We start from the raw sequence: 56,071 nt of genomic DNA, 5'->3' as shown, positions 1-56,071 counted from the left end.
CCAGATCCAGGTGCCGCATCGCCTCAAGCGCGAGGCGCTCCGCACTCTGATCCGTAACGAGGATGTGAAGAACGCCATCATCTTCTGCAACCGCAAGCGCGACGTGGATATCCTGGCGAAGTCGCTGGCCCGTCACGGCTTCGACGCCCAGCCGCTGCATGGCGATCTGGACCAGTCGCAGCGCACCGCGACGCTGGAGAAATTCAAGAAGGGCGAGATCGGCATTCTGGTCGCCTCCGACGTGGCCGCGCGCGGCCTGGACGTCCAGGGCCTGACCCATGTGTTCAATTTCGATGTCCCCACCCATCCGGAAGACTACGTGCACCGCATCGGCCGCACCGGCCGCGCCGGCATGAACGGCCGCGCCTTCACGCTGGTCGCTGGCGAGGACGGCAAGTATCTCTCCGCCATTACCCGCCTGATCCAGCGCGAAATTCCGGTGATGGAGCTGCATGGCTTCTCGCACGAAGAGAACGCTGCCGCCGTCGCCGCCGCTGGTGGCGAAGGTGAACGCAGCGAGCGTGGTGGCGAACGGGGCGGCGACCGCAAGGGTCGTGGTCGCGGCGGCCGTGGCCGAGATCGCGATGGCGACCGCAAACGCAGCCAGGACCGCACCCGCGAGCCGCGCACCAGCGACGCCTCGATGGAGCCGACCGCGGTAGCCGCTGTAGCCGAGCAGGCCCCGGTCGAGCAGCAGGCCCGCGTCGAGCAGCCAAGTGCTGAACGCCAGCCCCGCAATGAACCCCGCCCCGAGCGCCAGCCGCGCGCGGAAAAGCCGCCGCGTGAAGCTCGCGAGCAGACCCCCCGCGAGAATAATCGGGGTGAACAGGGCCGGCGCGACCGCAATGACCGTGACCGTGGGGATCGTGGCCGTCGCGACCATCGCGAAGACCGCGAACCGCCGGTTGTCGGCATGGGCGACCATGTGCCGGACTTCCTGCTGCGCCCGAGCCGTCGCGCCTCCTGATCAAACTGCACTGATTGCGAGCCGGGCCTGAGTTCGACTACAGTCGGACCAGGACGAGCAAACGGAGCCGGCGATGCAGACGATTTTCGTGATGGTGAAATGCGAGCTCGGTCGCGCCTATGACGTGGCGGTCAAGGCTGTTGAGGAGGTCGAGCAGGTCTCCGAAGTGCATTCGATCTCCGGCCAGTACGACCTGATGATGAAATGCTATCTCTCCGATGGTCAGGACATCGGTCATTTCGTCGTCAACAAGCTGCAGACGATCACCGGCGTGAAGGACACCTTCACGCTCATCACCTTCAAGGCATTCAACTAGATTTGGTAGGCTTGGCCGTCCCTGTCAGCGGGGACGATTGCCTGCCGCGCGCGGTGCGGTCGTCACCGTGCTGCCCGTCGACGGCGCGACGGTCATGTCGATCTTCGAGCCATACAGCGTCGAGCGCGCGATCAGCACCGAGGCCACGCGGTCGCCGCCGCCCGACAGGAAGGTGAGCTGGCTGGTTTCGGCGCGCACCACCGACACTTCGGTCCAGCCGTAATTCGCCATCTCGCGGCGAATGAAATCGAACATGGAATCAGCCGACGAATTCACGCTGTAGGACAGGCGGCCGATCCAGCGGTCGCCCTCGCCCAGAATGATCGTGCGGTTGGTGTCGAGCGAATAGCCTTCGGGCAGCGCGACGCCGGAAATCTGCGTCGGCGGACCGCTGCCGCGCTGGCCGCTCTCGGTCGAGGTGCCACTGCTGCTGCCACTGCTGTTCCAGAGTGAACAGCCGGACAGGGCGGCAACCATGAATACCGCAACCAATCCCTTGCCGAGCGGCTTGGCTATCAGACCTGACACTTTCATCGTCGTTCTCGACGTCCCCCGGCGAATCGCTTTGGTTTGTTTACCATACTTGCCCGGCCAAGTCGCCTTCACCCGCATCCCGCACCAGTCTCCCGTGTCTGCCAGACGCGTGTTTGTCGCGCGAAGGTGATCTTGTCGGCGGCTGGGATTTATTTTATACTTAAAATAAATCTGACGCCCTCGGGAGGGGCTCGGCATGACGGAACTGGTGACGAGGCCGATTTCCGCAGGCCCCGGCGATTTCGCCGGGAAGCACGCGCTTGTCACCGGCGCTAGCAAGGGCATCGGCTGGGCGATTGCGCAAAGCCTGGCCGCGCGCGGCGCCAGTGTCACGCTGAGCGGTCGCGACCAGGCCCTGCTGGAGCAACGCCGCGCCTCCCTTCCAGGGAAACACGCCATCGTGACGGCCGATCTCACCGATGCAGATGCGGCGGCTGCGATGGTGCGGCAGACCGTCGAGGCCGGCGGACCGATCGACATCCTGGTGAACAATGCCGGTTTCGGCGCCAGTCAGGCCTTCGCGAAGATGACGGCTGCGCATTGGGACCAGATGCTGGCCGTCAATCTCTCCAGCGTCTTCCATGTCACCCGCGCCACCATCGACGGCATGCTGCCGCGCAAATCCGGCCGCATCATCAATATCGCCTCGACCGCCGGCCTCACCGGCTATGCCTATGTCGCCGCCTATGTGGCGGCCAAGCATGGCGTGGTCGGCCTGACCCGGGCGCTGGCGCGCGAATTCGCCACCAGCGGCATCACGGTGAACACGGTCTGCCCCGGCTATGTCGATACCGACATGACGGCGGCCACCATCGACACCATCGTGAAGAAAACCGGCCGCAGCGCGGAAGAGGCGCGCGCCGAACTGGCGAAAAGCAATCCGCAGGGCCGTCTGATCCAGCCACAGGAAGTGGCAGATGCCGTGCTGTGGCTGGCCGGCGACGCCGCGGCCTCAATCACCGGGCAGGCCATCGCGGTCGCCGGAGGAGAAGTGATGTCATGAGCGAAGCAAGACAGCCGGTGCCGGCCAACGACCGTGAAACCTCGGCCACCCGCGACGACAAGCTGGAGCTGCGGCTCTGGCTGCGCCTGCTCACCTGCTCCAGCCTGATCGAGCAGAATGTGCGCGGCGCGCTGCGCACGCAATTCGACACGACCCTGCCCCGCTTCGATCTGCTGGCCCAGCTCGACCGTGCGCCGGAAGGCCTCACCATGAGCGAGCTCAGCGCCCGCATGATGGTGTCGAACGGCAACATCACCGGTCTGGCCGACCGTCTGGTCGAGGAAGGCCTGGTCAAGCGCACGCCCTCGCTGCGCGACCGCCGCTCCAGCCATATCAGCCTGACGCCCGCCGGCAAGAAGGCCTTCGACGACATGACGCCGGTCCATGAAGAATGGATCGACCGGATGATGAACGGCCTGAGCCGACAGGACATGCAGCAGCTGTTCCAGCTGCTGGGCAAGCTGAAGCAGTCGGTGCACCAGAACGCCGTCGACGATCAGGGAGAGAAGCTGTGACGACACTGGCGAAGGATTTCCGGCCGAAGCATTTCGGCTGGTCGGTCGACGGCAAGGTGGCGACCGTCACGCTCAATCGCCCCGAGCGCAAGAACCCGCTGACCTTCGAGTCCTACGCCGAGCTGCGCGACACCTTCCGCGCGCTGAATACCGTCACCGACGTGAAAACGGTCGTGATCACCGGCGAAGGCGGCAACTTCTGCTCCGGCGGCGATGTGCACGAGATCATCGGCCCGCTGGTGAAGATGAAAGACGCCGGCGATATGGCGGGTCTGCTCGCCTTCACCCGCATGACCGGCGATCTGGTTAAAGCGATCCAGCATTGCCCCCAGCCGGTGATCGCCGCAGTCGACGGCATCTGTGCCGGTGCCGGCGCAATCCTCGCCATGGCGTCCGATCTGCGCTTTGCCACGCCGCGCACCAAGACGGCGTTTCTCTTTGTGCGCGTCGGCCTGGCCGGCGCCGACATGGGTGCCTGCAACATCCTGCCGCGCATCATTGGCTCCGGCCGCGCTGCCGAGCTGCTCTATAGCGGCCGCAGCATGAGTGCCGAGGAAGGCGAACGCTGGGGCTTCTACAACCGGCTGATCGCACCCGAGCAAGTCCTGGCCGATGCGCAGGCGCTGGCCAAGGAGCTCGCCGACGGCCCCACCTTCGCGCATGGCATCACCAAGACCTGCCTGCACCAGGAATGGTCGATGGATCTGGATGCCGCTATCGAGGCCGAGGCCCAGGCGCAGGCGATCTGCATGCAGACCCAAGATTTCGCCCGCGCCTATCATGCCTTCGTCGCAAAGCAGAAACCCGTCTTCGAGGGCAACTGAGATGGCGGACACCAGCTATCTGCACTGGCCGTTTTTCGAAGAGCGTCATCGCACGCTGGCGGCGAAGCTGCAGGCCTGGGCCAGGCAGCATGCGTCGCATCATGATGTGCATGAAGATATCGATGCCGTCTGCCGGCAGTTCGTGGCGCAGCTTGGCAAGGACGGCTTTCTCGGCCTGACCGTACCCAAGGATGGCGGCGGCACATACGACAAGCTGGAAGTGCGCTCGCTTGCTCTCGCGCGCGAGACGCTGGCTTATCACCACGGGCTGGCCGACTTCGCCTTCGTGATGCAGGGGCTGGGTTCCGGCCCAATCAGCCAGTTCGGCACGCCCGAACAGAAGCAGCGCTGGCTGCCCGGCGTCGCCAACGGCACCAAGATCGCGGCACTGGCCATGTCCGAACCCGATGCCGGGTCCGATGTCGCCGCCGTCAGCACGGTGGCTGTACCAGGTGGACAGGGCTATCGCCTCAATGGCGTGAAGACCTGGATTTCCAATGGCGGCATCGCGGATCAATACACCGTCGTTGCTCGCCTTGGCGATGCGCCCGGCGCGAAAGGCCTTGCGATCTTCGTGGTCGAGGCCGGCACGCCGGGCTTCAGCGTCCCTGAGCGCATCGATGTGATGGCGCCGCATCCGCTCGGCCGCCTCGAGTTCAAGGATTGCGTCATCCCCGCCGGCAACCTGATCGGCAAGCCGGGCGAAGGCTTCAAGATCGCCATGAGCAATCTGGATGTCTTCCGCTCGACCGTCGGGGCGGCCGCTCTGGGCTTTGCTCGCCGCGCGCTCGACGAGGCGCTGCACCGCGTGCATGAACGCAAGGTCTTCGACCAGAAGCTAGCCGATTACCAGCTCACCCAGGCCAAGATCGCCGACATGGCGACCGAGATCGATGCCTCGGCGCTGCTGATCTATCGTGCTGCCTGGACCAAGGACATGGGCGCCGCCCGCGTCACCCGCGAGGCCTCGATGGCCAAGATGTATGCCACCGAGGCGGCGCAGCGCGTGATCGATGCCGCCGTGCAGCTCTGGGGTGGCCTTGGCGTCACCCGTGGCAACATGGTGGAAAGCCTGTATCGCGAAGTGCGCGCCTTGCGCATCTACGAAGGCACCACCGAGATCAACAAGCTGGTGATCGCCGGGCAGACCTATGCCGCTTACGCCGCCGAGGAGAAAGCCGGATGAAGATCCTCTCCCCGCTCAAGCTCAACGGCGTCACCCTGCCGAACCGCGTCGCGGTGCCGGCCATGGTGACCAGGCTGTCGGGGGAAGACGGCTTCGTCAACCAGCCGATCATCGATCGCTATGTGCGCTACGCGCAAGGGCATGTAGGGCTCATTGTTGTCGAAGCGACGGCCGTGCACAGCAACAAGTCCGGGCCGCTGCTGCGGCTCTCGGGCGATGAATTCATCCCGGGCCATCGCGACCTGGTGGATCAGGTGCACAGCACATCCGATTCCAAGGTCGTGCCGCAGATCATCCACTTCCTGAAAGTCGCGCGCTCGGGCTGGCGCCAGACCATCGACAGCCTGTCGGTCGAGGATATCGATCGCATTATCGACGAGTTCGGTCAGGCTGCGTTGCGTGCGCGCCAGGCCGGCTATGACGGCGTCGAGCTGCACTCGGCCCATGCCTATACGCTGTCCTCTTTCCTGTCGCGCCGCAATCCGCGCCGCGACGACTATGACGGCCGCACGCTGGAAGGGCGGCTCGCCATGTTCGGCCGCGTCATGCAGACCGTGCGCAAATATGTCGGTGCCGACTGGACCGTCGGTGTGCGCTTCCTCGCCGAGGAAGCGATCAAGGAAGGCTATACCGTCGAGGATGCCAAGCTGATCGCACTGCGCATGGCGCAACTCGGCGTCGACTACATCTCGCTCTCGGTCGGCGGCAAGTTCGAGGATGCCGTGCATCGCGAGGGCCAGCCGCTCTACCCTTACACAGGCTATTCCGGCGACCGCTGCATGCCGGGCGACTGGTATCCGTCGCTGCCGCATGCCCATCTGGCCGCTGGCATCAAGCAGTTCATCAATGCCAAGGGCTTCGACACGCCGGTGATCTCGGTCGGCAAGATCAGTGCGCCTGCAGAGGCGGAAGCCCTGCTGCAGAATGGCCAGGCAGACATGATCGGCATGGCGCGGCAGCTACTGGCCGATCCCGACTGGGTGAAAAAGGTCGAGGAGATGCGCAGCGACCAGATCGTGCGCTGCATCTACTGCAACGTCTGCAAGCAGCTCGACGAGAATTTCAAGGAAGTGACCTGCTTCCTCTGGCCCAAGGGCCTGACGCAGGCGCCGGCCGATGCCACCGATGGCGATGCGCCGCACTGGCCCGAGGGCGGCGCGGGGCTGACCGCCACCGTCGACAAGGGCCAGATCAAGCTGACTTGGAACAAGGCTGTGCCCGGCGCGGCGGCCATCGCCGGCTACAACATCTATCGCGCCGAAGACGACGGCCATCCGCGCGTCACCGAGGCCGTGAAGTCGACCAAGCATGCCGACAAGCTGGTACTGGGCGGCCTGCGCTACACCTATTACGTCCGTGGCCATGATGCCGCCGGCCGTGCAACACCGCCATCAGATGCGGTGCGTATCGAACTGCCCCTCCCGTTCGCCGAACCTGCCTTGCCGTCGTCAGAGGTTCGTCATGCCCATCGCTAAGCACGTTTTTGAATCCTCCGCTCATACCGATACGTTTGCCCGCGATCACCTGCCGCCGCTGGAGCAGTGGCCCGACATGCTGTGGGACACGCTGCCCGAGCTGAAGGCCTATCCCAAGCGCATGAACTGCGCGACCGAGCTGCTGGACAAGCAGGCGGCAAAACACGGCGACCGCCCGGTCATTCATTACAATGACGAGGTCTGGACCTACCAGCATCTGCTGGAGACCGCCAATCGCATTGCCCGCGTACTGGTGGACGATCTGGGCGTGAAGCCGGGCAACCGCGTGCTGCTGCGCTCGCCCAACAATCCGATGTATGTCGCCTGCTGGTTCGCAGTGATGAAGGTCGGCGCCATCGCGGTCGCCACCATGCCGCTGTATCGCTGGCGCGAACTCACCTTCATGACCGAGAAGGCCGAGATCGAGCTGGCGATCTGCGACTGGCGCCTGCATGACGAGATGGAAACGACGCTGAAGGAGTCAAAGAACCTCAAGCGCGTCTGCTATTTCTACAAGGACAGTCCGGACTCGCTGGAAAGCCTGATGGCGACCAAGCCGACGGATTTCCAGACCGTTGATACGGCCTGGGACGATGTCTGCCTCATCGCTTTCACCTCCGGCACCACCGGCCCGGCCAAGGGTTGCATGCATTTCCATCGCGACGTGATGGCGATCTGCGACACCTTCAACCGCTATGTGCTGCAGCCGACCAAGGACGACATCTTCACTGGCTCACCACCGCTGGCCTTCACCTTCGGCCTGGGCGCACTGGTCACCTTCCCCATGCATGTCGGTGCGTCGACCGTTCTGGTCGAGCAATACAATCCGCAGAAGATGCTGGAGACCATCCAGGCCAAGAAGGTGAGCATCCTGTTCACCGCGCCGACCGCCTATCGCGCCATGACCGACATGGCGAAGAATTACGATATCTCATCGCTCAAGAAAGGCGTCTCGGCCGGCGAGACCCTGCCCAAGGCGACCTATCTGGGCTGGGAAGCCGCCAGCGGCGTCAAACTGATCGATGGCCTGGGCGGCACGGAAATCCTGCACATCTTCATCACATCCGCTGGCGACGACATCCGCCCCGGGGCGACCGGCAAGCCGATCCCTGGCTATGAAGCCGGCATCTTCGACAAGGATGGCAAGCCGGTGCCGCCGGGCACGGTCGGGCGCCTCGCCATCCGCGGCCCGGTCGGCTGCCGCTATCTCGACAACCCCGAACGCCAGCAGGCCTATGTGCAGAACGGCTGGAACTTCACCGGCGACGCCTATGTCTGCGACGAGGACGGCTACTACTGGTATCAGGCGCGTGCCGACGACATGATCGTCTCGGCCGGTTACAACATCTCCGGCCCGGAAGTGGAATCCGTGCTGCTGCTGCATCCGCTGGTGCAGGACTGCGCCGTGGTCGCAGCCCCCTGCCCCGAGCGCGGCCAGATAGTGAAGGCCTTCGTGGTCCTGCGCGACAAAACCAAAACCGGCGCCGATACGGCCAAGGCCCTGCAGGATTTCGTGAAGGCCGAGATCGCGCCCTACAAATACCCTCGCGCCGTGGAATTCATCGACGCCCTGCCGCGTACCGAAAGCGGCAAGGTGCAGCGTTTCGTGCTGCGCAAGCAGGGCTGACCTGTTCCGGTCCGGCTGAGCGGAAAAGTGCAAGTTTCCCTCCGCTGCGTCCATTGGACCCTTATCGGGATTGCTTAAGGTTGCAGCCGGAGGAACCGGTATCGAGTCTGCACAATAGTGCTTGCGGCGGGATTGACCGGCATTATAGTACCTGTCGCATAAGAATTCAGAGGAAACGCCGCGAGGCGGCTTCGGGGCCAACTGCATCGGACCAAAGGTCCGGACGGCCACCGGAAACCCCCGCAGCTTTGTGAAGTGTACCGGTTCGTCCCGCCGCCTAAGGTCGGTTTGGACGCATCGTGCAAGCGTAGAGTAAGGTACGCGTACAGGGGCATTCACCGCATGACGCTGCGGCAGGGGCCATAACAGGAGCAGCAGCCCGACAACCGGGACTGCGCAGGGAGAGGGACTCATGATGAAGATGTCAACTGCACTTCGCCTGACCAGCGCTTTGGCGCTCGCGGCGGTGCCGTTTGTCGCCCAGCCGGCGGCGGCCCAGGCCAACAAGAAGATCAAGATCGGTTTCGTCACCACGCTGTCGGGCCCCAATGCGGCCTACGGCGTCGACATGAAGAACAGCGTCGAGCTGGCCCTCGCCCACCTCGGCGGCAAGATGGGCGGCATCCCGGTTGAAGTCATCTACGAAGATGACGAGCAGAAGCCCGAAGTCGGCAAGCAGAAGACCGAAAAACTGATGCAGCGCGACAAGGTCGACTTCGTCGCCGGCTACATCTGGTCGAACGTGCTGCTGGCTTCCTACAAGTCGGTGGTCGATGAAGGTACCTTCCTGATCAGCGCCAATGCCGGTCCCTCGCCGCTGGCGGGTGAGCAGTGCCACCCGAACTTCTTCGCCGCCTCCTGGCAGAACGACCAGAACACCATGGCCGCCGGCGAAGTACTGAACCAGAAGGGCGTGAAGTCGCTCTACATCGTGGCGCCGAACTATGCCGCCGGCCAGGACATGGCCAATGGCGTGAAGTCCACATTCAAGGGCCAGGTCGTCGGCCAGGACATGACCAAGTGGCCTGACCAGCTCGACTTCTCGGCCGAGATTTCGAAGATCCGTGCCGCCAAGCCGGGCGCCGTCTTCGTCTTCTTCCCGGGCCGCGCGGGCGTGCAGTTCTTCCAGCAGTACAGCCAGGCCGGTCTGAAGAAGGACATCCCGCTGTACTCCACCTTCACCGTCGACTCCGTCACGCTGAAGCTGCAGAAGGACCTCACCCTCGACACCTACCAGACCCTCTGGTGGGCGTCCGATCTGCCCTTCGCCGCCAACCAGAAGTTCGTCGGCGAGTACAAGAAAAAGCACAAGGACACGCCGACCTTCTACGGCGCCCAGTCCTACGACACGATCAACCTGATCGCTTCGGCGGTGGTTGCAACCAAGGGCGACCTGAAGAACAAGGACAATGTCCGCAAGGCGCTGGAAGCGGCGAAGTTCGATTCGGTTCGCGGCCCGATGAAGTTCGGCAAGAACCACTTCCCGATCCACAACATCTACCAGCAGGAAGTCTACAAGGTGTCGGACACCGAGTATGACATCCGCACGGTCAGCACGATCTACAAGGACCTGACTGACCCGTATGCTGCCAAATGCACGATGAAATAATCGGCATTTGACCTGCAAATCGGCGGGGCGTCGGATTACACCGGCGCCCCGCTTTCGCATCCGGCTTTTAGTGACTGTCCGATTGCCTCACAGAGTATTTGATGCTTAAAATATCTCAGCGGGGGACTCCCAAGGGCTTGCAACACAAACACTGTGTAGCGGCGGCGCATCATCCGATGCGCTGCAAGCAGGCATGTCACTGAAGGAGACACGAGGGATGCGTTCCAGCTTCAAGTCTATTGCAATTCTTGCCACTGCCCTGACCGCGCTGCCGGTTCTGGCCGGCACCGCCGCCGCCCAAACCTCGGCGAAGAAGATCAAGATCGGTTTTGTCACCACGCTGTCCGGCCCCAATGCTGCCTATGGCCAGGACATGAAGAACGCCTTCGAGCTAGCGCTCGATCACATGGGCCGCAAGATGGGCGGCCTGGCCGTCGAGGTCGTCTATGAGGACGACGAGCAGAAGCCCGAGGTCGGCAAGCAGAAGACGGAAAAGCTGCTGCAACGCGACCGCGTAGATTTCGTTGCCGGTTACATCTGGTCGAATGTCCTGCTGGCCTCCTACAAGCCGGTGATCGACTCCCAGACCTACCTGATCAGCGCCAATGCCGGCCCCTCGCAGCTGGCCGGCGAACAGTGCAGCCCCTATTTCTTCGCCGCCTCCTGGCAGAATGACCAGAACCATATGGCCGTCGGCGAACTGCTGAACCAGAAGGGCGTCAAGAAGCTCTACATGGTCGCGCCGAACTATGCCGCCGGCATCGACGGCGCCAATGGCGTGAAGGCGCTCTACAAGGGCGAGGTCATCGGCCAGGACATGACCAAGTGGCCCGACCAGCTCGACTTCTCGGGCGAGATTTCCAAGATCCGTGCCGCCAAGCCTGAAGCCGTCTACGTCTTCTTCCCCGGCCGCGCCGGCGTGCAGTTCTACCAGCAGTACAGCCAGGCCGGCCTGAAGAAGGACATCCCGGTTTATTCCGCTTTCACGATTGATGCCGTCACGCTCAAACTGCAAAAGGACCTGGTGCTGGATACCTATCTCACCATGACCTGGGGCACCGACCTGCCCTATGCCGCGAACCAGAAGTTCGTCACTGACTACAAGAAGAAGTACAAGGACTCGCCCGCCTTCTACGGCGCCCAGTCCTATGACGCGGCGAACCTGATCGCCAGCGCCGTGACCGCGGTGAAGGGCAACCTGAAGGACAAGGCAGCGGTCGGCGCGGCCCTGAAGGCGGCGAAATTCGACTCCGTGCGTGGCCCGTTCAAGTTCGGCAACAACAACTTCCCGATCCAGAACGTGTACCAGCAGGAAGCCTACAAGACGGCCGATGGCGGCTATGACCTGCGCACCGTCAGCACCGTGCTGACGGCGCACCAGGACCTGCACGCGGCCAAGTGCAAGATGTGACCAACCGGGATGCGCCGCTGCCCCGGCGGCGCATCCCTCTTTTATATGAGTGCGCCTAGACCATGCTTCTGATCTTCGAGCAATTCCTGAACGGACTGCAGATCGGCCTGCTGCTGTTCCTGCTGGCCGCCGGCCTGACGCTGGTCTTCGGCATCATGGACCTGGTCAACCTGGCGCATGGGTCGCTCTACATGATGGGCGCCTATTTCGCCGCCGTCTTCACGCAATGGACCGGCAACTTCTTCCTCGGCGCGCTGCTGGCGCTGCCGGCCGGCGCGCTGCTCGGCATCCTCGTCGAAGTCGTGGCGCTGCGCACGCTCTACACCCGTGATCATCTCGACCAGGTGCTGGCCACCTTCGGCCTGATCCTGTTCTTCAACGAACTCGCCCGCCTGATGTTCGGCGTCGGCGGCATGACCATCGACCTGCCGCTCTGGCTCAGCGGCCAGATCGAGGTGATCCCCGGCCTGCCCTATCCGTCCTATCGTTTCCTGATCATCGTGGTCGGGCTGCTCTGCGCCGGTTTCCTGTACCTGCTGGTGCAGAAGACCCGGCTCGGCATGCTGATCCGCGCCGGGGCATCGAACCGCGACATGGTCGGCGCACTCGGCGTCGACGTGAAGCTGCTGTTCACGCTGGTCTTCGGCCTTGGTTCAGCGCTGGCGGCACTCGCCGGCCTGATGGCCGGGCCCGTCACCACCGTGCAGATCGGCATGGGCGACAACATCCTGATCCTGGCGCTGGTGGTGATCGTGATCGGCGGCATCGGCTCAATCCGCGGTGCCTTCATTGCCGCCATCGCCATCGGCATCATCGACACCATGGGCCGCGCCTTCCTGCCGGTCATGCTCAGCGCCTTCCTCAATCCGTCCGAGGCCGGCACGCTGGCGACCGCGGTGTCATCCATGCTGATCTATATCCTGATGTCTGCCGTACTGGTGCTGCGTCCGGCGGGTCTGTTCCCCGCGCCCGGCCGCTGAGGAGAGTTGTCCGTGTCTGTCCCGTCTGCTCTCCCTGTTGCCCTGCCGCGCAACTTCACCACCCTGGTCGGCGTGATCCTGCTGGCGCTGCTCGGCCTGGTGCCGGTCTATGCCGCCGTCTTCTCCGATCCCTTCCTGCTGACGCTGTTCACCCGCATCGTCATCATGGCGATCGCCGCCGTCAGCCTGAACCTGATCCTGGGCTATGGCGGCATGGTCAGCTTCGGCCACGCCGCCTATATCGGTATCGGCGGCTATACCGTCGGCATCCTCAGCTTCCATGGCATCCATGCCGCCTGGATCCAGTGGCCGCTGGCCATCCTGATCAGCGGCCTGGTCGCCGTCATCATCGGCCTGCTGTCGCTGCGCACCAAGGGCATCTTCTTCATCATGATCACCCTGGCGCTGGCCCAGCTGGTCTACTACATCGGCAACGGCGCGTTTGCTTACGGCGGCGACGACGGCCTCAACATCATGAAGAAGTCGGACTTTGGCGGCCTGATCGATCTCGGTCACAAGCCCACCTTCTATTACCTTTGCTGGGTGCTGCTGCTCGCCACGATCTATCTCTGCCACCGCACCGTGAATTCGCGCTTCGGCATGGTGCTGCAGGGCGCCAAGTCGAACGACCGCCGCATGGCCACCATCGGGTTTCCGGTGCACCGCTATCGCCTCACGGCTTTTGTCATCGCCGGCATGATCTGCGGCCTGGCTGGCGTGCTGACCGCCATCTTCACCAGCTTCATCAGCCCCGCGATGATGCACTGGAGCCGCTCAGGTGACTTGATCGTGATGGTGGTTCTGGGCGGCATGGGCAGCCTGTTCGGCCCGCTGTTCGGCACCGTCGCCTTCCTGCTGCTGGAGGAAATCCTCTCGAGCTGGACCGAATTCTGGAAGATCGTCTTCGGTCCCCTGCTGGTGCTGGTGGTGATCTTCGCGCGCGGCGGCATCGACGGCGCCATCCTGCGTGGCCATACCGGCAAGCTGCTGGCCGGCATCGGCCTCTTCTACATCGTCTACGGCATCCACCTCGTCTATGAGCGCGACTGGCTGGTGCCGGCGCTGATCTTCGCCGGCGCCCTTGGTCTGCTCGGGCTGTCGATCTGGTGGGAACAGCGCCGCCGCAACACTGCGGTTGCGACGGGAGGGCACGGCCATGACTGAGTCCGTGCTGAAAGTCTCCGGGCTGGTGAAGCGCTTCGGGGGCCTCACCGCCACCGACAATCTCTCGCTCGACCTGCGGGCGGGCGAGATCCATGCCGTGATCGGCCCCAATGGCGCCGGCAAAACCACCATGATCGGTCAGCTGATCGGCGAACTGCGCCCCGATGCCGGCACCATCCATTTCATGGGCCGCGACATCACCACGATGCCGGTGCATCTGCGCTCGCAGATCGGCATCGCCCGCTCGTTCCAGATCACCTCGATCTTCCCGAATTTCACCGCGCTCGACAATGTGGCCTTCGCCGTGCAGGCCCATGACGGCCATTCTTTCCGCTTCTGGACCGACGCCCGCACGGACCGCTCCTTGCGCGATCCGGCCATGGCTGCGCTGGACCAGGTCGGGCTGGCCCATCGTGCCGATATCACCGCCAGCGTGCTCAGCCACGGCGAACACCGTCAGCTCGAAATCGCCATGGCCTTGGCCACCAAGCCCAAGCTGCTGTTGCTGGACGAGCCGATGGCCGGCATGGGGCCGGAGGATTCCGCCCGCATGGTCACCATGCTGCGCAAGATCAAGGGCAGCGTGACCATCCTGCTGATCGAACACGACATGGATGCCGTCTTCGCGCTGGCCGACCGCATCACCGTGCTGGTCTACGGCCATGGCATCGCCACCGGCACGCCGGACGAGATCCGCCGCAACGAACAGGTGCGCCAGGCCTATCTCGGCGACGAAGCGGAGGCTGTGTGATGACCGACCTGCTGACCGTCGACACCATCGACACCTTCTACGGCCGCAGCCAGGTGCTGTTCGGCATGAGCCTGACCATCAAGGCCGGCGAGGTTGTGACGCTCATGGGCCGTAACGGCATGGGCAAGACCACCACGATCCGCTCGATCATGGGCATGACGCCTGCCGCCAAGGGCCGCATCCGCTTCCGCAATGACGACATCCGCGGCCTGCCCTCCTACCGGGTCGCCAAGATCGGCGTCGGCCTGGTGCCCGAGGGCCGCCAGATTTTCCCCAACCTGTCGGTGAAAGAAAACCTGATCGCTACTGCCGCCAATCGTAACAACGCCGCGCAGCCTTGGACCTATGAGCGCGTGGTCGAGCTGTTTCCCCGTCTCGCCGAGCGGGTGAATAACATGGGCAATCAGCTATCGGGCGGCGAGCAGCAGATGCTGGCCGTCGGCCGCGCCCTGATGACCAATCCGCATCTGCTGATCCTGGACGAGGCCACCGAAGGCCTTGCGCCCTTGATTAGATTGGAAATCTGGCAATGTCTGGAACGTCTGAAACAGACCGGCCAGGCCATCCTGGTTGTGGATAAGAATGTCGGCGCGCTGACCAAGCTGGCCAACCGGCATTACGTCATCGAGAAAGGCCGCGTGGTCTGGCAGGGTGATTCCGCCGCCCTGCAGGCCGCCCCGGACATCCAGCACCGCTATCTCGGCATCTGACTTTCCCGCAATTATTTTAATCGGCGGCCGGATGGACAACCGCCCGTCCGCCGCCGCAAGATAGGCGCGCGCGGCAGGCCGGGATCGGGGGAGATCGGCCCGCGCACGGGGAGCGCGGTATGTATCACGACGACCTGCATCATGCAGCGGAACTCGCCCACGCGGCGGTGGCCAGCATGACGCGGTTTTCGATCCCGCCGACGCCGATCAATTTCACCATCTGGTATGAATACCATGCCGGTCGCGATCCGGCGCTTAGCCGCGCCATCGACGCCCTGCTCGCCTCCAGCAAACCCTTCACGCCCGACACCACGCTGCAGCTGTATGAGGAATTCCTCAATCCGGCACGCATGCTGCGCGCCTCGCGCGACACCACCGAGAAACTGCAGCATGCGATGGAAGAGCTGCGCAGCTACATCGGCTCGGCCGGCGAGGACACGCGCTCCTACGGCGAGAAGTTGGAGGATTTCTCCGACAAGCTGGACCAGCATGGCAATGCGCCCGCCTTCGGCTCGCTGGTCGGCGCCATGCTGCAGGAAACCCGCAGCATGCAGGAGATCAACCAGTCGCTGGAAGACCGCCTGGCCGAGACCACGGCGGAAGTGACGCAGTTGCGTGAGCATTTCGAGCAGGCCCGCCGCGAGGCGCTGTCCGACAGCCTGACCGGCCTGGCCAACCGCAAGAATTTCGAGCAGACGCTGACGCTGTTCTCCAAGGCAGCGCAGGAGAACCACGAACCGCTCAGCCTGATGCTGCTCGACATCGACCATTTCAAGCTGTTTAACGACCGCCATGGCCATCAGACCGGCGATACCGTGCTGCAGCTGGTGGCGCGGACGCTGAGCGACAATGTGAAGGGCCAGGATCTGGCGGCGCGCTATGGCGGCGAGGAATTCGCGCTGCTGCTGCCGCGCACCCGCGCCGATCAAGCCGTGAAGCTGGGCGACAACATCCGCGCGCTGATCGCCACCCGCAAACTGGTGAAGCGTACCTCGGGCGAGGAACTGGGCCGCATCACCATTTCGGCCGGCGTGGCCGAATACCGCCTTGGCGAAGCGCTCAGCAGTTTCGTGCAGCGTGCCGATGCGGCGCTCTATGGCGCCAAGAATGACGGCCGCAACCGTGTGGTTGCCGCAACGGAAGGCGTCGGCGGCCTGACGGAGACGGTTCTCCGCTCCTGATAAATCGGCTAGCGTTTGTCCCATAACGGGAGAGAAACGCATGGCCTGGAACACCCTGATCGTCGACAAGACCGACGGCGTCGCCACCGTGACGCTGAACCGCCCCGAGCGGCTCAACGCCATGAGCAACGAACTGATGGTCGAGCTGCTGAATGCACTCGGCGAGATCGAGGCCGATGACAGCATGCGCTGCCTGCTGCTCACCGGCGCCGGCCGCGGCTTCTGCTCTGGCGCGGATCTGGCCAGCGGCGACCTGATGCAGGATGGCGGCCCGCCCGATCTCGGCCGCGCGCTGCACACCAACTATCACCCGGTGATCCGCAAGCTCGCCGCCTATCGCATGCCGGTGGTCACCGCGATCAACGGCCCGGCGGCTGGCGCTGGCATGAGCCTGGCGCTGACTGGCGACATCGTGATCGCGGCGAAGTCGGCCAGCTTCCTGCAGGCCTTCGCCAATATCGGCCTGGTGCCCGATGCCGGCAGCACCTATTTCCTGCCGCGCCTCGCCGGCACCGCGCGCGCGCTCGGCCTCACCATGCTGGGCCAGCCGCTGCCGGCCGAGACCGCCGCCGAGTGGGGCCTGATCTGGAAATGCGTCGAGGATAACGCGCTGATGGAGGAAGCTAGCAAGGTGGCGAAGAAATTCGCCAGCGGACCGACCATCGGCCTGGTGCAGATTCGCAAGCTGGTGCGCCAGTCCTGGAACAACGGGCTGGATGCGCAGCTGGAAGCCGAGCGCGAGGCGCAAGTGGTGGCCGGCCGCACCCGCGACTTCATCGAGGGCGTGACGGCCTTCCTGCAGAAGCGCGCCGCCAAGTTCACCGGTAAGTAATGACGCCGCAGGAATTGGCCGACACGATCGGCAAGGCGGCGGCCGAGCGCGATCTCGCGGCGCGCCGGCTCGGTATCGCACTCGTCAGCATGAGCCCGGGCGGCAGCGTGCTGCGCATGACCGTGCAGCCCGACATGGTGAACAGCCACGGCACCTGCCATGGCGGCATCATCTTCACGCTGGCGGACAGTGCGTTTGGCTATGCCTGCAATTCCTTCAACCAGGCCACCGTGGCGCAGCAATGCGACATCAACTACCTGAAGCCGGTGGCAGTCGGCGCCGTGTTGACGGCAAAGGCCGAACTGCGCTCCACCACGGGCCGCAGCAGCATATACGACATGACGGTGACGGATGAGAGCGGGGCGATGGTGGCACTGTTCCGCGGCCTCGCCCGCACCGTGGGCGGCGAGACGCTTCCCAACCTGAGCCGCTAGAGGCCGTCGACGACCGCCTTGCGGCGAGTCTGGTATTCGTCTTCGGTAATCAGCTTGGACTCCCGCAGCACCTGCAGCTCGCGCAACCGATCGGTGCTGGTGCGTGCCGGCACAGTCGCAGCAGCCGGCTGTGCCGCATTGGCTCTGAGTTGCTGCAACTTTTCCTTCTGGGCGGCGTTCTTCGCCACGTTCATTGACTCATCAAAAAAGACATGAACGATGTTGCCGCGGTCATCGACCCCTTCGCCACTGCCGCCGGTTTCGCGATCCTGCACCACTTCCACCTTGAAGGTGCGGCCATCATTGCACAGTGCTTCCGCCACCGCGCGCCCGCCGGTGCGGACGAACCCGCTGGGGCGCTGAACCACCTGCGAAGTCCCCTTGCAGGTCAGCGCACCGCTGTCTGATGCGACTGCCACGGTGCCGCGATCGCCGATGGCGACGCTGACCTGGCCCGAAAACGGCTCATCGGAATTCTCGAAATAGCCGGCGATGTTGTAAGTGATGCTGCAGCCCGGCAGCATGAGCAGAACTGCAACGGCAATCCATCGGTTGCGCATAGAAATCCCCCACCCCGGCAGTTGCATTTTTCTCGACTTGTTATCCGATTAGAGGAAAAATATTCGAAAATCAAATTCAAACACAGGGGGATTTTTATGAAGATTCACGGGCTGCTCGCAGCATTGGTGGCGGGCCTGATCGCGGCCTGCTCGCCCCGTTCCGACCTGCGCCCCAATATCACTGGATCTACCGCTGACCGCGATTGCCAGGCCCAGTTGGCCGACAAGCGCCTTGATCCGCTCCGGGGCCAGATCGTGGTTGAAGCCATGCAGCTCAAAGCCGTGCCCACGCCGGCCATGCTGAGTGACAACCGCCGGGCGACGCCCGAACAACGCGAAGCCGCCCGCGTCTTCGAAGAGACGGCGCGCAACTGCAAGGCAGCGTATAAGCAAGCCGGCTATACAACTTATGCCTTCGAGGATGTCCGCGACATCCGGATCAGCGATCTGCGGTCCCGCCTTCATGCAGGCGAGATCAGCTTCGGTGCCTACAACAACCGCTATGTTGAAATCCTGTCGGCCTATTCCGAGCAGCAAAGCCGGATCGCCGATGCCTATAGCCGCGGCCAGACTGCCGGCGAGGCCGCATTCCAAAATCAGATGATGCTGAACCAGCAAATCCTGCAGACCCAGCAGATGCAGAATATCCAGACCGAACTGAACGGCCTGCGCATGCAGCAGAACATGTCGCAGTACCGTCTATGGAACTGCAACACCCAGTCCATCGGGTCGACGACCCATGTCACCTGCTATTAGGATGGCGTCAGCGGCGCCAGCGGGCCGAGGTGGATACGCGGCGCGACGGCGGTGGCACCGCGGCCTTGGCGGCGCGGGCAATCTCTAACGCAGTCCTGCCCCATTCCACAGCCTGGTCGGCATCGTCGATCAGCTCGGCCGGCATCTTCCAGTAGCTCATCTGCATCGGCTTGCTGTTGCCGGCCTGATAGACAAAGGGGCCGCAGTCGCGCGCCAGAAAAGCCTTCTGGCTTTCGACATCGGCCTTCAGATGGATGGTGTCGTCATGTACCAGGGCGAACATGATGCCCCGGGAATAGACCCCCGCCCCGCCGAACATGCGGCGGACGGCGATGCCGCCCAGCGGGGCGAACAGTTCCTGGACGAACTCGATGAATTCGGGACTCGCGCTCATGGGGCGGCAGACTAGCCAACCCGCCCGGTCCGGCCAAGAGCACTTTGACGCCTGCGGCAAAAATCCCTAGGGTCCCCATTCACAAAGGACTGGCCACCATGACCGGATATCTCTACATCGCCGCCGGCGGCGCGCTGGGCAGCATCGCCCGCTTCTGGATGGCCGGGGCCATCGACAGCCGCCTGAACGTCAACTTTCCTTGGGGCACCGTGCTGGTGAATATCGCCGGCTCGTTCGCCATCGGCATCTTCGCCGCCCTGGCCATGAATGGCGGTATGGCGGGCGACGGGCGCTGGACCATCAGCGACAACGCCCGGCTGTTCCTGATCGTCGGCATCTGCGGCGGCTTCACGACGTTTTCCAGCTTCAGCCTGCAGACGCTGACCCTGCTGCGCGAAGGCCTGCTGCTGCGGGCCGGCGGCCATGTGGCGCTGTCGGTGCTGGCCTGCCTGATCGCCACCTGGGCGGGGCTGGCACTGATGCAGGTCTTGGCGAAAACCTAGCGCAACGCCGGCAGGATGTGATCGCGCGTCAGCGGTGCCAACGTAAGCCCCGCGGGCACCGCGGCAGGATCGACCCAACACAGTTCCTCGATCTCGGCCCGGATGGAGATTTCACCCTCGGCCGTCACGGCATAGACGGCCGCCTCCACCTGATGGTCCGGCTCGTTGGCGGCCGGTGCGCTGAAATCGCCGAGGAAACGCACGGTCGCAGCATCGAAGCGGCAGCCGAGTTCTTCATCCAGCTCGCGCGCCAGTGCAATCAGGTCGTCCTCGCCCGGCTCAAGCTTGCCGCCGGGCTGCATGAAAGCGGATGTGCCGCGCTTGCGCACCAACAGCGCGCGTCCCTCGTCGTCGCGAATGACCGCAGCAACGATGCGAATGACCCTGGTCATCCGGCTTACTGCTCGACGAAGGCCTTCTCGATCACGTAATGGCCGGCGCCTGTGGTGCTACCTTCAACCCAGTTCTGGCCATCCAGCATCTCGCGCATCTCGCTCAGCATCTGCGGGCTGCCGCAGAGCATTAGGCGATCGGTCTCGATGTTGAGCGGCGGCAGGCCCAGGTCGCTGAACAGCTTGCCGCTGCGGATCAGGTCGGTGATGCGGCCCTTGTTGCGGAACTCCTCGCGCGTCACGGTCGGATAGTAGAGCAGCTTCTGCTTCACATCCTCGCCGAAGAACTCGTTCTCCGGCAGCTCGCGCGTGATGTAATCCTGATAAGCCAGCTCACCCACGGTGCGCACGCCATGCACCAGCACGACGCGCTCGTAGCGCTCGTAGGCTTCATGGTCCTTGATGATCGACATGAAGGGTGCGAGGCCGGTGCCGGTGCCAAGCAGGTACAGCGTCTTGCCCGGATGCAGGTTGTCCTGCAGCAGCGTGCCGGTTGCCTTGCGGCCGACGATGATCTTGTCGCCCACTTTGAGATGCTGGAGGCGCGAAGTCAGTGGGCCATCCTGCACCTTGATCGAGAAGAATTCCAGATGCTCTTCGTAATTGGCGCTCGCCATCGAATAGGCGCGCAGCAGCGGCTTGTTGTCGACAATCAACCCGATCATGGCGAACTGGCCGTTGATGAAACGGAAGCTGGGGTCGCGCGTGGTGCGGAAGGTGAAGAGACTGTCGGTCCAATGATGGACGAAGGTCACTTCCTCCTCACGCAGGTTGCCGCCCGGCTTGAGCAGCGGATGGGAAGGCGCGGAAGCGGCAACGGCGGCAGCAGAGGTCGTCATGGGTTCGGCTCGATCTCAGGGACTGGTCAGGGAAAACGGCGGGGCTGACCGGAACGCACAGCCTAATTCATATGTACACATATAATATGAGTCGGCCGCTTTGTGTAGCCAGATATTTCGTATTCTCCACCCAAAATCAAGGTTTAGAAAATATAAACATTATTTCCATGTGATTACGGACAAAAGAGAAGGCGCCAGCCTGCGGCATGGCGCCTTCCCCGTCTGAAAAGCGGCAGTGTTACCGCCCCATCTTCTTGCGCCAGGCCTCGAAGTCCACCTTGGTCTGCGGATCGGTGGCCGGATAGAGCCCCTTGATCGAGCGGCCGCCCAGCACCTGCTCGGTGACGAAATCCTCGAACGCCGTCATCTCGACCGCCTCGTCGGCAATCTCGTCGGCGATGCCGGCCGGGATCACCATCACGCCATCGCCGTCACCGACGATCACGTCGCCCGGAAACACCGGCGCATCGCCGCAGCCGATCGGCACATTGATGTCGATGGCCTGATGCAGCGTCAGGTTGGTCGGCGCCGAAGGGCGGCTGTGGAAGGCCGGAATCTTGAGCTGCGCGATCTCGGCGGCATCGCGGAAACCGCCGTCGGTCACCACGCCAGCCACACCGCGCACCATCAGGCGCGAGATCAGGATCGAGCCGGCCGATGCCGCGCGCGGATCCTTGCGGCTGTCCATCACCAGCACCGCGCCAGCCGGGCAGACTTCCACCGCCTTGCGCTGCGGATGCTCGGGGTTCTGGAACACGGTGATCGGATTGAGGTCCTCGCGCGCCGGCATGTAGCGCAGCGTGAAGGCTTCGCCCACCATGGTGGGCAGCGACGGATTGAGCGGCTTCACGTCCTGGATGAACTGGTTGCGCAGGCCACGCTTGTACAGCGCCGTGGCCAGCGTTGCGGTGCTGACGGTCTTCAGCTTGTCGCGGGTCTCAGGTTTCAGCATGCTCACAATAACGTCCTTTCAGAAGAAAACTGGGACTGCGGCCCGGCATAGACGGGTCGCAGCCCCCGATTGAAACTCAGCCGCCGACCGCGCCCTGCGTGTCGACATACAGTGAATAGATCGACTGACTCGAGGCCATGAACAGTCGGTTGCGCATCTCGCCGCCGAAGCAAAGATTGGCGCAGCGCTCAGGCAGCGCGATCCGTCCGATGGCCTTGCCATCGGGATTGAAGATCATCACGCCATCGAGATCATCGCTGCCCATGCCCCAGCCAACCCAGAGATTGCCGTCGACATCGCAGCGCATGCCATCGGCCGTGCCCTTGCCGCAGTCGATCAGCGCCTTCATGTTCGACAGCTTGCCCCCGGCGCCCACGTCATAGGACTTGATCGTGCGGGTGGGATTGCTGCGCACATCGATGACATACAGCTTGCTCTCGTCGGGCGAGAAGCACAGGCCGTTGGGGAACTTGATGTCGTCGATCACCACGGTCAGCTTCTTGCTCGCCGGATCGTAGCGATAGACGTTGGTCGGCAGCTCGGCATTGGCCTTGCGACCCTCGTAATTGCCACCGATGCCGAATGACGGATCGGTGAACCAGATCGTGTTGTCCGACTTCACCACCACGTCGTTCGGCGAATTGAGTGGCTTGCCCTCGAACTTGTCGACCAGCGTGGTGATGCGGCCGTCATATTCCGTGCGCGTGATGCGACGGTTCATGTTCTCGCAGGTGATCAGGCGGCCCTGGCGGTCGCGCGTGTTGCCATTGGGATAGTTCGCCGGACTGCGGAAAGGCGTGACTGCGCCGGTCTGCTCGTCCCAGCGCATGATGCGGTTATTGGGAATATCGCTCCACAACAGATAGCGGCCATCGCCGAACCAGACCGGCCCCTCGCACCAACGGAAGCCGGTGGCGATGCGTTCGACGGCGGCCAGGCCCAGACGGTATTTGCCGAAGCTCTGATCCAGCACCTGCACGGCCGGATCGGGATAGCGCGCCGTCGGCACCCATTGCGCAAAGGCCTTGGACGCCACGCCTGCGGTGGCCAGCGCAGCCGCACCACCGGTGACGAAGGATCGCCGGCTTGTCTTCATGTCACTGCTCTTCATCTGTCCTCTCCCGTTTCCCGGCTATGCTGCCGGTGTTGGCTTCACGCACTGAAAGATCAAGACAGCGTCGCGCCCTGCGCATCGGTATAGAGCGCATAGACCGACTGGCTGGAGGCCATGAACAGGCGATTGCGATGTTCGCCGCCGAAGCAGAGATTGGCGCAGCGTTCAGGCAGCGCGATCCGCCCGATAGCCTTGCCATCCGGATTGAAGATCATCACCCCATCCAGTGCATCGTCACCCATGCCCCAGCCGCACCACAGATTGCCGTCGACATCGACACGGAAACCATCCGAGGTGCCCTTGCCGCAGTCGATCAGCACCTTGCCGTTGGTGATGCCCTTGCCCTTCACGTCATAGACACGGATCAGTCGGTTGGGCGTGGCGCGCGATTCCACGATGTAGAGCCGGCTTTCGTCCGGCGAGAATGCCAGGCCGTTCGGACCCAGCACGTCATCGGCGACAACCGTCAGCTCTTTCGTCTCCGGATCGAGGCGATAGACATTCTGCCCCACTTCCGATTTGGCGCGGCGACCTTCGTAATTGCCACCGATGCCGAATGGCGGATCGGTGAACCAGATCGAACCGTCGGATTTCACCACCACGTCATTGGGTGAGTTCAGCGGCTTGCCTTCGAAGCTGTCGGCCAGCACGGTGATGCTGCCATCGTATTCGGTGCGGGTGACGCGACGGGTCAGGTGCTCGCAGGTGATCAGCCGGCCCTGCCGGTCACGCGTATTGCCGTTGGCGTTGTTCGACGGCTTGCGGAAAATGCTGACCGCCCCGCTCTGCTCGTCCCAGCGCAGCATCTGGTTATTCGGGATGTCGCTCCAGATCAGCGCGCGATGCTCGCCGAACCAGACCGGGCCCTCGCACCAGCGATAGCCGGTGGCGATGCGCTCCACCGCCGCCATGCCCAGACGGTATTTGGCAAAGCTCTGGTCCAGCACCTGCACGGCCGGATCGGGATAGCGTACGGCGGGCGTCCACATCAGAAAATATCCGGTTCGCGGACCGGCGCACCGAAGCCGGTCTCGAGGAAGTCGAAGTCGCAGCCCTGGTCGGCCTGCTTGATATGCTTGCTGAACATCCAGCCATAGCCGCGCTCGTAGCGTGGCTCGGGCTGCTTCCAGGCCGCCTTGCGTTTCGCCAGCTCGGCCTCGGGCACATCCAGCGTGATACTGCGCTTGTCGACATCCAGCGAGATGATGTCGCCATTCTTCACCAGAGCGAGCGGCCCGCCGATATAGGATTCCGGCGCCACATGCAGGATGCAGGCGCCATAGCTGGTGCCGCTCATGCGCGCGTCCGACAGGCGCACCATGTCGCGCACGCCCTGCTTCACCAGCTTCTTCGGAATTGGCAGCATGCCCCATTCCGGCATGCCCGGCCCACCGAGCGGCCCCGCATTGCGCAGGATCAGCACATGGTCGGCGGTGACATCCAGGGTCTCGTCATCCACCGCCTTCTTCATCGACGGATAATCGTCGAATACCAGCGCCGGTCCGGAATGCTTGAGGAAGCGCGGGTCGCAGGCGCTCGGCTTGATCACGCAGCCATCGGGCGCAAGGTTGCCCTTCAGCACCGCCAGCGCACCTTCGGCATAGATCGGATTGTCGACCGTGCGGATGACGTCATCCTGGTATACATCGGCGCGCTCGATATTCTCCGCCAGCGTCTTGCCCGTGACGGTGACGACGTCGAGATGCAGGTGGTCCTTGATCCGGGTCATCAGGCCCGGCAGGCCGCCGGCGTAATAGAAATCCTCCATCAGATACTGGTCGCCCGAGGGTCGGATATTGGCGATCACCGGCACCTTGCGCGAGGCGATCTCGAAATCATCCAGGCTGATATCCTGGCCGGCACGGCGCGCCATGCCGATCAGATGGATGATGGCGTTGGTCGAGCAACCCATCGCCATCGCCACCGCGATGGCATTCTCATAAGCCTTGCGGGTCTGAATCTTCTGCGGCGTCAGGTCTTCCCACACCATGTCGACGATGCGGCGGCCGCAGTCGCCGCTCATGCGGATGTGGTTGGAATCGGCGGCCGGAATCGAGGACGCGCCCGGCAGGGTCATGCCGATCGATTCCGCGATCGCCATCATCGTCGCTGCCGTGCCCATGGTCATGCAGGTGCCATAGGAGCGCGCGATACCCGCTTCGATATCGGTCCATTCCTGATCGGTAATGTTGCCGGCGCGGCGCTCGTCCCAGAATTTCCAGGCATCCGAACCCGAGCCGAGAATCTTACCCTTCCAGTTGCCGCGCAGCATCGGCCCGGCCGGCAGGTAGATCATCGGCAGGCCGGCGCTGGTCGCGCCCATCAGCAGGCCGGGCGTGGACTTGTCGCAGCCGCCCATCAGCACCACGCCGTCGACCGGATGGCTGCGGATCAGCTCCTCGGTCTCCATCGCCAGCATGTTGCGATAAAGCATGGTGGTCGGCTTGACGAAATTCTCCGCCACAGAGATCGCCGGCAGTTCGATCGGCAGGCCGCCGGCCTGCAGCACGCCACGCTTCACATCCTCGACGCGATGCTTGAAATGCGCATGGCAGGGATTGATGTCGGACCAGGTGTTGACCAACGCGATCACCGGTTTGTCGACCCAGTCGGCCGGGGCATAGCCCATCTGCATGATGCGCGAGCGATGCCCGAAGCTGCGCAGGTCGTCCGGCGCGAACCAGCGGGCGGAGCGAAGCTGGTCGGGGGTCTTCTTCTTGCTGGCCATGATCTAACTCGTCAGGAAAAGAAATGGGGCGGACATGATGTCCGCCCCGGGGACTTGCTGAACTTATTCCGGCTGAATCTTGCCGACCTCGATCACGGTTTTCCACCGCGCGATCTCGGCCGCCAGGAAGGTCTCGAACTCCTTGCTGGAATTCGCGACCACGTCGAAGCCAATGTCGTTGAACTTCGCCTTCATGTCGGGCGCATTGAGCCCGGCGATCATGTCCTTCTCCAGGCGGGCACGGATGGCCGGCGGCAGGCCCTTCGGCGCAGCCGCCGCCTGCCAGGAATAGACCTCCACGTCCTTCACGCCGGCTTCCGCCATCGTCGGCACATCCGGCAGCGCGGCATTGCGCTTGTCGGCGGTGACGGCCAGCGCCTTCAGCTTGCCGCCGCGCACATGGTTGGCGATGGCGCCCAGATTCTGGAACGACACGTCGGCATGGCCGCCGATCAGGTCGGTGATGGCCGGCCCGCCGCCCTTGTAGGGCACATGCACGCCTTCGACGCCGATCTTCTGCATGAACAACGCAGCGGTCAGGTGATCCGACGAGCCGGTGCCCGAGGATGCGAACGAGACCTTGCCCGGGTTCTTCTTCATATGGGCGATCAGTTCCGCCACGGTGCTGGCCGGGATGTTCGGATTGGCAACCAGCACGTTGGGCGTGCGGACAGCCACAGTGAGCAGGTCGAAGTCCTTCAGCGGATCGTATTTCAGATCCTTGAACAGCGCCGGGTTGATGCCGAAGACACCGATCGAGCCGACCAGGATAGTGTAGCCATCGGGCGCGGCCTGCTTGAGCAGCGTGGCGCCGAGCGAGCCGTTGGCGCCGGCGCGGTTGTCGACCACCACGGTCTTGCCCAAGCTTTCGGTCAGCTTGGACGCCATGTTGCGGCCCGTGATGTCGGACGAGCCACCCGCCGGGAACGGCACGATCATGGTGACATTGCGCTCGGGATACTGCTGGGCCTGCGCCGCGCCGACCACGGCCAGCGCGAGGGCAGCCGCCCCCATCAGGGATTTCAGGGTCATTGGTTTCCTCCGGTTGGTCTTGTTATGAGTCGGAGCAAATCACTAATGCATTAGTGCGTCAACCGCCGAAACCTGCTATAGACGCGCCATGACCGTCACCCTGAGCACCCTCGCCCTCACCCCCGTCCGCGACCGTTCCCGCCAGGCCGCGCCGCAGGTTTTCGAACACCTTCGCGACGCCATCATCAATGTGGAGCTGGTGCCGGGCACGGTGTTGTCGCGGCAGGAGCTGCAGCTGCAGTTCGGCCTGAGTTCGACGCCGATCCGCGACGCGCTGATGAAGCTGGCCGAGGAAGCGCTGGTCGACATCTTCCCGCAGCATGCCACCGTGGTGAGCCGCATCGACCTGGACCATGCGCGCCAGGCCGCCTTCCTGCGCCGCTCCATCGAGGTGGAGACCGTGCACACGCTGGCCAGCAACCCCGATGCGGGACTGGTGGAACGGCTACGACAGAATCTGAAACTGCAGCAGGCCTGCGCCGAAAGCGGCGAGCTGCTGCAGTTCAACGCCCATGACCGCGCCTTCCACCGCATGCTGTATGACGCGGCCGGCATCCCCGACCTGTGGCTCAACGTGCAGCGGCGCAACGGCCATATCGAGCGGCTGCGCCGCCTGCATCTGCCGATGAAGGGCAAGGTGGACCAGACCCTGCGCGACCATATCGCCATCGTCGACGCCATCGCGGCCGGCGATCCGGTCACCGCCGGACAGGAGGTGCGCGACCACCTTTCGCGCTCGCTGGCCTTCGTCTCCGGCATCCGGGCGCATTACCCGGCCGAGTATTTCCGCGACTAGAGCACCCTGGGCAGGGCCGAGGCCAGCATGGCCAGGCCCGACAGGATCAGCAGCCCCAGCACAGTGCGCCGGAAGCCGGCTTCGCTGATGCCGATATAGAGCTTCGCGCCCAGCAGCGACGGGATCAGCATCGCCGGCACGACGACCGCCAGCAGCGGCACGGTCGCCCAGGTGACGATGCCCTTGGCGACATAGGTGAGCATCACCACGGTCAGCAGGGCCAGGTTGAAGTTCTGGATCACGCTGCGCTGGCTGTCCTTGGGCATGCCGCGCAGCGTGCACCACAGCGTCGGCACCACGCCGGAAAACCCGCCGATGCCGCCCAGCGTGCCGCCGATCACGCCGACCGCGCCATCGGCCAGCCGGGCCGCCAGGGGGTTGGCGATCCGGATGCGGGGCAGATGCTGGGCCACCAGCATGACCGGGCAGACCAGCACCAGGATGCCACCCAGCACGATCTTGAAGACCTGCACATCCAGTAGCGGCAGCAGACCGGTGCCGACCGGAATCCCGGCCAGGCCGCCAGCCACGAAGGGCAGCAGCAGGCGCCAGTCGAAGCCCCGGCGCACGGTGACGGCGGACAGGATCTGGCCGCTCAGACCGCCGCAGACGGCCAGCGCCGAGGCGAGCTGGGGGTCGAGCACCCAGGCCCAGAGCGACATGGCGACCAGCGCGAAGGCGAAGCCCGAAAGCCCCTGGACGAAACCGGCGAGCGCGGCGCCAAGCGCCACGATGAGATAGAGGTCCACGAGGGTACTCTTGGGATGGGGCCGGGATCGGCCGGTTACATCATGTTCCGGGTGGCGGTCGGCAGGCTGACCACCAGGCCGTCCAGCGCGTCCGACATGATGAGCTGGCAGCCGAGCCGGGAGGTCTTGGTCAGGCCGAAGGCGAGGTCGAGCATGTCTTCCTCGTCGGGCTTGGCGCCCGGCAGCCTGCCGTACCAGTCGGGGTCGACGACCACATGGCAGGTCGAGCAGGCCAGCGATCCCTCGCAGGCCCCCTCGATATCCACACCATGCTTATGGGCAATTTCCAGCACGGAGAGCCCCACCGGGGCCTCGACCTCGAGGCGTTTGCCGTCGGGCTGGATGAAGGTCATCTTGGGCATCAACTACTCCTGAAAGGCCGCCCGGATATATCGTCTGCGGCGCACAGCGTCCACTCACGGAGCCGGGAATTTACAGCGCACTCTTTTGCGTGATTCCACTTCAATTTAAACTATAATATCATTTATAATCATATACATAATATTACTATATAAACTTCTACATTACTTCCGCTTGCGCCCCTGCAGGCCGGTCCAGACCTTGATCGCCCGGTCGATATCGGCGGCCGTGGTGCCCCAGCCCAGACTGAAGCGGACGGCCTCACGCGCCGCCTGTTCCGGCAGGCCCATGGCGGTCAGCACATGGCTGGGCGTGACCTTGCCCGAGGAGCAGGCCGAGCCGGCCGAGACCGCCAGACCGTCGAGGTCGAAGGCCATGACCTGGGTCTCGGCGGGGACGCCGGGCATGCCGATGCAAAGGGTATTGGGGAGCCGGCCGAGCCGGGCCTCGCGGCCATGGACCGGGGCCTCGGGGCAGGCCTCCAGCAGGGCGGCCTCGAGCCGGTCGCGCTGGCGGGCGATGGTGTGCATCTCCAGCAGGCCATGGAGCGCGGCGCTGGCGGCGGCCCCGAAGGCGGCGATGCCGCCCAGGTTCTCGGTGCCGGCCCGCATGCCCAGCTCCTGCCCGCCGCCCCGGATCATCGGGGCCGGGGCCCAGTCGTCGCGCAGCACCAGCGCGCCGACCCCGGTGGGGGCGCCGAGCTTGTGGCCCGACAGCGTGAGGAAGTCGCAGCCCAGTTTGCCCAGATCGACCTCGATCTTGCCGGCCGCCTGGACGGCGTCGCAGAGCAGCAGGCCGCCATGCTCATGGACGATCTGCGTCGCCGCCTGCACCGGCTGGATCGCCCCGGTCTCGTTATTGGCCAGCATGAGGCAGACCAGGGCCGGCTTCGGCATCTCGGTCAGGGCCTGGACCAACGCCGCCTGCCCCAGCACGCCATCAGACTCGACGGGCAGCTCGCGGACCGGAAGATCAAAGGGGGGCAGCCCCAGATCGCGAGCCGGTCGCAAAACCGAGTCGTGCTCGATGCCGGCGACGATGACACTTTTCACCCCCGCCTTCTCCACCGCCAGACGAATGGCCAGGTTGTTGGCCTCGGTGCCGCCGCCGGTGAAGACCACGCGCTTGGGCGCCGCTTTGACCAGCGCCGCCACCTGGGCCCGCGCCGTATCCGCGATTCCCCGCGCTGCGCGGCCGAAACGGTGCACCGAAGACGGGTTCCCCGGCGCCTCCAATGCGGCCAGCAATGCCACCCGGGCTTCGGGCCGCAGTGGTGCCGTTGCGTTATAGTCAAGGTAGGTGGAGTTCATTTCCTGCTTTTAAGCTTGAATTTCGCTCTGCCGAGTATGGTAAAACCCAGATACGGACCCTATGGCCCGATCAACCGATTATCCAGCGCCGCTCCCCCTAGCAACGGCGTAGCCAGCCCAGAAAGCGGCGAAAGTGACGTACCGCGATGCCTGATATCATTTTTCCCGGTCCCGACGGACGGCTGGAAGGCCGCTATCACCCCGGGCCGGAAGCCAATGCCCCGATCGCCCTGATCCTTCATCCGCATCCGCTGTACGGCGGAACGATGAACAACAAGGTGACCTACAACCTGTTTCATGTCTTCGCCAAACGCGGCTTCTCGGTCCTGCGCTTCAACTTCCGCGGCGTCGGCCGCAGCCAGGGCAGCTTCGATCAGGGCATCGGCGAACTCTCGGATGCGGCCTCGGCGCTCGACTGGCTGCAGAGCTTCAACGCCAATGCCTCGGCCGTGTGGATCGCCGGCTTCTCCTTCGGCGCCTGGATCTCGATGCAGCTCCTGATGCGCCGCCCGGAAATCGACGGCTTCATCTCGGTGGCGCCGCCGGCCGGCATGTTCGACTTCGGCTTCCTCGCGCCCTGCCCCTCGTCGGGCCTGATCATCCAGGGCACCGAGGACAAGATCGTGTCCGAGAACGAGGTGTCCAAGCTGGCACAGCGGCTGGCGCTGCAGAAGGGCATCAAGATCGACTACAAGAAGATCACCGGCGCCGATCACTTCTTCGAAGGCAAGCTGGACGAACTGACGGCCGCTGCCGACAAGTATGTGAAGACGTCCTTCCTGCCGACTTCGGCCCGCGCCGGCAAGGGCGCGCAGACGGCCAGCTAAAGGCTGGCGGCGCGCTGATCTCCTCCTCGTTGAACGACAAGATTCCGTCGCCCCGGGCTTGACCCGGGGCCCCATTTCTTCTGACCTGTCCGCATGGCAGGCGGGTGGATATATATCGTCACCGACAAGCCTTATGGGACGCTCTACACGGGCGTCACCGCCGACATACACCGGCGTGCGTGGGAACATCGTGGCGGCCTTGTCGATGGCTTCACAAAGACCTACGGGCTGAAACATCTCGTCTATGTCGAAGCTCATGAGAGTATTCGGTTCGCTATCGAACGCGAGAAACGCGTCAAACGGTGGCGTCGCGCGTGGAAGATCGCATTGATCCAGTCGGTCAATCCGGAATGGCGCGATCTCTATGACAGCCTTGTCTAAAAATGGGGCCCCGGCTCTCGCTACGCTCGGCCGGGGTGACGCGCTTTTTCAGGCCATTCACCTCCAGGCAAGGGATTCCCATCCATATCGGTGAGATCGACGATGGTGGGGCTGATCCGCGGCGGGCCGGGATGACGCGGTGGCAGCACGGGGCCATCGGCCCGCGTGATCTGGGGCTTATCCGGCGTTGTTGCCACCTTATCCGTCGTTAGTTCGACCTTATCCGTCGTTATCGGCGCCTTATCCGACGTTATTTCCTTCTTATCGGACACTAACTCAGGCTTATCCGCTGCCGGGGCGCGCCGCGCTGCAGTCATCCGGGCCAGCGCAACACTGCTCTCGGCCACCTGCGCATCCATATCCGCCCGCTCGGCCGCGATGCGCTTGCGCAGAGCCTGACTCGGATAACGGCCGCCGGTCGCACGCAGTTGCTGCACCGGCTTTTCCACCCCATCCCTGGCGGCCTGGTCTTTCAGCCACTGCAATGCATTGCCATCAGATACATCTTGCAGGGCATGATGCATCGTAGCCGCCTGCAGGGATGGATACTGAATCTGCATCAGCAGCCGCTTGCGATCCATCGCACGCTGGATATGCGTGGCGAAGCGCAGGCTGTGATGCAGATGGGTCCAGAGCCGCGCCTCGGGGATATCAAGCGCGGCGGCAACGGCCTCGGGCGTCTGCCCGCCCACCAGAAGCTCTGCACCTTTTTTCCAGTCGATACGGCGGCGCGTCTGAGCAATGCGCGTGGGAAGACTAGCGGCCTGCGATGCCGCCTCGATCATGCCGGTCATGTCGGCCTCCTCTTGGTCAGAGGTGGATCATGATACCCCAGATCGAGAGGAATAGGAACAAAAAAAGAACATACCTGAAAAACGCCGGTTCTCCGCCCCCCGGCATCAAGGAGCCCGTGAACCTGCGTTTTGTAAGGTTTTGTAAGACTCTGTAAACATTACCGAATTTTCACTCCCGGATTTTCAGAACTGGTTCAGGCTGAGATGCAGGAGGACAAGACAATGAGCGCCCTGCAAAACCTGAAAAGCTTTCTTTTTGGCGGCACCACGCCCGAGCATAAGCCCCTGTCGCACACCACCGCGCGGGTGCAAGCCAATGCCTCGCGCCTCCCGGCGCGGCTGCAGGCTGGCAATCTGCAGATGATCGGTCTGCAGGCCATTCGCGAAGCGCTGGGCGATGAATGGCCCAAGCGGCGCGATACCATCCACAACATCGTCGAAGGCGTGATCCGCAAGCGCCTCGATGCCGGCGATGCGCAGTTCCGCCTCGACAGCGACGAATACCTGGTGTTGTTCACCACGCTCAGCAATGCGCAGGCCAAGACCCGGGCCGCCGTCATTGCCGAAGAGGCGCAGCGCCTGATCCTGGGTGAAATCCCCGACTGCGATTTCCATATCGCCTCCACCGTGGCGGAAGTCGATCGCGAGTTCGTCACCAGCAAGGTCGACTCCCTGCAGGAGCTGGTCAGTCACATCAAGGCCGGCGGCTGCAAACCCGCCCAGAGCGCCGAAGACGGCGACAACATCCTGCTGTTCGGCGACGAGCCGCTGACCGGCGGCGACTGCGACGAAGTGCAGCGCCCCGTGCCGCTGATGGGCGCCGGCCCTGACCTCACCGATCTGGACCAATCGCTGACCAGCCTGTTCCAGAAGAAGACCAGCGCCTCCTTCCTGAAGGAATGCCAGGCCGCCTTCTATCCGAACTTCAGCACCAAGCGCCGCTCGTTTTCCTTCTACACGGTGACGCTGACGCATATCCCCACCGGCCGCCTCGCCGATTCCAGCGATCCGATGCTGGAAGATCCGCAGGAACTGGAATTCCTGCTCGACCGCTATCGCCTGACCACCGCGCTGCTCGGCCTGCACCGCATGGTGACCGGCGGCCATCAGGGCTTTATCAGCGTGCCGGTATCCTTCGCCACCCTGGCGCAGGCGCGCACCCGCAACATCTATCTCAGCCGCTTCAACGACCTGCCGGCCGGCCTGTTCCGCTACATCAGTATGACGATCACCAATATCCCGCACGGCACGCCGGCCAGCCGCATCGCCGATGCGATCAATTACATCCAGCGCTTCAGCGCCAGCCGCGTGCTGGAAATCGACGCCGATCCGCGCCTGGTCGATCTCTATTCCGGCACCGGCTGCCAGGTGATGGCGACCTCGCTGCCGACCAATATCGCCGATCCGACGGCGCGCGCCGTGGCGCTGGCCAATTTCGCCAAGCGCGTTGCCTGGTACAAAATGGAGTCCGTGCTGTGGAACGTGGCACGGCCGGAGGATATCCAGATCGGCACGGCGGCCGGCTTCAGCTTCCTGGTGGGCGATGCGGTTGCGCCGATGATCGCGACACCAGGCCATCGCCAGGCCCTGCGCGCCGATCACATCCCGGCGCGCGCGGTCGCGGCGGCCTCGAAGGCGGCCTGATCCCCAGCGCCTGGCCGGTCCGACCTAACCGATTTTCCATGCCTTCCGGCTGGCGGGTCAGCGAATAGTGACATTCAGATCGTACGAATAGGCCCAAAATGGCAGCAGGAGGACACAATCATGAGCGTCCTGAAGCACCTGAAGGCCTTCTTGTTCGGCCATGCGGCCCGCGACTACCAGCCGGCCTCCCATCCGCTCGCCAATATCCAGGCCAATGCGACCCGCCTACCTACACGCATGCAGGCCGGCAATCTGCAGATGATCGGCCTCCAGGAAGTCCGCGAGGCGCTGGGCGATGAATGGCCGCAGCGGCGCGACAGCATTCATCGCATTGTCGAGGGCGTGATCCGCCGCCGGCTCGCCGCCGGTGATGCGCATTTCCGCCTCGAAAACGATGAGTATCTGGTGCTGTTCGTCCATCTGACACATATGCAGGCCCGCACGAGGGCCAGCGCGATCGCTAACGAGGCGCAGCGCCTGATCCTGGGGGAAATGCCTGACTGCGATGTCCGTATCGCATCCAGCGTGGCCGAAATCGACCGGGACTTTGTCATCAGCAAGGTCGATTCACTCGACGATCTGGTGAATCACGTCAAGGCGGGCGGCTCCCTGGCCGCCAAGGAGGCAGACAACATCCTCCTGTTCGGCGATGACCCTGTTGAACCGGCCGAAACCTACCCTGAAGCGCCGCGCGCCGCGCCGGCGCTCGGGGCCGGCCCCGACCTCACCGATCTTGACCAGTCGCTGACCAGCCTGTTCCAGCGCAAGACCAGCGCCGCCTTCCTGAAGGAATGCCAGGCCGCCTTCTATCCGAACTTCAGCACCAAACGGCGGGCCTTTTCCTATTACACCGTGACGGTCACCCATATGCCGACCGGCCGTACGGCCGACGCCAGCGATCCGATGCTGGAAGATCCGCATGAACTGGAATTCCTCCTCGACCGCTACAGCCTGACCACCGCGCTGCTGGGCATGCATCGCATGGTGACCGGCGGCCATCAGGGCGTGATCAGCGTGCCGGTCTCCTTCGAGACGTTGACACAGAGTCGTACGCGCAATGTCTATCTCAACCGCTTCAAAGACCTGCCGGCCGGTCTGTTCCGCTATCTGTGCATTGTCATGACCAATATCCCGGCCGGGACGCCAGCCAGCCGCATCGCGGATGCCGTGAATTACATCCAGCGCTACTGCTCGACCCGCGTGCTGCATATCGCGCCCGACCCACGCCTGATCGACCTCTATGCCGGCACCGGCTGCCAGGCGGTGGCAACCACCATGCCCTATGGGATTCCGGATTCCGCCACGCGCCTCCAGCTTCTGGCCAACTTCGCCAAGCGTGCCGCCTGGCACAAGATGGAGACCGTGCTCTGGGACCTGCGTCATCCCGATGATGTCAATGTAGGCACGGCGGCCGGCTTTAGCTATCTGGTGGGCGATGCGGTCGCCCCGATGATCACCACACCCGGTCATTCGCAGGCGTTGCGGGCCGATCACATTCCGCAACGCACCATAGTGGCCGCCGTATCGATGGCGTGAAGCGCCGCCGCGCCTAGCCCACCACGGAGCCGTTTTCGCCCAACAGGAAGCGCACCTGCGCGACCAGGGCGACGGTGGAAAACGGCTTGGTCATCAGCGCCATGCCGTCATCCAGTGTGATCGGCCCCAGCGCCAGATCGCCATAACCGGTGATGAACAGCACTTTCAGCCGGGGCCAGCGCTCGCGCGCCAGGCGCACAAGTTCAGGACCGCGCATGCGCGGCAGGCCGATATCGCAGACCATCAGCGCGGGGATCTCCGTGATTGCCAATGCGCCGGCCGCATCGCCGGACTCTGCGATGCGATAGCCGCTGTCGCGCAATTCATCGACAATCACTTCACGTACGGCGTCATTGTCTTCGACAACAAGGATGAGACGGTGGGTGGCGGTTTTTGGGGGCTGCTTTTCTGTCATTCGTGCCAGATTGGAGCCAAATATGGTCCTCGCGGGGCAGCGCTGTGATCGCGCTGTGACGCTTCGCCCCGCTGGCCGTTTACGGAGTAATATCCGGCCTGCTGACACCCGCGTCCGGCTTCCTATATTTCAAGATGTCATGTTCACCATCACGATCCGCCCCGCCACCCAGCTTGATGCCGATGCCGTCAGTGCCCTGGTGCAACGCACGCTGCGCGTCAGCAATGCCGCCGATTATTCGGTGGACGAGATCAATCGCGTCTTCGCGGATTTTTCGGCCGAGCGCGTGCTGCAGCGCATCCGGCAGCGCGATGTCTTCGTGGCCGAAAGCGATGGCGAGATCCTCGGCACCGTGGGCTATGGCGAGGGCCGGCTCTGGGCGCTGTTCGTGGCGCCCGAGCACCAGCGGCTCGGGCTGGGCACGGCGCTGGTCGACCATGTCGAACAGTATGCGCGCCGGCGCGGGGCGCGCGAGCTCGGCCTCTCGGCCTCACTCACCGCCGTCGATTTCTACGAACTGCTGGGCTATCGCCGCGGCGCCTATCACCCGCATGCCAGCGGCGCGACCTATGTGATGGTGAAGACGCTGGTGTGACTTAAGCCCTGTGCAGCCGGCCGCCGCTGACGGGGCTGCGCACGCCGGTGGTGCCGGGCAGGCTCAATGGAAGACCGCGCGCCGCGCGCGCCGCCAGGAAGGCGAAGGCCTCGGCCTCCAGGCTGTCGCCGCGCCAGTGCACGGCCTCTACGCTTTCCACCGGCATGTTGAGATGCTGGGTCAGCATGGTCATCAGCGTCGCATTGTGGCGGCCGCCGCCGCAGACCAGGCAGCGCAGCGGTCGCTGCGGCAGATGACTGAGAGCCCGCGCGACGCTGGCGGCCGTGAAGGCGGTGAGCGTCGCCGCGCCGTCTTCCATGCTCAAGCCTTCCACGGCATCGACGCTGAAGGCATTGCGATCGAGCGACTTTGGCGGCTTTGCCGCGAAATACGGATGCGCCATCAGTTTCGCCAGCGCATCGGCATTCACCTGGCCGCGCGCCGCCATGGCGCCGCCCTCGTCATGCGCCCTGCCGCCGTGGCGCAGCATCCAGTCGTCGATCAGCGCATTGCCCGGCCCGGTATCGAAGGCGAGCAGGTCGCTTTCGGTCGCGCCGCCGATAGAGGTGACATTGCCGACGCCGCCGAGATTGAGCACCAGCAAAGGCGTGGCCAACTGCGCATAGCGGGCGAGGGCCAAATGATACAAGGGCACCAGCGGCGCGCCCTGTCCGCCCATCGCCACATCCTGGGCACGGAAGTCGCTGACGGTATCGATGCCACTGAGCTTGGCCAGTAGCGCGCCGTCGCCGGTCTGCCAGGTGCGGCGATGCGGCGCGTCGGGGTCGTGCAGGATGGTCTGGCCGTGAAAGCCGAGCCAGGCGATATCGGTGGGCTTGAGCCCGGCCATTTTCAGCAGCGCCGAGACGGCGGCATGATGCGCGATGGTGACGACGCGGCTGACCACCGGGATCTGGCCCGCCGTCGCCGCCGGCACGCCCAGCACGGCGCGGATGGTGTCGCGCACCTCCTGCGGATAGGGCACGGTGAGCGCCGGGCCGAATTCGGCGATGGTCTCGCCATCGGTGCGCAGCAGGGCCGCATCCACGCCATCCATGGAGGTGCCGCTCATCAGGCCCACGATCCAGGGGGCTTCGGAAGAGCCTTCAGCAGAGGATTTGGCGGGTTTCTGGGGCAAGGCGGGGCGCTCGGAAGCTAGGCGGGCTGACGGCTGTATGATACATCGACCCCCACAGACCAACAACGACCAACACGCCCGACGAGCAAGCCTGATGACCGAGTTGCGCTCCGACTTCCTGCAAACCATGACCCAGCGCGGGTATGTGCACCAGTGCACCGACGCGGCCGGCCTCGACGCCCTGGCGCAGAAGCCGGTCGGGATCACCGCCTATGTCGGCTATGACTGCACCGGCCCCAGCCTGCATGTCGGCCATCTGCTCTCGATCATGATGCTGCGCCGGCTGCAGCAGTTCGGCCACAAGCCCATCGTGCTGATGGGCGGCGGCACCACCAAGGTGGGCGACCCGTCGGGCAAGGACGAGGCGCGCAAGCTGCTGACCACGGAAGGCATCCAGGCCAACATGGACAGCATCAAGACGGTGTTCAGCCGCTTTGTCACCTTCGGCGACGGCCCGTCTGATGCGATCATGGCCAACAACGCCGAGTGGCTCGACAAGCTGCAGTATATCGACTTCCTGCGCGACTACGGCCGCCACTTCTCGGTCAACCGCATGCTCAGCTTCGATTCCGTGAAGCTGCGGCTGGAACGCGAGCAGCCGCTCAGCTTCCTCGAATTCAACTACATGATCCTGCAGGCCTACGACTTCGTCGAACTGGGCCGGCGCTACAACTGCAATCTGCAGATGGGCGGCTCGGACCAGTGGGGCAACATCGTCAACGGCGTCGAACTCGGCCGCCGCGCCCAGGACATGAGCCTGCACGGCCTCACCTGCCCGCTGCTCACCACGGCGTCGGGCCAGAAGATGGGCAAGACAGCGAGCGGCGCGGTCTGGCTCAACGAGGACATGCTGTCGCATTACGACTACTGGCAGTACTGGCGCAATTGCGAGGACGCCGATGTCGGGCGTTTCCTCAAGCTGGTCACCGACCTGCCGCTGGACGAGATCGCGCGGCTGGAAACGCTGCAGGGCGCCGAGCTGAACGAGGCCAAGAAAATCCTCGCCACCGAGGCCACCGCGCTGTGCCGTGGGCGCGCGGCGGCCGAGGCGGCTGCCGACACCGCGAAGAAGGCCTTCGAGCAGGGCAGCTTCGGCGGCGACCTGCCGGTGCTGAAGATCGCCCGCGACCGCCTCAATGACGGCATCGCCGCCTTTGCCCTCGTGCAGGAAGCCGGCTTCGCCAAGTCAGGCGGCGAGGCGCGCCGCCATATCCGCGGCAATGCGATCAAGCTGAATGACGCCGCCGTCACCGACGAGAACCAGAAGATCTCGTCGGCTGACCTGAGCGCCGATGGCCAGCTGCGCCTGAGCTTCGGCAAGAAGCAGCATGTGCTGATCGAGGCGGCGTAAGGCTCTTAAGGCGCGTCGCGCGCGCGGTCGGGCTGCGGCGGCAGGACCGGCGGCTCGCTGCCATCGGCCGGCGGCGCGCTCACTTCCGGCGCCTGGAAGATGCGGCGCAGGAAGCCCGGCGCGATCACCGACAACGGATTGATGGTGAACTGCGGGTCGTTCTTGGCGCCCGAGACGGCGAAGTTGACGCCGATGATGCCGTCGCCCACGAAGATATCGCCCAGCAACGGAATCTTGCCCAGGATCGTGTTGAGCACGAAGGCCGGCACCGCCGTGCCGTTGATGCTGAGGCTGTTGGTCTTGCTGTTCACCGTGCCCTCAAGCGTGATGCCGAGCTGCGGCCCGCTGAGCCGCGAGGGCTTGATGGTGAGAACGCGGTCCTTCTGCTCGAACGGCACCTCGCCGGTCTCGAACAGGATGCCCTCGCCCGACAGCAGCGAGGCCAGGCCGGCAAAGGAGCCGATGCCGAGCAGCCGCGCCAGGAAGGGCGTGCGCACCGCACGCACATTCTTCATGGTCATACGGCCGCTGAGCGGCTGGGTCACCTGCGTGTCGTCATAGGCGGCGCGGACCTGCATCGTGCCACCCTGCATATCCGTGATGCCGAGGAAATGCAGCACCGCACCGGCATTGTCTGAATCGAGTACCAGGCGGCGGGCATTCAGCGCCGGTGAAATGCTCAAGGTCATGCCGCCGGTGGTGGCAAAGCCCCCGGTGAGGCTCATGGTGTCGATGCGGGTCGGGGCGCGCTGCACGTTGACGGACAGGTTGCGCATCTCGAGATCGTTGTCGATCCGCGCCTCGTCGAAACGCAAGGCCAGCGCCATGCGCGGCTTCACCGTGCCGGGCGGCGTATCGTCGTTCATCGCGTCTTCGACGAAGGGCCGCAGGTCGTAGCGCTTGCCGGTCAGCTCGATGCGCGCATCGCCGTTGGCGGCAAAGGCGATGCTGCCGGTGGCATCGCTTTCGCCATATTGCAGCTTCTGCACCTCGGCACCCCAGCCGCCGCCATTATTGAGCGTGGCTTTCGCGCGCGCCGTCAGCGACGGGCCGCTCACCTCGATCAGGTCGAACTGCACCGGTTGCTTGTCCTTGGTGCGGATCTGCACCTTGCCCTTCGACTCGATGCCGGGTTCCTTGCGCATATGCGCGTCAGCAATGGCGATGGTGGCCCGGGTCAGGTCGAACTCACCCCCGATCGCCACTTCGCCGCCCCGGCGCTCCTCGATATCCATCACCGCATCGGCAGGGCCGTCGATATAGGGCGCGAGCGGATAGCCCAGCGCCTTGCGCTGCGGCTCGTCGATGGTGCCCTTGAGGCTGTAGCGCGCCTGGATGGCGGCGCGACTGCTGAAATCCTGCTTCCAGCCGATCTGCAGCGGCACACCGTTCAGCGCCGCCTTGCCGTTGGCCTCCAGACCCTTGGCGTCGACCTTCATCGCCATCTCGCCATCGGCGAGATCATAGCGCTGCATCAGCCCGGTCATGGTCAGGCCGGTCATCGCGGCATCGGCATTCACCGCGATGTCTTCAACCTTGAGATTGTTGAACAACGGGAAGCGGATGCGGAACTTCACCTCGCCGGTACCGCCCACGGTGGCCGGTTTGATGCCCATGCGCGAGGGGAAGCCGAGCGGCTTCTGGTCGATCAGTGTCAGGATATCGGCTGTCTTGCCGCGCGCGGCCGAGGAGATATCGGCATGCTGATCGATATCCTGTAGGCCCGTGATCTTTGCATTGCCTTGACTGACCAGCACCGGGCCGGCTCTGGCGCTATCGAGCGTCAGATCGAAGACATCGGCATTCAGCGTGGCCAGGCCCTTGGCCTCGGTCAGATGCGTCATCGGCGGCAGGTAATTCACATCCAGCCCGTCGAAGACGAAATCCAGCTTCACCGCATCGGGCGGCAGGCGCTGCTCGCCCGCCACCATTTCGGGCGTCAGCCTGGCTTCGAAACGACCCGTGCCAACCTGGCCGCCCTTGATGCGCGTGGTCACCCATTCGCGGGCGTTCTTCGCCATATCCGGCGGCCAGTAGGCCGGCAGCCGGTCGACCGCCAGCGCGAAGAACTGCCCCTTGAGATCAAGGCCGTAGCGCTCGTCGCCGCTGCGCGTCACCACACCGTCAAACGACATGCGCAGCCCATCGGTGAAGCTGATGGTGGCGGCATCCAGCGCGAAGATGCCTTTTGCGCCATCGGCGCGGCCACGAAACTGCGCCGCGGTGAGCGACAGCGCCGCGGGGAACAGCTCGGGTGCATTGATCTGGCCGGCGCCGGCGGTGAGGTCGAAATACAGGCCCAGCCGCTGGCCGCTTTCATTCACCTCCAGCGTGAGATTGCCGTTGATCGGCGCCGCCACATAGGACAGCGGCTTGAGATCGGGCACCACATCGGCGAAGTCGGACGGCTCGATATCGCTGAAGCGCACGGTGACGCGCGCCAGCTTTTCGGCGGCGTTGTAATCGGCATCGAGGTTGAGGTCGACACGGCGATCGCGCCAGTCCAGCGTGCCGCTGGCGGACGCAAAGACATGGCCCTCGCCGCGCTGGAAGGTGATGCGCGCCGCCGGCACGATCCAGCGCTGGTTCAGGCTCCAGTCTTCGATCACCAGCCGGTCGGCCAGGATCGAGACATTCTCCAGCAGGCCCATACTGTCGTTGGGATCGGTGGGCCGCGACAGCAGTTCGAACATGCCGCCGAACATGCGCTGCGCCAGATTGCCGTCGAGCGGTTCGGGCGTGGTCGTTTCCGGCGTCGGTGCCCCGGGCGTGGCCTCTGCGGTTTGCGGCAGGCCGAACTTGAACCGGCCATCGACATCGCGCACCAGCCGCGCCTCGATGCCGCTGGCATGGATGAAGCGCGGCGCAAGCACGCCGCGCAGCGCGGCGCGGCCACTCAGCATCATATCGATATTGGGGATGGTGAGGCCGACGCGGTCATCCTCGCCGCGATACTGCGCATCGATCACCCGAAGCCGGATGCCTTCATCCTGCTCGGACCAGGCCAGCACCACATCGCCGATCTCGGCACGCACGCCAAGCTGCGGCAGGGCCAGCGCCTCGCTGATATAGGGCGCGAGAAAACCGAGCGAGATCGGTCCCTGGGCGACGCGCCAGGCCAGCAGACCCAGCAGGATGCAGACTGTCACCACTGTTGCGGCGACCGTGCGCACCACCAACCGACTCCACCGCAGAACCACTTGTCGCGCCCTCGCCGTTTTTACCTAGTCATGTCTTGTTTGCATCATGGCCGGACCGTGGCTGTTCAAACCAGATCGGTCCCGGGCTTGACCCTGACCGAAGTTTAGCCGAACTTCGACGCCACTTCGAGAGAAACGCCATGCCCGCCAATGCATTGCCGGCAAAATCAGTCAAAAAGAAGGCTGCCGTCACATCGGCCAAGGCCGTGCCGCGGCGTAGCCCTGTGTCGCTGTGGAAAACTCTCCCCGTCCCTTACGACCAGGAAGCCGCCGCACGCGGCTTCGAGGCCTGGACCACAACGCTGGGCGAGCTGAAAGATCGCGCGCTGGCCAAACGGCTGAAGGCCGCAACCGCCCAGTCCGGTCCGCAATCCCTGTTTGCCGCCCTGTTCGGCAACAGCCCCTTCCTCACCGATCTCGCCCTGCATGAACCGGCCACCGTCGACCTGCTGCTGAGCAGCGGCCCGGAAGCGGCGCTGGCCGAGGCCATAACGGCGTTGAAGGCGGCCACCGCCAAGGCGAAGGAAGCCGAAGCGCTGGCGCAGCCGCTGCGTTTCGCCAAACGACGCGTGGCGTTGACCACGGCGGTCGCCGACATTGCCGGGTTATGGACGCTGGAGCAGATCACCGGCGCGCTCAGCGACTTCGCGTCCTTGAGCGTCGACAGCGCCATGAAGGTGGTGCTGCGCGAAGCGGCCGAGCGCGGCGACATCATCCTGCCGCATCCGAAAGACCCCTGTCGCGACAGCGGCTTTGTCGCACTCGGCATGGGCAAGCTGGGCGCGCGCGAGCTGAACTACTCCAGCGATATCGACCTGATCATGCTCTATGACGCAGACAAGGTGCGATACAAGGGACGCCGCTCGGCGCTGGAATGCTATATCCGCCTGACGCAGCAGATGGTGCATCTGCTGCATGACCGCACCGAAGACGGCTATGTCTTCCGCACCGATCTGCGACTGCGGCCCGATCCCGGCTCCTTCCCCGTCGTAGTCAATGTGGCGGAAGCCGAGACCTATTACGAAAGCTTCGGCCAGAACTGGGAACGCGCCGCGATGATCAAGGCGCGACCGGTCGGCGGCGACCTCGCCCTCGGAACCGCCTTCGTGAAGCATCTGGTGCCTTATGTCTGGCGCAAGAACCTGGACTATGCCGCCATCGAGGACATCCAGTCGATCAAACGGCAGATCCATGCGCACAAAGGCCATGCCGAGATCGCGGTGGAAGGCCACAACATCAAGCTGGGGCGCGGCGGCATCCGCGAGATCGAGTTCTTCGCCCAAACGCAGCAGCTCATTTCCGGCGGCCGCGACACGCGGCTGCGCGCGCCGCCGACCTGCGAGGCGTTGCGCGCACTGGTCGCCACTGAACGCCTGAGCCAGGCCGCCTGCGACGCGCTGATCGCCGATTACCGATACCTGCGCAAGGTGGAGCATCGCCTGCAGATGATCCATGACGAGCAGACCCACACGCTGCCCGATGAACCGGCGGCGCTGGCGCAGCTCAGCACCTTCCTCGGCTACGGCAAACCCGCAGACTTCCGCAAGGAGATGCTGCGCGTGCTGGGCCGGGTGAAAGACTATTATGACGGCCTGTTCGCCGAAGCGCCGGCGCTGGGCGCCGATGCCGGCGCACTGGTCTTCACCGGCACCGACGACGATCCGGAAACGCTGGAAACCCTGCGCAAGATGGGCTTCAGCGATCCATCCGAGATCGCCGCCATGGTGCGCGGCTGGCATTTCGGCCGCTATCGCGCCATGCGGTCGGAGCGCGCGCGCGAGAAGCTGACCGCCATCATGCCGCAGCTGATGGAGGCGTTCTCACGCACTGGCAGCGCCGACACGGCGTTCAAGCGCTTCGATCATTTCCTGTCCAGCCTGCCGGCCGGCGTGCAGCTTTTCGCGCTGCTGCAGGCCAACCCCGATGTGCTGGATACGCTGGCCGAGGTGCTGGCCGCCGCGCCGCAGCTGGCCGAGGCGCTGGCGCAGAATGCCGCGCTGTTCGACAGCCTGATCGAATACGCCGCCCATCCGGCCGTCTTCGAGCGCCCCGCCCTGGCAACCAGCCTGAAGCGGCAGATGGCGGCGGCGCGCGATTTCCAGGACGTGCTGGACTGGGCGCGGCGCTGGACCACCGAACTGAAACTGCAGGTCGGCATCGGACTCCTGCGCGGCGCCATGGATGGCGTCGCCGCCGGCGCGGCCTTAAGCGCCATTGCCGATGTGGTGCTGGAAGACCTGCTGGAAAAGGTGGAAGCCGAATTCATCGCCCAGCATGGCCGTATCGCCAAATCCTCGATCGCGCTGGTCGGCTTTGGCCGGCTGGGCAGCAACGAGCTGACGCTGGAATCCGATCTCGATCTGGTGCTGATCTTCGACTGCCCGGCGAAAGCAAAAGACTCCGACGGCCCGCGACCACTGACGCCGGGGCTGTATTTCACGCGGCTGTGCCAGCGTTTCATCAATGCCATCACGGCGATGACCGGCGAAGGCCGGCTATATGAGATCGACATGCGCCTGCGCCCCAGCGGCGGCGCCGGACCGATCGCCATCTCGCTGGAGGCTTTCGCCGAGTATCAGCGCAAGGAAGCCTGGACCTGGGAGCATATGGCGCTGACGCGTGCCCGCGTGATCTGCGGCGATGCGGCACTGATGAAAAAGATCGGCGCGTTGCGGCTCGACATCCTGACGGCCAAGCGCGATGAGAAGCGCCTGCTGGCCAATGTGGCGAGCATGCGCGAGCGCATGGCGCGGCACAAACCGGTGAAGAACCCCTGGGACCTGAAGCAGCAGCGCGGCGGCCTGGTCGATCTGGAATTCATCCTGCAGTACCTGCTGCTGCGGCATGGCGCGGCGAAGCCGGGCATCCTGCTGCCCAATCCGCTGGAGGCGCTGACCGCGCTGCGGCAGGCCAGGCTGGTGGAATCCAAACCGGCCGAGACGCTCGACTCCGCCGCCCGGCTTTACGCCACCCTGCTGGCGGTCAGCCGCATGGCCGGTCGCGACGAGGCTGCCGATCCGGCCCAATGGCCGCCGCTGCTGGCCCGGCGCCTGCCCGCGCTGCTGAAGACAAAAGACATGGCAGCGCTCACCCGGCAGCTGGAAGCCGCGCAGAAGACGGTGCACAGTCTGTTTGAAACCCTGGTGGCCAAGCCGGCCGCGCCGCATCTGGCGCTGGCTGATTCCGTCAACAACGATCCTGCAGAGAGTGCGCGCGATGGCGAAGAAAGCTGAACCCAAGTCCAAGGCTGCGGCGCCGAAAGCGGCAAAGGCCGCCAAAGCTGCCCCGAAGTCTGCTCCGAAGTCTGCTCTCGGGCCCCAGGTCGGAGCCGGGCCTCAAGTGGGAGATCGGGCACCAGCTTTCGTCATGCCGACCGATGGCGGCGGCTCGGTGTCGCTGGCCAGCCTGAAGGGCAAACCGGTTGTGCTGTATTTTTATCCCAAGGACGATACGTCGGGTTGCACGGCCGAGGCGATCGGCTTCACCGCGGCGAAGGCGAAGTTCGACAAGCTGGGCGCGGTGGTAATTGGCTGCTCCCGCGACCCGGTCGCAGCCCACGACAAGTTCAAGACCAAGCATAAGCTGAAGCTGATTCTGGCTGCCGACGAGTCGGGCAAGGCCACCGAGTCGTACGGGGTCTGGGGTGAAAAGAGCCTCTATGGGCGAAAGTACATGGGGATCGAACGGGCCACCTTCCTGATCGATGCCTCGGGAAAAGTCGCGGCCGTCTGGCGGAAGGTGAAGGTGCCGGGTCATGTCGACTCCGTCCTGGAAGCGGTCCGGGCACTGTAGAATCAAGCGCTTGCCGACTTCATCCACACCCTGTGGATAACCACTGAGACATACGTTAAGTATGTGTTCGGGCGTGTTTATTCGGAAATCGTAACAGATTCTTTCTTGCATTAACCAAGTTAAATAAGTCCTAATCTCCCCCAGCCAGAGGCGGCAGTTTTCTAGATCAATCGGGGGGTTGAGTGACGCGACGCGCGAGACGGCAATGGCGGGAGTTGCGCGACCGCCTGTTCCCGGAACGGCAGATCATGTTCCGCAGCCGAGGCGACGTTCGTTACGTCGCACTCTCGAGCCGCGGCCAGATGGTCATGGCCGCGGGCATCCTCGCCTTCGCCGGCTGGGTCGGCTACGCCTCCGTCAACGTCTTCTACCGCGATGCAATGCTGGATGCGCGCGACCGCCGCATCACCGAGCTGAGCCTGGCCTATGAGCGCCTGGCCGCCGACTACGAAAAGAACCAGGAGAACTTCGTCGTCGCCTCGCGCGACCTCGAGGAACGCTATCGCCGGTTGTACGACATGGCGATGAAGCAGCGCACCCCCGCCCTGCCGACCGATACCGCCGATGCCGGCAAGGCCGCCGCCAAGCCGACGCCGCCCGCCGCCGCCGCGGTGCCGCCGGCCGCGCCGGCCGCCAAGATCACCGCCGACGCACCCGCAGCCAAGGCTGACACCCAGGTCGCCAGCGTCACGCCGGCCAAGCCCGAAGCCAGGAGCGAAGACGTCGCCTCGGTGGAAGACCTGGAAGGCATGCTGCGCGAGTCCAAGGCCAAGCCGCCGGTCCCGTCGGTGAAGCCGCGCGAGATCGAGACCCGCATCCTCAGCGTCCGCGGCCATCAGCGCGACCTGATCGACGATTTCAGCCAGCGCACCGAGAAGAGCACCGGCCTGCTGGAGAAGGCACTTGCCCGCACCGGCCTGGATATCGGCGCCATGCTGTCGCGCGCCGCCGAAGCCCGCGCCGATGTCGGCGTCGGCGGTCCCCTTCGGGTTTTGAATGAGAATGGCACGACCACCGTGGCGGTCGCCTCGCTGGATCAGGTCGACCGCGACATCAACAGCCTGGAAGGCAAGCTCGGCCGCTGGGGCGAATTGCAGGCGCTGGCGCAGCGTCTGCCGCTGAACCTGCCGCTGATCGGCGAGCCGGAAGTCTCGTCCACCTTCGGCCGTCGCGCCGATCCCTTCACCAAGCAGCTGGCCTTCCATGCCGGCATCGACTTCCTCGGTCCCAACCGCGCCGCCGTGATGGCCACCGCGCCGGGCGTCGTGGTCTTCGCCGGCCGCAAGGGCCCCTATGGCCGCGCCGTCGAGATCGACCACGGCCTGGGCGTGAAGACCCGCTATGCGCATCTGAGTGCGATTGCTGTGCAGGCCGGCGACACCGTCGCCTTCGGCCGCCAGCTCGGCACCATGGGTTCGACCGGTCGCAGCACCGGTCAGCATCTGCATTACGAAATTCTGCTCGATGACGAGCAGATTGACCCCGGCAAATTCATTGAGGCTGGCTACCATGTTTTCAAACAGCAAGAAAACCAATCCGACGCCCGCCGCTAAGCAGCTGCCGCCCTCGATCCTGAGCGCGGGCCTGACTGTCAACGGTGACCTCAACTCCGACGGCGAGGTGCAGATCGACTGCCTCGTCAACGGCGATGTCATCGCCGTGCGCCTCGCCATCGGCGAGAATGCCAAGGTGGTGGGTGAGGTGGTCGCCGACCAGGTGCTGATCCGCGGCGAAGTGATCGGCCGCATCCGCGCCCGCTCGGTCGAACTGGACAAGACCGCGAAGGTGCGCGGCGACATCTGGCACGAACTGCTTTCCATCGCCGCCGGCGCCAAGGTCGAAGGCCTGTGCAAGTTCGCCGAGAACCCGCGCGAGACTGCGACCAGCGGCGCCAAGCTGAGCATCGTCTCGACCAGCGAGCTGGCCGAAGCCACCGAAAAGGCCGTGCAGAAGGCGATCAAGAGCGGCGTCAGCACCGCCGACCTGCCGATGCCCGGCGCCGCCATCCCGGGCCTGGCCCAAGCTGCCGGCTAAACGAAGTTACAGTAGCAGCGAATGCAGAACGGCAGCCGAAAGGCTGCCGTTTCTGTTTGTGCCTCGCGGGTCCCGCTTACGCCGTGTCGCCGGCGCCGACCTTGGCGGCGAGCTGCGCCGCCATGAAGGCGTCGAGATCGCCGTCCAGCACGCCCTGGGTGTCGCTGGTCTCGAGCTCGGTGCGCAGGTCCTTCACCATCTGATACGGGTGCAGGACATAGGAGCGGATCTGGTGGCCCCAGCCGATGTCGGTCTTGGCGTCGTTCAGCGCCTGCGCCTCGGCCTCGCGCTTCTGCAGCTCACGCTCATACAGGCGCGCCTTCAGCATCTTCATCGCCTCGTCGCGGTTGCGATGCTGGCTCTTGTTGATCTGGCAGGCCACCGCGATACCGGTGGGGATATGCGTGATGCGCACGGCCGAATCCGTCTTGTTGACGTGCTGGCCGCCGGCGCCGGACGCGCGATAGGTATCGACGCGCAGGTCCTTGTCCAGCACCTCGATCTCGATGGTGTCGTCGACCACCGGATAGACGCCGACCGAGGAGAAGCTGGTATGGCGGCGCGCGTTGGAGTCATAGGGCGAGATGCGCACCAGGCGATGCACGCCGCTCTCGTTCTTGAGCCAACCGTAGGCATTCGGCCCGCTGACCTTGATGGTGGCCGACTTGATGCCGGCCTCCTCGCCTTCGCTCTCTTCCTGGAATTCGACCTTGTAACCATGCTGCTCGGCCCAGCGGACATACATGCGCAGCAGCATCGAGGCCCAGTCCTGGCTTTCGGTGCCGCCGGCACCGGCATGCACCTCGAGGAAGCTGTCGTTCATGTCGGCTTCGCCCGACAGCAGGCTTTCCAGCCGCGCGGTGGCGACTTCCTTCGACAGGCCCATGATCACGGCTTCGGCCTCGTCGACCACGCCCTGGTCGCCTTCGGCCTCGCCCATCTCGATCAGGTCGAGACTGTCCTGCAGGGATGATTCCAGCCGGCGCTGGGTGCTGACGGCGCGATCCAGCCGCGTGCGTTCGCGCATCAGCGCCTGGGCTTCGGCCGGCTTGTTCCAGAGCGACGGGTCTTCCGACCGCGCGTTCAGTTCCTCGAGCTTCTTGACTGCGTTATCCCAGTCAAAGAGACCTCCTCAGCAGCCCCAAGGACTGCTGGATCTCGTCGGCCATCGACCGAATTTCGGCGCGCATGATACTTCCCGGCTAAAAGGCTGTTTTCGGGCCGGACCATAGGGAATCCGGCTGGATTCGTCAAACCCGGGAGGCCGGGCCCGGGCTTATCCGCGGGCCTTCTTGACCAGATCGCGCATGGCTTCCAGGGGAATTGCGCCCGGAACCAGCTCGTCGCCGATCACGAAGCCCGGCGTGCCGTTGATGCCCAGCTTCTGCGCCAGCGCCAGATTGTCGGTGATCACCTTCTGGGTCTTGGCCGAGGCCATGTCGACCTTCAGCTTGTCGAGCTTGAGCCCGGCAACGCCGGCAAGGCGCAGCACTTCCGCTTCGTTGAGCTGGCCGCGATGGGCCATCATGCCGTCGTGGAAGGCCATGTATTTCGCGCCCTTGTCCTGCTCGATGGCGGCAATGGCGGCGCGCGCGGCGACCACGCTGTCCGGCCCCAGCACCGGCAGCTCCTTGAACACCACGCGCAGCTTGGGATCTTCCTTGATCAACGCCTGCAGCGCCGGCACGACCTGTTTGCAATACGGGCAGCGGTAGTCGAAGAACTCGACGATGGTGACGTCGCCGTTCGGGTTGCCGGCGACATAGGACACCCCGTCATCGAGCAGCACCTTGCGGCTCTCGGTGAGCGCAGCCTTCAGCGCAGCATTGCGCGTCTTCAGCTCGGCGGCGGCCTCGGTGATGATCTCGGGATGACGGACCAGCACTTCCAGGATTTCAGGATTGTTGGTGAGCAGCTCGCGGATCTCGGCGCGCTGCGCCTCGGGGTAAGCCGGCGTCTGCTGCTGCGCCATCGCGGGCGCGGCAAGCAAAAGAAGGGCGGCGAGGCAGGTGCGGAACAGCGACATGAAAAACCTTCGGGTCAGACGGAAGCCGGACTATGCCCGGCGCGGAACGGGAGGGAAAGGCACAAGCCTGTGAGACGGCTCACTGCCGGCATCTATTGCCGGCGGCGGTCGCGGCGGCGTTCGTCCTTGGCGTTGGCGATGATGTCCTGGGCGCGCAGCCAGCCCGGCGAGCCTTCCTTCATCAGGCGGGTGGCGCGTTCGGCCTGGCCCTGCGCATCGCGATAGGCGCCCTGCACGAGATAGCGTTCGGCCGAGGCCAGCGAGGCCATGCCGACATCGCCCTGGCGGCCATAGGCGGTGGCCAGCTGCTGCCAGGCGCCGCCGTTATCGGGTTCGCGCAGGGTGACCTGCTTCAGGATGTCGATCGCCTGCGGCAGGCGGCTGTCATCCTCCAGCGCCACCAGGCGCTGGCCGACACCATAGGCCATCAGCGGTTCGCCGGGCGCGAGGCGATAGGCCTCCTGCATCGGCGGCAAGGAGTCCGCCACGCGCCCCATGTTGAGCAGGATGTCGGCCTTGAGCTCATGGAAGAAGGGATCGGTCGGATAGAGCCGGATCAGCTCGTCGGTCTCGCTCAGCGCGCGGTTGAAATCGAGTCCGCGGAAATAGGCGAAGGCGCGCGCGTAGCGGCCATAGAGCGAGGTGTCGCTTTCGGGGTATTTGCGCAGGGTGGCGGGCAGGCCTTCCAGATAGCCGACCAGCTTGGCCTGCATGCGCTTGAAGCGGTCGATATTGACCGCCGTGTCTGGCGTGTCGCGGAAGCGCGAGCGCTGCATGCGCGAGTCCAGCGCCGCGACGCGATCGCCCGACATCGGATGGGTGCGCGCGTAAGGGTCCTGGCGTTCGTAGACCAGGGCTTCCTGGTTGCCGATGATGCGCAGGAATTCCATCAGGCCCGCCGGGGTCTGGCCGCTCTGTTCCAGATAAGTGGCACCGGCCTGGTCGGCGGCCGATTCCTGACTGCGGGTGAAGGCCAGGAAGTTGCGTTCGGCGACCTGCTGGCCGCCCAGCACGGCGGCCATGGCGCCCTCGCCCGAGCCGGCCACGGCGGCGGCAGCGCCAAAGATCATCGACAGGATCATGGCGGTGGAGGCGGTATCGATGGCGTCACCCAGCCGGGCCAGGTGGCCGCCGGCGATATGCCCGATTTCATGGGCCAGCACGCCGATCACCTGGGCCGGCCGCTCGGCGCGAATCAGCAAGCCGGAATTGACGAATATGCGCTGGCCGCCGGCCACGAAGGCATTCAGGGTGCGGTCATTGACCAGATGCACGGTAATCGCGTCATTGGACAATCCGGCGGCCGCGAAGAGTGGCGCGGCATAGGCGCGGATGGTATTTTCGATCTCGGCGTCGCGCACCAGGGAAATCCCGCCGCGACGCTGGGCCTCGGCTGCGGTCGGCAGAACCGCACTGGCGGCCGTCAACGCAGCGCAGCCGACGGCCACAAGGCGACGACCGGCAGACGCTAGACGAATGAGAGAACGGCGCATGGAAGACCAGCGTATGGCCATGGCGAAGCATTGTCCCAATAAAACGGCCATAAAGTGGCAGACCGGCCTGGCGCAGGTCCGCCCCATGGAGCCGTCCAAGCTAGGTAAGCACGGCCTGCTGCTGCGTCAATGCGCCCTGCTCGCCCTGGTGGCAGTATTTGCCGTCTCCTGCGGAAAAGGCGATCCATCCGCCCCGGTGGCCCAGGTCGATTACCTGAAGGGCTTTGTCGGCGGCGTGGCGGCCGACGAACCCCGTGCCGCCCTGGTGGCGCGCGACACCCTGGCCGATGGCGGCTCGGCCGCCGATGCGGTCGCGGCGGCGGCGCTGGCCTATACGGTCACCTATCCCTCCGCCACCACCCTGGGCAGCGGCGGCCTCTGCGTGGTCAGCAATCCGCTGACCCGCAAGGTCGAGACCATCGAATTCCCCGCCGTGGCGCCGAAGGACGGCGGCCCGGTCGCCATCCCGGCGCTGGTGCGCGGCCTCGGCCTGCTGCACAGCCGTCACGGCAAATTGCGCTGGGAAGCCATCGTCACGCCGGCCGAACAGCTCGCCCGTTTCGGCGAGCCGGCCAGCCGCGCCTTCATCCAGGCGGCGGTGGAAACCCAGCCTTCGGTGACCGAGAGCCCGGCGCTGCGCACCATCTTCGGCACGCGCAGCGGCCAGGTGCCGCAGGAAGGCGAGCGCCGCCTGCAGCTCAGTCAGGGCAACACGCTGGCGCGCCTGCGCACCGCCGGCCCGTCAGACTTCTATCAGGGTGCCTTGTCGCAGGCCGTGCTGGCCGACATGACGGCGGCCGGCAGCAAGATCACGGCCGAGGAGCTGCGCGCCTATGCGGCGACAGTGTCGAAGCCGATCGAGGTGCCGTTCCAGAACAGCGTCACCGTCTATACCAGCAACAATCCGGCTGGTGGCGCGGTGGCCGCCTGGCTGCTGGAACAGTCGCAGGATGGCAGCGGCTTCCTGCCCACCACCAATTTCTTCGGCCGCTCGTCCGCCTCCAGCGTGCGCAGCGACAAGTTCACCGAGAATCTCGGTCAGGCCTATCGCAGCGATCCGAACACCATGCAGATGAACGGCTATGGCTCGGCCAGTATCAGCGTCATCGACTCCAAGGGCGGCGCGGCCGCCTGCGCCTTCAGCATGGGCACCTCCTTCGGTGCGCGTCTGGTGGGTCGCGAGACCGGCATCCTCTTCGCCAACCTGCCCGGCGTGGCCGGTGACGAGAGCCCGTACCTGACCGCCATCGTCGGCTTCAATTCGCGCGTGGCCAATTCCTTCATCGCCGCCAGCGGCGCCGGTGGCGCGCCGAGCGCCGCGGCTGCGGCCTATGGCGTGCTGCAGGCCGCGATGGGCGGCAAGGCGCGCAAGGATGCCGCCGTGCCGGCACTGGCCGAACCGCGCCTGTTCCAGGCCAATCCGCAATCCGTGCTGCTGGTCGAACCCAAGACCGATCCGGCGATCTACAAATCCGTCGCCGCGCGCGGCGTGACGGTGAACGAGATCGGCCGCCTGGGTCGCGTCAATCTCGCCTATTGCGACAACGGCCTGCCGCGCGATCCGGCAAGCTGCAGCTTCGCCGCCGATCCGCGCAGCTACGGCCTCGCCACCGGCCGCCAATTCTGAGCATCGCACCATGAAGCCGTCAAAGCGGGGCGCGATCGATCCCTTCTTCGTCATGGAAGTGATGAAGGCGGCGGCCGCGCGCGAGGCCGCCGGCGGCGACGTGATCCACATGGAAGTCGGCCAGCCCTCGACGCCGGCACCGCGCCGCGCCATCGAGGCGGCCACGGCGGCCATGCAGCGCGATCCGCTGGGCTATACGCTGGCGCTGGGCATTCCGCCGCTGCGCGCGGCGATCTCCAACCACTACCGCAGCTATTACGGCCTGGATGTGCCGGCCGAGCGCATCGTCGTCACCACGGGATCGTCGGCGGGTTTCCAACTGGCGTTTCTCTCGGCCTTCGATGCCGGCGACACAGTGGCGCTGGGTGAGCCGGCCTATCCGGCCTATCGCAATATCCTGAAGGCGCTCGACCTCAATCCGGCGATGATCGTCACCGAACCGGAGACGCGCTTCCAGCCGACGCCGGCACTGATCAACGCGCAGGCGCCGCAGGCCAAGGGCGTGCTGGTCGCCAGCCCGGCCAATCCCACCGGCACCATGCTGGGCGAACCTGAGATGAAGGCGCTGGTGGATGACTGCGCGGCCAGGAAGCGCTGGCTGATCGTCGATGAGATCTATCACGGCATCACCTATAACGGCCGCGCGCAGTCGGTGCTGGCGCTGACCGACCAGGCGATCGTGATCAACAGCTTCAGCAAATACTTCTCGATGACCGGCTGGCGGCTCGGCTGGATGGTGGTGCCGGAAGCGCTGCTGCGCCCGATCGAATGCCTGACGCAGAATTTCTATATCTCCGCGCCCGGCATCAGCCAGGTGGCCGGCGTCGCCGCGCTCTCGGCCTATGACGAGCTGGAAGAGAATGTCGCACGCTATGCGAAGAACCGCGAGATCCTGCTGAACGAGCTGCCGCGGGCCGGCTTCGACCGCCTGGCGCCGGCCGATGGCGCCTTCTACATCTATGCCGATATCAGCCGCTTCACCAATGACGCGAATGACTTCTGCAAGCGCATGCTGGCCGAGACCGGCATCGCTGCGACGCCGGGCTTCGACTTCGACCGCGGCCGCGGCCATTACTTCATGCGCTATTCCTTCGCCGGCAGCACCGACCGCATGATCGAGGCGGCGAAACGGCTGAAGGATTGGGTGAAGTAGCCTCCACACCGTCATGCCACGGCTTGGCCGAGCATGACAGCTATGTGGTTGCTACAAAAACGGCCGGCCAAGAGAATCTCTCGGGCCCGGCCGTTTTGCATTCTCTGAAAAATTAAGCCTTACGCCGCCGGCAGCGACTTGGCCATGTGGACCAGCTCGCGGCCCTCATATTGCTCGGAGCCGGTTTCGGCATAGCCGAGATGGGCGTAGAGCGTGCGGTTCTCGGTGAACTGCGCGTTGGTGTAGAGGCGGATTTCCTTCAGGCCGCGCTGGCGTGCCTGCTCTTCGGCAAAGTCGAGCAGGCGGCGACCGAGACCTGTGCCCTGCTGGGTCGGATCAACGGCAACGCTCCAGATCAGCAAATGGTCGTCGGCCGAGCGCAGCACCAGCGCGCCGGCCAGACCGTCTTCCACGCCATCAACCACCCAGACCTCGTAGGACTGCAGCAGGCCGGCGGCGTCTTCGGCCATCGGCTGCGGCTCGGACCCGATGCGGGGCACGTATTTCACATAGGCGCGCTTCTGTAACGCGCCGAGGCGCGCTTCATCCTGTTCGGTCGCGCGACGGATCGTTGGTTCGCTCACTCCGATGCTCAACGGCGCCACCAACCCTTTTTGGCCGGCGCGGCATCTGCCGCGGGCTTGTCGGCGCTGCCATCGGGCGCGATCACCACGGTCTCGAAGACCGGACCGGTGCTCTGCACGACGGGCGTTGCCGGAGTCTGCTCCGACGCCGGCATAGCCGGCGACACCGCAGGTGCCGTCGAGGTCTGATCGACCGGTGCAGGCACCGCGGCCACAGGAGCGACAGCCGGCTTCGGCGCCGGGCGAACCGGCTCTTCGTCGTCGAACTCGAAGTTCGGCACGCCATCCAGCATCGCGCCGAGCGCGGCCGGGGTCATGGCGCTGCCATGGCTGTCGTCACGACGCGGACGATCGTTCTGGCGGTCATCCTGGCGGGGACGGTCGTCCTGGGCACGCGGCTCACGCGGGGCGCGCGGCTCGCCATTCTCGTCACGACGACGGCGACGGCCACCTCGACGGCCACGACGGCGGCGACGGCCTTCACCGTCAACACCCTCGGCGCCTTCACCGGCAGCCTCGGCGCCCTCTGCGCCTTCGGCCTGATCCTCGCCCTGTTCATCGCTATCACGGGCATCTTCGGGGCCGGCGTCGTCACCGGCATCCGAGGCTTCGCCTGCGGCGGCTTCGCCCCGGTCTTCATCTTGGGCGGACTGTTCCTCGCCATCGCGCGGACCACGTTCGCCATTGCGACCGCGACGACGGCGACGGCGGCGGCGGCGGCGGCCATCGCCCTCGCCTCCCTCTTCGCTGCTGCCATTCTCGGCGCTGGCTTCCTCGACTTGGCTCTCGTCGCCGCTCTCGGTCTCATCGTCCTCGGCATAAGCCGATTCCTGGGTGATCGGACGCATCGGATCGAGCTTGGGCGCCACCTCCGGACGGTTCACGTCACCCGGCTGACGCGTCTTGCTGCGTTCAATGCGGAAGTCCGGTGGCACCAGGCTGGGATCGGCAGCCAGGATCACGCGCATCACATACCGGCGTTCCATGTCGCCGATACGGTCGCGCTTGTGGTTGAGCAGGTACAGCGCCACTTCCGCCGACATCGCGACCGTGATCTCGGCCGAGCGGTCACGGATGCCTTCTTCTTCAATCGCACGCAGCACGGTGAGCGCGGTGGATTCAATCGAACGGACATAGCCACGGCCCTGGCAATGCGGGCAGGGCATGGTCGAGCTTTCCAGCAGGCTGGGACGCAGGCGCTGGCGCGACATCTCCAGGAGGCCGAAGCCGGAGATGCGGCCGACCTGGATGCGCGCGCGATCATTGCGCAGGCATTCCTTCAGCTTCTGCTCCACCTTGCGGATGTTGCGGTTCTCTTCCATGTCGATGAAATCGATCACGACAAGGCCGGCAAGATCGCGCAGGCGCAACTGGCGGGCGACCTCTTCGGCCGCCTCCAGGTTGGTCTTGTAGGCAGTCTCTTCGATGTTGTGTTCGCGGGTCGACTTGCCCGAGTTCACGTCGATGGAGACCAGCG

At 64.7% G+C, this 56,071-nt stretch carries 54 protein-coding genes (2 of these 54 only partly in view); 32 read left to right on the top strand and 22 right to left on the bottom strand.

Annotated features, from left to right (window positions below; translation table 11 throughout):
* Window positions 1-967, top strand: partial view of a DEAD/DEAH box helicase gene (locus AC1RRT_RS16135; RefSeq protein ID WP_493014831.1) — the 3' portion only. Its footprint begins 659 nt before the window's first position; the window shows 967 of its 1,626 coding nt (coding positions 660-1,626); its start codon lies beyond the left edge, outside the window; the stop codon is at window positions 965-967.
* A 73-nt stretch (window positions 968-1,040) separates the two neighbouring features.
* Window positions 1,041-1,283 carry an Lrp/AsnC ligand binding domain-containing protein gene (locus AC1RRT_RS16130; protein ID WP_492971107.1) on the top strand — a complete coding sequence of 81 codons (243 nt, stop codon included), beginning with the start codon at window positions 1,041-1,043 and terminating at the stop codon, window positions 1,281-1,283.
* Window positions 1,284-1,307: 24 nt separating this feature from the next.
* Here the strand turns inward: AC1RRT_RS16130 and AC1RRT_RS16125 are convergent, their stop codons facing one another.
* Window positions 1,308-1,817, bottom strand: a complete 510-nt coding sequence (locus AC1RRT_RS16125; protein ID WP_493014830.1) for a hypothetical protein — start codon at window positions 1,815-1,817, stop codon at window positions 1,308-1,310.
* Window positions 1,818-2,013: 196 nt separating this feature from the next.
* Between AC1RRT_RS16125 and AC1RRT_RS16120 the strand changes: the two genes are divergently transcribed.
* From AC1RRT_RS16120 to paaI, 15 genes are all read left to right on the top strand, one after another.
* Window positions 2,014-2,820, top strand: coding sequence for an SDR family NAD(P)-dependent oxidoreductase (locus AC1RRT_RS16120; protein WP_493014829.1), 807 nt, complete (start codon window positions 2,014-2,016; stop codon window positions 2,818-2,820).
* Complete coding sequence (locus tag AC1RRT_RS16115) at window positions 2,817-3,335, top strand: MarR family winged helix-turn-helix transcriptional regulator (protein ID WP_493014828.1); 519 nt, start codon at window positions 2,817-2,819, stop codon at window positions 3,333-3,335. Before AC1RRT_RS16120 ends, AC1RRT_RS16115 begins: the two co-directional genes overlap by 4 nt.
* Window positions 3,332-4,159, top strand: coding sequence for an enoyl-CoA hydratase family protein (locus AC1RRT_RS16110; protein WP_493014827.1), 828 nt, complete (start codon window positions 3,332-3,334; stop codon window positions 4,157-4,159). Before AC1RRT_RS16115 ends, AC1RRT_RS16110 begins: the two co-directional genes overlap by 4 nt.
* Window position 4,160: 1 nt before the next feature.
* Complete coding sequence (locus AC1RRT_RS16105) at window positions 4,161-5,345, top strand: acyl-CoA dehydrogenase family protein (RefSeq protein ID WP_493014826.1); 1,185 nt, start codon at window positions 4,161-4,163, stop codon at window positions 5,343-5,345.
* The gene (locus AC1RRT_RS16100) at window positions 5,342-6,820 is read left to right on the top strand and encodes an oxidoreductase (RefSeq protein WP_493014825.1); all 1,479 of its coding nucleotides are present in this window, start codon (window positions 5,342-5,344) and stop codon (window positions 6,818-6,820) included. The genes AC1RRT_RS16105 and AC1RRT_RS16100 overlap by 4 nt, the downstream gene beginning before the upstream one ends.
* Window positions 6,807-8,447 (top strand): AMP-binding protein, encoded by a 1,641-nt coding sequence (locus AC1RRT_RS16095; protein WP_493014824.1) that lies wholly within the window; start codon window positions 6,807-6,809, stop codon window positions 8,445-8,447. The genes AC1RRT_RS16100 and AC1RRT_RS16095 overlap by 14 nt, the downstream gene beginning before the upstream one ends.
* A 412-nt stretch (window positions 8,448-8,859) precedes the next feature.
* Window positions 8,860-10,056 (top strand): ABC transporter substrate-binding protein, encoded by a 1,197-nt coding sequence (locus AC1RRT_RS16090; RefSeq protein WP_493014823.1) that lies wholly within the window; start codon window positions 8,860-8,862, stop codon window positions 10,054-10,056.
* A 217-nt stretch (window positions 10,057-10,273) separates the two neighbouring features.
* On the top strand, window positions 10,274-11,467 hold the full coding sequence (locus AC1RRT_RS16085) for an ABC transporter substrate-binding protein (protein WP_493014822.1): 1,194 nt from the start codon (window positions 10,274-10,276) through the stop codon (window positions 11,465-11,467).
* Between the two features lie 62 nt (window positions 11,468-11,529).
* Window positions 11,530-12,447 (top strand): branched-chain amino acid ABC transporter permease, encoded by a 918-nt coding sequence (locus tag AC1RRT_RS16080; RefSeq protein ID WP_493014821.1) that lies wholly within the window; start codon window positions 11,530-11,532, stop codon window positions 12,445-12,447.
* A gap of 12 nt (window positions 12,448-12,459) precedes the next feature.
* Window positions 12,460-13,611 (top strand): branched-chain amino acid ABC transporter permease, encoded by a 1,152-nt coding sequence (locus AC1RRT_RS16075; protein WP_493014820.1) that lies wholly within the window; start codon window positions 12,460-12,462, stop codon window positions 13,609-13,611.
* Window positions 13,604-14,362, top strand: coding sequence for an ABC transporter ATP-binding protein (locus tag AC1RRT_RS16070; protein ID WP_493014819.1), 759 nt, complete (start codon window positions 13,604-13,606; stop codon window positions 14,360-14,362). The genes AC1RRT_RS16075 and AC1RRT_RS16070 overlap by 8 nt, the downstream gene beginning before the upstream one ends.
* Window positions 14,362-15,072, top strand: coding sequence for an ABC transporter ATP-binding protein (locus AC1RRT_RS16065; protein ID WP_493014818.1), 711 nt, complete (start codon window positions 14,362-14,364; stop codon window positions 15,070-15,072). The genes AC1RRT_RS16070 and AC1RRT_RS16065 overlap by 1 nt, the downstream gene beginning before the upstream one ends.
* Window positions 15,073-15,191: 119 nt before the next feature.
* Window positions 15,192-16,253 carry a diguanylate cyclase gene (locus AC1RRT_RS16060; protein ID WP_493014817.1) on the top strand — a complete coding sequence of 354 codons (1,062 nt, stop codon included), beginning with the start codon at window positions 15,192-15,194 and terminating at the stop codon, window positions 16,251-16,253.
* 40 nt (window positions 16,254-16,293) lie between these two features.
* Entirely contained in the window at window positions 16,294-17,085 is a 792-nt protein-coding gene (locus AC1RRT_RS16055) for an enoyl-CoA hydratase-related protein (RefSeq protein ID WP_493014816.1), read from the top strand.
* Entirely contained in the window at window positions 17,085-17,519 is a 435-nt protein-coding gene (gene paaI / locus AC1RRT_RS16050; RefSeq protein WP_493014815.1) for a hydroxyphenylacetyl-CoA thioesterase PaaI, read from the top strand. The genes AC1RRT_RS16055 and paaI overlap by 1 nt, the downstream gene beginning before the upstream one ends.
* On the opposite strand, the gene AC1RRT_RS16045 is transcribed toward paaI, so the two are convergent.
* Window positions 17,516-18,079 carry an SHOCT domain-containing protein gene (locus tag AC1RRT_RS16045; RefSeq protein ID WP_493014814.1) on the bottom strand — a complete coding sequence of 188 codons (564 nt, stop codon included), beginning with the start codon at window positions 18,077-18,079 and terminating at the stop codon, window positions 17,516-17,518. The genes paaI and AC1RRT_RS16045 overlap by 4 nt on opposite strands.
* Window positions 18,080-18,175: 96 nt before the next feature.
* On the opposite strand from AC1RRT_RS16045, the gene AC1RRT_RS16040 reads away from it, so the two are divergent.
* Window positions 18,176-18,835: a hypothetical protein gene (locus AC1RRT_RS16040; protein WP_493014813.1), complete on the top strand. Its 660-nt coding sequence runs from the start codon at window positions 18,176-18,178 to the stop codon at window positions 18,833-18,835.
* Between the two features lie 7 nt (window positions 18,836-18,842).
* On the opposite strand, the gene AC1RRT_RS16035 is transcribed toward AC1RRT_RS16040, so the two are convergent.
* Window positions 18,843-19,229, bottom strand: a complete 387-nt coding sequence (locus AC1RRT_RS16035; protein ID WP_493014812.1) for a TfoX/Sxy family protein — start codon at window positions 19,227-19,229, stop codon at window positions 18,843-18,845.
* 98 nt (window positions 19,230-19,327) lie between these two features.
* Here AC1RRT_RS16035 and crcB point away from each other — a divergent pair, with 98 nt between their 5' ends.
* Window positions 19,328-19,732: a fluoride efflux transporter CrcB gene (gene crcB, locus AC1RRT_RS16030; protein WP_493014811.1), complete on the top strand. Its 405-nt coding sequence runs from the start codon at window positions 19,328-19,330 to the stop codon at window positions 19,730-19,732.
* Here the strand turns inward: crcB and AC1RRT_RS16025 are convergent.
* The 7 genes from AC1RRT_RS16025 to AC1RRT_RS15995 all read right to left on the bottom strand — a co-directional run bounded on the left by AC1RRT_RS16025 (window position 19,729) and on the right by AC1RRT_RS15995 (window position 26,789).
* On the bottom strand, window positions 19,729-20,124 hold the full coding sequence (locus AC1RRT_RS16025) for an NUDIX hydrolase (protein ID WP_493014810.1): 396 nt from the start codon (window positions 20,122-20,124) through the stop codon (window positions 19,729-19,731). The genes crcB and AC1RRT_RS16025 overlap by 4 nt on opposite strands.
* Window positions 20,125-20,129: 5 nt before the next feature.
* On the bottom strand, window positions 20,130-20,963 hold the full coding sequence (locus AC1RRT_RS16020) for a ferredoxin--NADP reductase (protein ID WP_493014809.1): 834 nt from the start codon (window positions 20,961-20,963) through the stop codon (window positions 20,130-20,132).
* 238 nt (window positions 20,964-21,201) lie between these two features.
* The gene (locus AC1RRT_RS16015) at window positions 21,202-21,915 is read right to left on the bottom strand and encodes a ribonuclease activity regulator RraA (RefSeq protein ID WP_493015186.1); all 714 of its coding nucleotides are present in this window, start codon (window positions 21,913-21,915) and stop codon (window positions 21,202-21,204) included.
* Between the two features lie 76 nt (window positions 21,916-21,991).
* Window positions 21,992-23,026, bottom strand: coding sequence for an SMP-30/gluconolactonase/LRE family protein (locus AC1RRT_RS16010; protein WP_493014808.1), 1,035 nt, complete (start codon window positions 23,024-23,026; stop codon window positions 21,992-21,994).
* 56 nt (window positions 23,027-23,082) lie between these two features.
* The gene (locus AC1RRT_RS16005) at window positions 23,083-24,018 is read right to left on the bottom strand and encodes an SMP-30/gluconolactonase/LRE family protein (protein WP_493014807.1); all 936 of its coding nucleotides are present in this window, start codon (window positions 24,016-24,018) and stop codon (window positions 23,083-23,085) included.
* Window positions 24,018-25,757, bottom strand: a complete 1,740-nt coding sequence (gene araD / locus AC1RRT_RS16000; protein WP_493014806.1) for an L-arabinonate dehydratase — start codon at window positions 25,755-25,757, stop codon at window positions 24,018-24,020. The genes AC1RRT_RS16005 and araD overlap by 1 nt, the downstream gene beginning before the upstream one ends.
* A gap of 63 nt (window positions 25,758-25,820) precedes the next feature.
* On the bottom strand, window positions 25,821-26,789 hold the full coding sequence (locus tag AC1RRT_RS15995) for a Bug family tripartite tricarboxylate transporter substrate binding protein (RefSeq protein ID WP_493014805.1): 969 nt from the start codon (window positions 26,787-26,789) through the stop codon (window positions 25,821-25,823).
* Between the two features lie 88 nt (window positions 26,790-26,877).
* Between AC1RRT_RS15995 and AC1RRT_RS15990 the strand changes: the two genes are divergently transcribed.
* Complete coding sequence (locus AC1RRT_RS15990) at window positions 26,878-27,585, top strand: GntR family transcriptional regulator (RefSeq protein WP_493014804.1); 708 nt, start codon at window positions 26,878-26,880, stop codon at window positions 27,583-27,585.
* Here AC1RRT_RS15990 and AC1RRT_RS15985 read toward each other — a convergent pair.
* From AC1RRT_RS15985 to AC1RRT_RS15975, 3 genes are all read right to left on the bottom strand, one after another.
* Window positions 27,582-28,334, bottom strand: coding sequence for a sulfite exporter TauE/SafE family protein (locus AC1RRT_RS15985; RefSeq protein ID WP_493014803.1), 753 nt, complete (start codon window positions 28,332-28,334; stop codon window positions 27,582-27,584). The genes AC1RRT_RS15990 and AC1RRT_RS15985 overlap by 4 nt on opposite strands.
* A gap of 35 nt (window positions 28,335-28,369) precedes the next feature.
* Window positions 28,370-28,696: a ferredoxin family 2Fe-2S iron-sulfur cluster binding protein gene (locus AC1RRT_RS15980; RefSeq protein WP_493014802.1), complete on the bottom strand. Its 327-nt coding sequence runs from the start codon at window positions 28,694-28,696 to the stop codon at window positions 28,370-28,372.
* 162 nt (window positions 28,697-28,858) lie between these two features.
* The gene (locus tag AC1RRT_RS15975; protein WP_493014801.1) at window positions 28,859-30,004 is read right to left on the bottom strand and encodes a cysteine desulfurase family protein; all 1,146 of its coding nucleotides are present in this window, start codon (window positions 30,002-30,004) and stop codon (window positions 28,859-28,861) included.
* A 146-nt stretch (window positions 30,005-30,150) separates the two neighbouring features.
* On the opposite strand from AC1RRT_RS15975, the gene AC1RRT_RS15970 reads away from it, so the two are divergent.
* Entirely contained in the window at window positions 30,151-30,831 is a 681-nt protein-coding gene (locus AC1RRT_RS15970) for an alpha/beta hydrolase (protein ID WP_493014800.1), read from the top strand.
* A gap of 93 nt (window positions 30,832-30,924) precedes the next feature.
* Window positions 30,925-31,212: a GIY-YIG nuclease family protein gene (locus AC1RRT_RS15965; RefSeq protein ID WP_493014799.1), complete on the top strand. Its 288-nt coding sequence runs from the start codon at window positions 30,925-30,927 to the stop codon at window positions 31,210-31,212.
* A 20-nt stretch (window positions 31,213-31,232) separates the two neighbouring features.
* Here AC1RRT_RS15965 and AC1RRT_RS15960 read toward each other — a convergent pair whose 3' ends face one another.
* Window positions 31,233-32,006, bottom strand: a complete 774-nt coding sequence (locus AC1RRT_RS15960) for a hypothetical protein (protein WP_493014798.1) — start codon at window positions 32,004-32,006, stop codon at window positions 31,233-31,235.
* 222 nt (window positions 32,007-32,228) lie between these two features.
* Here AC1RRT_RS15960 and AC1RRT_RS15955 point away from each other — a divergent pair, with 222 nt between their 5' ends.
* A complete protein-coding gene (locus AC1RRT_RS15955; RefSeq protein ID WP_493014797.1) occupies window positions 32,229-33,650 on the top strand; it encodes a hypothetical protein in 1,422 nt (473 codons plus the stop codon).
* 120 nt (window positions 33,651-33,770) lie between these two features.
* Window positions 33,771-35,186, top strand: a complete 1,416-nt coding sequence (locus AC1RRT_RS15950; RefSeq protein WP_493014796.1) for a hypothetical protein — start codon at window positions 33,771-33,773, stop codon at window positions 35,184-35,186.
* 13 nt (window positions 35,187-35,199) lie between these two features.
* On the opposite strand, the gene AC1RRT_RS15945 is transcribed toward AC1RRT_RS15950, so the two are convergent.
* Window positions 35,200-35,601 (bottom strand): response regulator, encoded by a 402-nt coding sequence (locus AC1RRT_RS15945; protein ID WP_493014795.1) that lies wholly within the window; start codon window positions 35,599-35,601, stop codon window positions 35,200-35,202.
* Between the two features lie 139 nt (window positions 35,602-35,740).
* On the opposite strand from AC1RRT_RS15945, the gene AC1RRT_RS15940 reads away from it, so the two are divergent.
* Complete coding sequence (locus tag AC1RRT_RS15940) at window positions 35,741-36,196, top strand: GNAT family N-acetyltransferase (RefSeq protein ID WP_493014794.1); 456 nt, start codon at window positions 35,741-35,743, stop codon at window positions 36,194-36,196.
* A gap of 1 nt (window position 36,197) precedes the next feature.
* On the opposite strand, the gene AC1RRT_RS15935 is transcribed toward AC1RRT_RS15940, so the two are convergent.
* Complete coding sequence (locus tag AC1RRT_RS15935; protein ID WP_493015185.1) at window positions 36,198-37,268, bottom strand: anhydro-N-acetylmuramic acid kinase; 1,071 nt, start codon at window positions 37,266-37,268, stop codon at window positions 36,198-36,200.
* A gap of 160 nt (window positions 37,269-37,428) precedes the next feature.
* Between AC1RRT_RS15935 and tyrS the strand changes: the two genes are divergently transcribed.
* On the top strand, window positions 37,429-38,685 hold the full coding sequence (gene tyrS, locus AC1RRT_RS15930) for a tyrosine--tRNA ligase (RefSeq protein ID WP_493014793.1): 1,257 nt from the start codon (window positions 37,429-37,431) through the stop codon (window positions 38,683-38,685).
* A 5-nt stretch (window positions 38,686-38,690) separates the two neighbouring features.
* Here tyrS and AC1RRT_RS15925 read toward each other — a convergent pair whose 3' ends face one another.
* Complete coding sequence (locus AC1RRT_RS15925; protein WP_493014792.1) at window positions 38,691-41,861, bottom strand: YhdP family protein; 3,171 nt, start codon at window positions 41,859-41,861, stop codon at window positions 38,691-38,693.
* Window positions 41,862-42,025: 164 nt separating this feature from the next.
* Here AC1RRT_RS15925 and AC1RRT_RS15920 point away from each other — a divergent pair, with 164 nt between their 5' ends.
* The 4 genes from AC1RRT_RS15920 (at window position 42,026) to AC1RRT_RS15905 (ending at window position 47,711) form a co-directional block, all read left to right on the top strand.
* Complete coding sequence (locus tag AC1RRT_RS15920; protein WP_493014791.1) at window positions 42,026-45,118, top strand: bifunctional [glutamine synthetase] adenylyltransferase/[glutamine synthetase]-adenylyl-L-tyrosine phosphorylase; 3,093 nt, start codon at window positions 42,026-42,028, stop codon at window positions 45,116-45,118.
* A 133-nt stretch (window positions 45,119-45,251) separates the two neighbouring features.
* The gene (locus tag AC1RRT_RS15915; protein WP_493015184.1) at window positions 45,252-45,677 is read left to right on the top strand and encodes a peroxiredoxin; all 426 of its coding nucleotides are present in this window, start codon (window positions 45,252-45,254) and stop codon (window positions 45,675-45,677) included.
* Window positions 45,678-45,925: 248 nt separating this feature from the next.
* Entirely contained in the window at window positions 45,926-47,230 is a 1,305-nt protein-coding gene (locus AC1RRT_RS15910) for a M23 family metallopeptidase (protein ID WP_493014790.1), read from the top strand.
* Window positions 47,187-47,711 (top strand): bactofilin family protein, encoded by a 525-nt coding sequence (locus AC1RRT_RS15905; protein ID WP_493014789.1) that lies wholly within the window; start codon window positions 47,187-47,189, stop codon window positions 47,709-47,711. The genes AC1RRT_RS15910 and AC1RRT_RS15905 overlap by 44 nt, the downstream gene beginning before the upstream one ends.
* Before the next feature lie 76 nt (window positions 47,712-47,787).
* On the opposite strand, the gene prfB is transcribed toward AC1RRT_RS15905, so the two are convergent.
* The 3 genes from prfB to AC1RRT_RS15890 form a co-directional block, all read right to left on the bottom strand.
* Window positions 47,788-48,901 (bottom strand): peptide chain release factor 2 gene (prfB, locus tag AC1RRT_RS15900; RefSeq protein ID WP_493014788.1). Its coding sequence is split into 2 segments (ribosomal slippage): window positions 47,788-48,831 and window positions 48,833-48,901, totalling 1,113 coding nucleotides; the frame shifts between segments, so codons are not numbered across the junction.
* A gap of 86 nt (window positions 48,902-48,987) precedes the next feature.
* On the bottom strand, window positions 48,988-49,737 hold the full coding sequence (locus AC1RRT_RS15895) for a DsbA family protein (RefSeq protein WP_493014787.1): 750 nt from the start codon (window positions 49,735-49,737) through the stop codon (window positions 48,988-48,990).
* 92 nt (window positions 49,738-49,829) lie between these two features.
* Window positions 49,830-51,230, bottom strand: a complete 1,401-nt coding sequence (locus AC1RRT_RS15890; RefSeq protein WP_493014786.1) for a M48 family metalloprotease — start codon at window positions 51,228-51,230, stop codon at window positions 49,830-49,832.
* 85 nt (window positions 51,231-51,315) lie between these two features.
* On the opposite strand from AC1RRT_RS15890, the gene AC1RRT_RS15885 reads away from it, so the two are divergent.
* Window positions 51,316-52,857 carry a gamma-glutamyltransferase gene (locus AC1RRT_RS15885; RefSeq protein ID WP_493014785.1) on the top strand — a complete coding sequence of 514 codons (1,542 nt, stop codon included), beginning with the start codon at window positions 51,316-51,318 and terminating at the stop codon, window positions 52,855-52,857.
* Between the two features lie 10 nt (window positions 52,858-52,867).
* Window positions 52,868-54,010, top strand: a complete 1,143-nt coding sequence (locus tag AC1RRT_RS15880; protein WP_493014784.1) for a pyridoxal phosphate-dependent aminotransferase — start codon at window positions 52,868-52,870, stop codon at window positions 54,008-54,010.
* Window positions 54,011-54,129: 119 nt separating this feature from the next.
* On the opposite strand, the gene AC1RRT_RS15875 is transcribed toward AC1RRT_RS15880, so the two are convergent.
* Entirely contained in the window at window positions 54,130-54,594 is a 465-nt protein-coding gene (locus tag AC1RRT_RS15875; RefSeq protein WP_493014783.1) for a GNAT family N-acetyltransferase, read from the bottom strand.
* A gap of 8 nt (window positions 54,595-54,602) precedes the next feature.
* On the bottom strand, window positions 54,603-56,071 hold the 3' portion of the coding sequence (locus AC1RRT_RS15870; protein ID WP_493014782.1) for an Rne/Rng family ribonuclease. It continues 1,435 nt past the right edge of the window; 1,469 of the gene's 2,904 nt are visible here — the last part of the coding sequence; its start codon lies beyond the right edge, outside the window — the gene reads right to left on this strand; its stop codon occupies window positions 54,603-54,605.

It is taken from the genome of Ferrovibrio sp. GW821-FHT12B10, assembly GCF_058807515.1.
The sequence above is the reverse complement of the archived record's forward strand: the minus strand, read 5'-3'. Positions and strand labels throughout refer to the sequence as shown.

Coding starts and splice junctions, on each gene's coding strand:
- AC1RRT_RS16035 (WP_493014812.1), bottom strand. CDS start 19,229: ATGAGCGCGAGTCCCGAATTCATCGAGTTCGTCCAGGAACTGTTCGCC.
- AC1RRT_RS16115 (WP_493014828.1), top strand. CDS start 2,817: ATGAGCGAAGCAAGACAGCCGGTGCCGGCCAACGACCGTGAAACCTCG.
- crcB (WP_493014811.1), top strand. CDS start 19,328: ATGACCGGATATCTCTACATCGCCGCCGGCGGCGCGCTGGGCAGCATC.
- AC1RRT_RS15990 (WP_493014804.1), top strand. CDS start 26,878: ATGACCGTCACCCTGAGCACCCTCGCCCTCACCCCCGTCCGCGACCGT.
- AC1RRT_RS15905 (WP_493014789.1), top strand. CDS start 47,187: ATGTTTTCAAACAGCAAGAAAACCAATCCGACGCCCGCCGCTAAGCAG.
- AC1RRT_RS15975 (WP_493014801.1), bottom strand. CDS start 30,004: ATGAACTCCACCTACCTTGACTATAACGCAACGGCACCACTGCGGCCC.
- AC1RRT_RS15920 (WP_493014791.1), top strand. CDS start 42,026: ATGCCCGCCAATGCATTGCCGGCAAAATCAGTCAAAAAGAAGGCTGCC.
- AC1RRT_RS15945 (WP_493014795.1), bottom strand. CDS start 35,601: ATGACAGAAAAGCAGCCCCCAAAAACCGCCACCCACCGTCTCATCCTT.
- AC1RRT_RS15890 (WP_493014786.1), bottom strand. CDS start 51,230: ATGCGCCGTTCTCTCATTCGTCTAGCGTCTGCCGGTCGTCGCCTTGTG.
- AC1RRT_RS16010 (WP_493014808.1), bottom strand. CDS start 23,026: ATGAAGAGCAGTGACATGAAGACAAGCCGGCGATCCTTCGTCACCGGT.
- AC1RRT_RS16020 (WP_493014809.1), bottom strand. CDS start 20,963: ATGACGACCTCTGCTGCCGCCGTTGCCGCTTCCGCGCCTTCCCATCCG.
- AC1RRT_RS15940 (WP_493014794.1), top strand. CDS start 35,741: ATGTTCACCATCACGATCCGCCCCGCCACCCAGCTTGATGCCGATGCC.
- AC1RRT_RS16065 (WP_493014818.1), top strand. CDS start 14,362: ATGACCGACCTGCTGACCGTCGACACCATCGACACCTTCTACGGCCGC.
- tyrS (WP_493014793.1), top strand. CDS start 37,429: ATGACCGAGTTGCGCTCCGACTTCCTGCAAACCATGACCCAGCGCGGG.
- AC1RRT_RS16125 (WP_493014830.1), bottom strand. CDS start 1,817: ATGAAAGTGTCAGGTCTGATAGCCAAGCCGCTCGGCAAGGGATTGGTT.
- AC1RRT_RS15915 (WP_493015184.1), top strand. CDS start 45,252: ATGCCGACCGATGGCGGCGGCTCGGTGTCGCTGGCCAGCCTGAAGGGC.
- AC1RRT_RS16105 (WP_493014826.1), top strand. CDS start 4,161: ATGGCGGACACCAGCTATCTGCACTGGCCGTTTTTCGAAGAGCGTCAT.
- AC1RRT_RS16025 (WP_493014810.1), bottom strand. CDS start 20,124: ATGACCAGGGTCATTCGCATCGTTGCTGCGGTCATTCGCGACGACGAG.
- AC1RRT_RS16060 (WP_493014817.1), top strand. CDS start 15,192: ATGTATCACGACGACCTGCATCATGCAGCGGAACTCGCCCACGCGGCG.
- AC1RRT_RS16015 (WP_493015186.1), bottom strand. CDS start 21,915: ATGCTGAAACCTGAGACCCGCGACAAGCTGAAGACCGTCAGCACCGCA.
- AC1RRT_RS15960 (WP_493014798.1), bottom strand. CDS start 32,006: ATGACCGGCATGATCGAGGCGGCATCGCAGGCCGCTAGTCTTCCCACG.
- AC1RRT_RS16085 (WP_493014822.1), top strand. CDS start 10,274: ATGCGTTCCAGCTTCAAGTCTATTGCAATTCTTGCCACTGCCCTGACC.
- AC1RRT_RS15955 (WP_493014797.1), top strand. CDS start 32,229: ATGAGCGCCCTGCAAAACCTGAAAAGCTTTCTTTTTGGCGGCACCACG.
- AC1RRT_RS15895 (WP_493014787.1), bottom strand. CDS start 49,737: ATGTCGCTGTTCCGCACCTGCCTCGCCGCCCTTCTTTTGCTTGCCGCG.
- AC1RRT_RS16095 (WP_493014824.1), top strand. CDS start 6,807: ATGCCCATCGCTAAGCACGTTTTTGAATCCTCCGCTCATACCGATACG.
- AC1RRT_RS15910 (WP_493014790.1), top strand. CDS start 45,926: ATGTTCCGCAGCCGAGGCGACGTTCGTTACGTCGCACTCTCGAGCCGC.
- AC1RRT_RS16070 (WP_493014819.1), top strand. CDS start 13,604: ATGACTGAGTCCGTGCTGAAAGTCTCCGGGCTGGTGAAGCGCTTCGGG.
- AC1RRT_RS16040 (WP_493014813.1), top strand. CDS start 18,176: ATGAAGATTCACGGGCTGCTCGCAGCATTGGTGGCGGGCCTGATCGCG.
- paaI (WP_493014815.1), top strand. CDS start 17,085: ATGACGCCGCAGGAATTGGCCGACACGATCGGCAAGGCGGCGGCCGAG.
- AC1RRT_RS15880 (WP_493014784.1), top strand. CDS start 52,868: ATGAAGCCGTCAAAGCGGGGCGCGATCGATCCCTTCTTCGTCATGGAA.
- AC1RRT_RS15935 (WP_493015185.1), bottom strand. CDS start 37,268: ATGAGCGGCACCTCCATGGATGGCGTGGATGCGGCCCTGCTGCGCACC.
- AC1RRT_RS15885 (WP_493014785.1), top strand. CDS start 51,316: ATGGAGCCGTCCAAGCTAGGTAAGCACGGCCTGCTGCTGCGTCAATGC.
- AC1RRT_RS16120 (WP_493014829.1), top strand. CDS start 2,014: ATGACGGAACTGGTGACGAGGCCGATTTCCGCAGGCCCCGGCGATTTC.
- AC1RRT_RS16045 (WP_493014814.1), bottom strand. CDS start 18,079: ATGCGCAACCGATGGATTGCCGTTGCAGTTCTGCTCATGCTGCCGGGC.
- araD (WP_493014806.1), bottom strand. CDS start 25,757: ATGGCCAGCAAGAAGAAGACCCCCGACCAGCTTCGCTCCGCCCGCTGG.
- AC1RRT_RS16090 (WP_493014823.1), top strand. CDS start 8,860: ATGATGAAGATGTCAACTGCACTTCGCCTGACCAGCGCTTTGGCGCTC.
- AC1RRT_RS15950 (WP_493014796.1), top strand. CDS start 33,771: ATGAGCGTCCTGAAGCACCTGAAGGCCTTCTTGTTCGGCCATGCGGCC.
- AC1RRT_RS15980 (WP_493014802.1), bottom strand. CDS start 28,696: ATGCCCAAGATGACCTTCATCCAGCCCGACGGCAAACGCCTCGAGGTC.
- AC1RRT_RS15970 (WP_493014800.1), top strand. CDS start 30,151: ATGCCTGATATCATTTTTCCCGGTCCCGACGGACGGCTGGAAGGCCGC.
- AC1RRT_RS16080 (WP_493014821.1), top strand. CDS start 11,530: ATGCTTCTGATCTTCGAGCAATTCCTGAACGGACTGCAGATCGGCCTG.
- AC1RRT_RS16130 (WP_492971107.1), top strand. CDS start 1,041: ATGCAGACGATTTTCGTGATGGTGAAATGCGAGCTCGGTCGCGCCTAT.
- AC1RRT_RS16005 (WP_493014807.1), bottom strand. CDS start 24,018: ATGTGGACGCCCGCCGTACGCTATCCCGATCCGGCCGTGCAGGTGCTG.
- AC1RRT_RS15995 (WP_493014805.1), bottom strand. CDS start 26,789: ATGACCCTGAAATCCCTGATGGGGGCGGCTGCCCTCGCGCTGGCCGTG.
- AC1RRT_RS16055 (WP_493014816.1), top strand. CDS start 16,294: ATGGCCTGGAACACCCTGATCGTCGACAAGACCGACGGCGTCGCCACC.
- AC1RRT_RS15965 (WP_493014799.1), top strand. CDS start 30,925: ATGGCAGGCGGGTGGATATATATCGTCACCGACAAGCCTTATGGGACG.
- AC1RRT_RS16100 (WP_493014825.1), top strand. CDS start 5,342: ATGAAGATCCTCTCCCCGCTCAAGCTCAACGGCGTCACCCTGCCGAAC.